The following is a 57,671-nucleotide window of genomic DNA, read 5'->3' on the forward strand; positions in this document are numbered from 1 at the left end:
AAGGGGCGGGCGTAGGCATTGGCTTCGCCATCCGCGCGGTTGATCTTGGCAATGGTCATGCCCGTCGCGTTCAGGGCTTCGCCATGGAAGCCGTAAATGGCCGGGTCGAGGCTGACGAGCTTTTCGCCGTCCACGCCGAGAACCTTGCCATCAGCCGCGATGATGGCGGATTGTTCCGAACTGCCGGCCGCAATGCCTTTCGTCAGTATCTGGCCAAAAACGTCTTCCTTGACGCGGAAGAGAACGATGCCCTTGAACGCGCTAAACTTGACGACCGGGACGCCGAAATAAATACCGGCCTCCTTTGTCGCAGCATCGGTCCGCAGCCCGGAGAAGCTGGTCTGCGCCACATCATTGACCGCTTTTTCGGCATTCACCGCGCCGCGCGTGAAGGCTGCGCCAAGGCCGCTTTCCGTCCAGGCGCCAGAGGTTACGGTTTCTCCGAAAGCCGGTCCTTTGAGATAGGAATAATAGACCGCACCGGCGGGATCGATGAAGAGCACATCGCTGAACGGCGTTCCCTTGAGATAACCGGCGATATCCGTCTGGGTCTTTTCATGGGTGGAATAATAAAACCCGCTGGGGCTTTCCGGCTTGATCAGCTTTTCCCTGTCGCCGAAGGGGTTCTCCTTAACGAAAACGCGCTGCAATTCCGCCTTCGCGTCACCGGAGTTCTTCTGCACCGTGGTCCAGCCGCTGCGCATGGAGACGACAGCCATCTGCAGGGATTCGATCTTGGCAATGGAATCCGCCTGCGTCTTCAGCTGCTCCAGGCGCTCCTGAAGCATGTCACCGCGGAAAACGAGAATGCTCTCCATGGATTTCGACGCCTGCTCCTCGAGAACGCCGCTGCTGCTCTGATAGCCGAGAAGCGTCAAAGCCCCGGTCGAGATCGCCATCAACGCCAGGAAAATGACGAGGACCTTGGTGGATATGGAATGAAAACGGTTCAGCATGGCCGATGCAGCCCTCAATGCCGGATCAGTTCCCACGCCATGCATGAATGGCGCCATCGGACGGCTGATGTGGCGAAACTATTGTGCTGCGGATCATCATGTCCGCAGCTCCCCTTTTTGATTTTGTGGAGAACAATGCGACAGGCGGTTTAAGCAGAGGTAAATGCTGCACTGCAAATTTGAGCAATGTTGTCGTTTTGTTCACTTATCGCTGGCAGGGTCGCAGCCGGAAAGATAAGGTAACTCATGCAAAAGACGATTCGAATCATCGGCATCGACCCAGGACTGCGGCGCACCGGCTGGGGCGTCATCGACACCCTCGGCAACAGCCTGCGGTTTGTCGCCTCCGGTACGGTGACGTCGGATGGCGATATGGACCTCGCCTCCCGGCTCTGCCAGTTACATGACGGGCTGGCGGAAATCGTGCACAGCCATCAGCCCGAGGAAGCAGCCGTGGAGCAGACCTTCGTGAACAAGGATGCTGTCGCCACGCTGAAACTCGGCCAGGCACGCGGCATCGCCATGCTGGTTCCGGCGCGGGCGGGATTGCCGGTCTTTGAATATGCACCAAATGCGGTCAAAAAGGCCGTCATCGGCGTCGGGCACGGCGAAAAGCAGCAGATTCACATGATGCTGAAAATCCTGATGCCGAAGGCCGAATTCAAGGGTAACGATGCGGCGGACGCGCTCGCCATCGCCATCTGCCACGCCCATAATCGCGGCGGTGACAGGATGCGGCGGCTCCTGGCGGCCGGTTAATTTCATTTTTAGTGAGCGGGCGGCATCATGATCGGAAAACTCAAAGGCAGCATTGAGGAAATCGGCGCGGATTACGTGCTGGTGGATGTGCATGGCGTCTGTTACATCGCCTATTGTTCGGCGCGCACCTTGTCGAAAATCGGCTCTGTCGGGGAAGCGGTTGTCCTGTTCATCGAAACCTATGTGCGTGAAGACCAGCTGAAGCTGTTCGGCTTTGTCTCGGCGCTGGAGCGGGAATGGTTCAACCTGCTGCAAAGCGTGCAGGGCGTCGGCTCGAAAGTGGCACTTGCCGTTCTTTCCACGCTGTCGCCTTCCGAGCTTGCCAATGCAATAGCGCTGCAAGACAAAACCATGATCTCACGCGCGCCGGGTGTTGGGCCCAAGGTGGCCGTTCGCCTGGTAACCGAGTTGCGTAACAAGGCGCCAGCCTTTGCAGGAGACGCTTCCGCCTCCATCGGGCTCAAGCAGGAGCTTGGAGAGGGTGTTGCCTCCGCGCCGGTCGCGGATGCTGTCTCAGCGCTCACCAATCTCGGCTATTCTCGCGACCAGGCTGCCAATGCGGTTGCCGCCGCGCTGAAAAATGGCGGGGAGGGCGGCGACAGCGCCAAGCTCATCCGGCTCGGCTTGAAGGAGCTTTCGCGGTAGATTTCGTGACACGCGTTGTCGCGATAGTCATGATATAGCGGCTGCGGTCACCTAATTAACTCAAGCAGAATAATGGAATGCCCTGAATGAGCGATGCGGACAGACTGATTACGCCGGAAAAGCGCGGTGAGGATATCGACACCACGTTGCGTCCGCAGTCGCTGGATGATTTTACCGGCCAGGCGGAAGCCCGCGCCAATCTCAAGGTGTTTATCGAGGCTGCCAAGAACCGTGGCGAGGCACTCGACCATGTGCTGTTCGTCGGTCCACCCGGCCTTGGCAAGACGACGCTGGCGCAGATCATGGCCAAGGAACTTGGCGTCAATTTCAAGTCCACGTCCGGGCCGGTCATTGCCAAAGCGGGCGATCTCGCAGCCCTCCTCACCAATCTCGAGGAGCGCGACGTGCTCTTCATCGACGAAATCCACCGGCTCAACCCGGCGGTGGAGGAAATCCTCTATCCGGCCATGGAGGATTTCCAGCTCGATCTGATCATCGGTGAGGGACCGGCTGCGCGCTCGGTGAAGATCGATCTCTCCAAATTCACGCTTGTGGCTGCCACCACCCGTCTCGGCCTGCTGACGACACCCCTGCGCGACCGCTTCGGCATCCCTGTGCGGCTGGCGTTCTACACCGTCGACGAACTGGAGCTGATCGTTCGGCGCGGGGCACGGTTGATGGGGCTCAATATGACGGATGGCGGCGCGCGGGAAATCGCCAGACGCGCGCGTGGCACGCCGCGCATTGCCGGGCGGCTTTTGCGCCGGGTGCGGGATTTTGCCGAAGTGGCACGGGCTGAGGCTGTCACCCGCGAGATCGCCGACGAGGCTTTGACGCGGCTTCTGGTCGACAATATGGGCCTCGACCAGCTGGACATGCGGTATCTCACCATGATCGCCGTCAATTTCGGTGGTGGTCCCGTCGGCATCGAAACCATCGCCGCTGGCCTTTCGGAGCCGCGGGATGCCATTGAGGACATTATCGAACCCTATATGATCCAGCAGGGTTTCATCCAGCGCACGCCGCGCGGACGGATTCTTACCGCCACGGCGTGGAAACATCTCGGCCTGCAGCCGCCGAAGGATCTTGAGGCGGCGCAGTTCCGGCTGACGCTGGAGGATGATTGAAGGAACAAGCCCGGCGCCTTCGCATTTGATTGTCTTTGGTCAGGAGATGATGATGTCCGAATATCGCAAAGGTACGAAGGTTCGCTGGAAATGGGGCACCGGAACCGGCGAGGGAAAAATCGTAGAGACCTTTACCGACGATGTCGAAAAAACGATCTCCGGTTCCAAGATAAAGCGCAAGGCGAGCAAGGACGAACCCGCCTACCTCATCGAGCAGGATGATGGTGGGAAGGTTCTGAAAAGCAAATCCGAGCTTGAACACGCCGATTGGAAGCCGCCGTTATCAGACGTCATAAAGGGACGCCGATGCCTTACGATACGCTGCGGGTCTTCCGCAAACACGCTCGCAACAACCGGCTGGCCAATCTTCGGCTGCACAGGGCTTGCCTTCAGCTTTCGCAGGAGGCCTTCGTTGCTCGCCGCGTCAGTTTCTTCCCGACCATCAGGGCAACGCTGAACCACATCTATACCGTCGACCGCTTTTATATCGATGCCCTGCAGGGCGGCACACTCGGGTATGCCGCCTTTGCCGAGGAACAGCCTTTCGCCAGCATGGCGGCGCTGCACGGCGCTCAGGCGGAACTTGACGAGGTGCTGATCGCCTTTGCCGATGGGCTCGATGAAGACGGTCTCGCCGCCCCCGTCAATATTCACCGCAGCGCGCGCATCCAGCAGGATCGCTGCGATGATATCCTCTCCCATCTCTTCCAGCATCAGACACATCATCGCGGACAAGTGCATGCGATGTTATCAGGCACTGCGGTAAAACCGCCGCAACTGGATGAATTCATTGTGGGAGATGATGCGCAGGCGAGAAAAGACGAGATGGATGCGTTAGGTTGGACGGAAGACGATTTGATGTTTCCAGCCCGCAGGCCAGCATAATGACGCATGATAGCAAAACGCAGGACACCCGCATCCGCATGAAATTCAAGCCGAAGCGCATCTTCCAGATGCGTGTTGCGGGGCTTGCTTTCCGTGATGGCCATGTGCTGGTGCACCGGGCGTCGCATGAAAAATTCTGGACCTTTCCGGGCGGCCGCGCCGAAATGGGCGAGCGCTCCGAAGAAACGCTGGCGCGTGAAATGGTCGAGGAACTCGGTGTCGAGGCAAAGGTCGGGCAGCTTCTCTGGGCGGTGGAGAATTTCTTCCATTATGAAGGCAAGGACTGGCACGAACTCGGCTTTTATTACCTGATGGACCTGCCGCAGACGCTTACCTTTCATCCCAGCGACATCATTCACCGCGTTCAGGACGGCGATAACGAGCTTGAGTTCCGCTGGGTCGCGGCAACCCGGCAGGCATTGACGGAGCTCGATATTCCGCCCTATTTCATCGCCGACGAAATAGAACACCTGCCGCAGACCACAAGACATCTCGTCTGGCACGACGGCGATCTGGACGATAAATGATTTCTGCGCCCGAACGCCACATGATCCGGCTGGACCGGAAACCGCAGCTTTTCAGCATGCGGATAGGGGTGGTGGCTCAGCAACGCGGCCATTTCGATGCGGCCGATATTCTCAAGGAGACATTATGAGCGAGCTTGTGGTGCCGCTTTCGGGCGAACTCATCGACCATGGCCACCGCCTGACCCAGCGGGTCTATTATGAGGACACGGATTTTTCCGGTCTCGTTTATCACGCCCGTTATCTGCATTTTCTCGAGCGCGGCCGGACAGATTACCTGCGTTGCCTCGGCTGCGAACAGAGCGCGCTTCTGACCGCCGACGAGGAAGGTCTGGTCTTCGTCGTTCACCGCATGGAGATCGATTTCAAGACGCCGGCGCGAATGGATGACGTGTTGACCATCACCACCGCGACCGAGAAGGCCGGCGGCGCCAAAATGGTGCTCAACCAGGAAATCCGGCGCGGCGAAACGCTGCTTGTCGCCGCCAAGGTCATCATCGCCGTCATCAATGCCAAGGGCCGGCCAAGGCGGCTTCCAGAGACCGTTGCGGAAAAATTCCTGAAGTAATTGCCGGCCCCATCCAGTAAATCCACCCGGCGTGGCCCGGCTGTAACACTCCTTTAACCATAATGGTGTCTTACTTTAGCAACTGGCATTTGTGCGGCGCACGCCTTCCTTTCACCAAATTTATTGGCAAGTAAGGCTTACTGGCAAGTATCGGGGTATGGCAAAGGGGTTAACGGCTACGGCCGTACGACTTCGAGCGTTAACACGCGTTTGAATCGCCCGGTCCCGTACCGGGCGTTTGGATTCGGGGATTGGATATTTATGGAACAGGCAGGTTTGGCAGCGGCGACGCACGATGTAAGTCTCTGGGCGCTGTTTATGCAGGCGGGCTTCATCGTGAAGTTCGTGATGATCGGACTTATCGCCGCCTCGGTCTGGACGTGGGCGATCGTCTTCGACAAATACGTAAGCTTCGGCAAGGCAAAGCGCCAGTTCGACCAGTTCGAACAGGTCTTCTGGTCGGGTCAGTCGCTCGAGGAGCTTTACCGCACGCTGGCGGAACGCCAGAATGTCGGTCTTGCGGCAATTTTCGTTTCCGCCATGCGGGAATGGAAGAAATCATTCGAACGCGGTGCGCGTTCTCCCATCGGTCTGCAGATGCGTATCGACCGGGCAATGGACGTGACGATCGCCCGTGAAGGCGAACAATATGAGGCTCGCCTCGGTTCACTCGCGACCATCGGTTCGGCTGGTCCGTTCATCGGTCTTTTCGGTACGGTCGTCGGTATCATGACCTCGTTCCAGGCGATTGCCGGTTCGAAGTCCACCAACCTTGCGGTGGTGGCGCCCGGTATCGCCGAAGCGCTTTTGGCGACCGCCATCGGTCTTGTCGCGGCTATTCCGGCGGTTATCGCCTATAACAAGTTCACGGCCGACGCGCACAAACTTTCCGCCCGCATGGAAGGTTTCGCCGACGAGTTCTCAGCGATCCTGTCGCGCCAGATCGATGAAAAACTTCAGACGCGGCAAGCCGCCCAATAAGCGGTCACGATGGAATGCCGGGCGGTAATTTGCCGCAAGGCAAAATGGAGTAGATGATATGGGTATGTCAGCAGGTGGCAGCGGCGGTTCCGGTGGACGCCGTGGTGGGCGCGGCGGACGGCGCAGAGGCGGCGCGATCAGCGAGATCAACGTGACGCCGCTGGTTGACGTCATGCTCGTGCTGCTCATCATCTTCATGGTGGCAGCGCCGATGATGACGGTCGGCGTGCCGATCGACCTGCCGCAGACCTCTGCCAACGCTTTGAACTCGGACACGCAGCCGATCACGATTTCCGTCAATGCCAATGGCCAGATCCATTTGCAGGAAACCGAAATCCAGGCGGCTGAAGTGGCCGACAAGCTGCAGGCGATCGCCACCACAGGTTATAACGAACGCATCTTCGTGCGGGCGGATTCCGTTGCCGCTTACGGCGTGGTTGCGGATGTGATGGCGCGTATCCAGGCGGCAGGCTTCAAGAACATTGGCCTCGTAACCCAGCAGAAACAGGACAATTGACGTAAAACGATGAAGGGCAGCCTTACCACATCCGCGATCGTGCATGCGTCGCTTCTGGCTTTCGCCCTCGTTTCCCTGGGCTCGCCGGAGCCTCTTGACGTGTCGCAGGCCGAGGCTCTGCCGGTGGAGCTGGTGCCAATCGAAGAATTAAGCCAGATCCAGCAGGGCGACAAAAACGCGCCGAAAGCGGAAAAGTCGGCCCCCGTTCCGACGACGCGTCCGGACATCATCCCGAACGCCCAGAATATCGGCAACAATGTAGCCGACATCGAAGCGCCTCCGACCCCGACCACCAAGCCCAACGACAATATTGCTGCAGCCGCTCCGCCCAAGCAGGAGAAGCCGCAGCCGGTCGTCGATACCAAGGCGAACGAGGTGAAAGAAATTGTCAAGGAAGAAACCTCGGCCCCCAAGCCGCAGGAAATGGCCGCCTTGCCGCAGACCAAGCCTGAAATAGCGCCGCAGCCGAAGCCGGACCCGCCGCCGCAGGAAACCAAGGCGGAAGAGCCGCCGCCAGCAACGCAGGAGCCGGCCGAAATTCCCGTGCCGCAGAACGTTCCGCGCCCGAATTCCCGCCCCGAACCACCGAAGCCGGAAGAGCCGAAGCAGGCCGAGACCAAACCCGCCGAGCAGAAGCCAGCCGAAAAACCGGCTGAAAAGAAGCCGGACCAGGCAAAGTCCACGGACAAGCCTTCAGACAAGAAGCCGGGTGAGAAGAAGCAGGAGACTGCGAAATCCGCTTCATCCAAGGAAAGCGATTTCAACGCCGACGATGTTGCTGCGCTGTTGAACAAGCAAGCTCCTTCCGGTGGTGGGGCGAAGCGATCGACACAGACGGCGTCGCTCGGTGGGAAAAAATCGACCGGTGGCTCGACGCTCAGCCAGACGGAAATGGATGCGCTTCGCGGCGCGATCCAGAAGAACTGGCAGATCATTCCCGGTATGGCGGATGCCGCTGACGTGCGCGTCCGCGTCACCATGAAGCTTGACCGTGATGGAACCATCATCGGTCGGCCCGAGATTGAAGCAACGGGCGGTTCCGAGGGAACGCGCCGTGCTCTTTCCGGCGGAGCTTATCGTGCCATCATGCGTTCTGCTCCGTTCACGAACCTTCCTGCCGACAAATATGATGCATGGAACGAAGTCGTTGTGAACTTCGATCCCAGTGAATTGCTATGAATGCTGAAAGGCCTGGCAACATGAAGATATTTTCGCCGATCCGGCTGGTGCTCGCTATCGCGGCCCTCATGTCGGTTTTCTCCGCACCGGCTTTTGCGCGGGTGGAAATCAACATCAACAAGGGTAACGTCGAGCCCTTGCCCATCGCCATCACCGACTTCATGTCGAGCGATGGCATCGGTGCGCAGGTATCGGCCGTCATCGCCGCCGACCTGCAGCGTTCCGGCCTTTTTGCGCCGGTCAACAAGAACGCCTTCATTGAAAAGATCAGCAATCCGGATCAGCAGCCGCGTTTCGAGGACTGGAAGGTCATCAACGCACAGGCGCTCGTCACCGGCCGAGTGACGCGTGAGAGCGACGGTCGTCTGCGTGCCGAATTCCGCCTGTGGGATACTTTCGCCGGCCAGCAGTTGTCTGGACAGCAATTCTTCACCCAGCCGGAAAACTGGCGTCGTGTCGCCCATATCATCGCCGATGCCATCTATGAGCGCGTCACCGGTGAAAAGGGCTACTTCGACACCCGCGTCGTTTTCGTCTCCGAAAGCGGTCCAAAGACGGCGCGCAAGCGCCAGCTGTCGATCATGGATCAGGACGGTTTCAACGTCCGCAACCTCACCAATTCGAACGATATCGTTCTGACGCCGCGTTTTTCGCCGAACCGTCAGGAAGTCACCTACATGTCGTTCGAAGGCCAGCAGCCGCGCGTTTACCTGCTGCAGCTGGAAACCGGACAGCGTGAAGTGGTGGGTAATTTCCCCGGCATGACGTTCTCACCGCGCTTTTCGCCTGATGGTCAGAAGGTCATCATGAGCCTTCAGCAAGATGGCAACGCCAATATCTACACCATGGACCTTCGCTCGCGCACCACGACGCGCCTGACGAATACGGCGGCGATCGATACCGCGCCTTCCTATTCGCCGGACGGTCAGCGTGTCGCCTTTGAAAGCGACCGCGGTGGCCGCCAACAAATCTACGTCATGAATGCCGACGGCTCCGGCCAGCAGCGTGTCTCCTTCGGTGATGGTTCCTATTCCACGCCGGTATGGTCTCCGCGCGGCGATCTTATTGCCTTCACCAAGCAGTCTGGCGGCAAGTTCTCGATTGGCGTGATGAAGACCGACGGTTCGGGCGAACGCATCCTGACCAGCGGTTTCCACAATGAAGGCCCCACTTGGGCGCCGAACGGCCGCGTGCTGATGTTCTTCCGCCAGAACGCCGGAGCCGGTGGTCCGCAGCTCTATTCGATCGACCTGACGGGCTATAACGAACAGCTCATCAAGACGCCGACCTTCGCTTCGGATCCGGCTTGGTCGCCGCTTCTGGACTGATATGACTGCCATGACGGCGCCGGCATGAACCGGCGCCGTCATGTTTTACTTGATACCGCAGGGACGTGCGCCTCTTTCTTGCCGCAAAGTGTTGTGAGGGAGCAAAAAAGCGGGACATTTCCTTTCTGTTAACCATAAGCGTTTGTCGGCTATTAACCGCGATCAGTTAGTGTCCAGCAACGTTATTGAAATCCTAAGGAGAGACCGGCGATGAGCCGTACAAACATTTCGGCACTCAGCCCCATGCAGAAACTGGCCCGTAACCCGGCTGTCATCGCCATGACGCTCGCGCTTGCTCTCGCAGGCTGCGCGAACAAGAAGAACATGCCGAACAGCGCCGGTGAACTCGGCCTTGGTGGCGCTGGCTCCGCAACGCCGGGCTCCCAGCAGGACTTCACGGTCAATGTCGGCGACCGCATCTTCTTCGACACCGACTCCACCTCGATCCGCGCCGACGCCCAGCAGACCCTGCAGCGGCAGGCCCAGTGGCTGTCCCGTTACCCGAACTACGCCATCACCGTCGAAGGCCATGCCGACGAACGTGGTACGCGTGAATACAACCTGGCGCTCGGCGCCCGTCGTGCCGCCGCAACACGTGACTTCCTGGCTTCCCAGGGCGTTCCGGCCAGCCGCATGAAGACGATCTCCTACGGCAAGGAAAAGCCGGTCGCAGTTTGCGACGACATTTCCTGCTGGTCCCAGAACCGCCGCGCTGTGACGGTTCTCGGTGGCGCGGGCATGTAATTGCCTGACGTGATTGTGAACGAGAATGAAAGGCGGTCTTCGGGCCGCCTTTCGTTTTTTTCATAGTTTGGCCGAAGTTAAGTTGCTTTTTCGGTCGATATGGAAAAAATCCGGCTTGCGCCATTCCGGTGCAAATCAGTTAAGGCAGGACGAATGAGATGAAGAAACTTGTCGTGGCGGGAATGCTGGGGCTTGCAGCCTGCACCGGCTTGAGCGGCACAGCCGTTTCGGGTCCGCTGTTCGGTGCGGGGGGTAGCTTCGGCACGATCAACTCTCAGCAGCCCCCGATTGTGCGGGTTCAGGCCAATGAAGCCTATAAGGTTCAGCAGCTTGAAGAACAGATCCGGCAGCTCAATGGCCGTATCGAAGAAATGAGCTTCCAGCTTCTGCAGATGCAGGAAACGATCCGCAAGGCGCAGGAAGACAACGAGTTCCGCTTCCAGGAACTGGAAGGCGGCAATGCTGGCGGCAAGGGTGCAAGCCCGACCGCTGCACCGAAAAAGAAGGCGGAAGCCAGTCCGGTCAATCCGGCCACGCCGCCGACCGACGACGTTGCAACAATCATCGAAACGCCACCCCAGGGTGGCGCTTCCGTTTCTCCGCCCCCGTCCTCCAGCGCTTCGACAGCCGCGCCGGGAGAAACGACGCTTGGCTCCATCGAGCTCGATTCCAAGGGCATGCCTGTGGGCGGCACGCTGAACCAGGGCGCCAACAATTCCTCCGGCAGCCTTCCGGGCGTCACCACCGGTAACGGCACCCGCAAGACCGATCCTGTCAACACGGCGGCGCTGACCAGTGAAGGCGATATCTATCAGGCCGCTTATGGTCATGTGCTTTCCGGCGACTACAAACTGGCGGAACAGGGTTTCCAGCAGTATCTGCAGGGTTACCCCAAGGGTACGAAAGCCGCGGATGCGAGTTTCTGGCTGGGTGAGGCGCAATATTCGCAGGGCAAGTTCAATGAGGCGGCGAAGACCTTCCTCAACGGTCATCAGACCTATGGCAAATCTCCGAAGGCGCCGGAAATGCTAATGAAGCTCGGCATGTCGCTTGCTGCTCTCGACAATACCGAAACCGCCTGCGCCACGCTGCGCGAGGTGCCGAAGCGTTATCCCAATGCCTCGAAGACCGTGCTGAGCAAGGTTGCCAGCGAACAGAAGCGGTTGAGCTGCTGATTTTTCCTGCGTCGCGGGTGTTCCATGCCGGTTGATGCCCGCACTCCCATTGAAAAGACAGTTGCGCCGCTTGCGGCGGCGAGTGCTTTTGTCGAAAGCCTCCGGAAACCCACCCATATTCTCATTGCAATCTCAGGCGGCAGCGACTCCACCGGCCTGTTGCTGGCATTACAAGAAGCAAAAAAGGCTGACGACAAGGGTTTGCGACTTTCCGCCGTCACGGTCGATCATGCGCTGAGACCGGAATCCGCCGACGAGGCACGCAAGGTTGCCATGCTTTGCGCCGAACTCGGAATTCGCCACGCCACACGCCGATGGGATGGGCCCAAACCGGCCTCCGGCCTTTCCGAGGCGTCCCGGCTTGCGCGTTATCGCCTGATTGCCGATGTTGCCCGTGAGACCGGCGTCGATCTTGTTGTGACCGGACATACGATTGGCGACCAACGCGAAACCGTGGCGATGCGCGCCGCCCGCAGCGGCGGCAGTGACAATCTCGGCCTTTCCGGCATGGCGGATGCGGTCTTATACGATGCACATCTCTGGATCATGCGGCCATTCCTCGCCTGTGAGAGACAGGTAATCCGCGATTACATGTCGTCACGCTCAAGGCATTGGCTGGATGATCCGAGCAATGAAAATATCAGATATGAGCGCGTCCGTGTGCGCCAGACGCTGCCTCACTCTCCGATCGCGCTTGATGAGAGCACTGCCGTCAGAAGGCAGATGCTCTCTGAAAGAACAGCCGTTTTCCTGCGCGAACGTGCGCAGGTTTTTCATGCCGCCCTTGCCAGATTGGCCGACGACGACGTCAATCCCGATCTTCCCGAGTTTCGGCATGGGCTGGCGGCATTGATCGCCGCACTCGGTGGTAGATCCTATTTCCCGGCGGCAAGCAGCATGGAGCGTGTTCTGCGCTTCCTCAAGACAGGTGAAACCGGGCGGATGACGGTTGGCCGGGTTTTGCTCGACCGCCGGCGGGACGGGCTTTATATTTTCCGCGAGCAGCGAAACCTGCCGGAGCTTCAGATCGAATCCTCCGGGCAGGCCGTTTGGGATGATCGTTTCCTGGTTAAAAACGGATCGGACTTTCCAATTAACGTTGCGGCGGGGAGGGTGGGTACCGCTGCCCAGGCCGCAGCGCTTTTTCCGTCCGCGCCCTCCGGGGTGGTGAAACCGGCAATGGCGGGTCTGCCGCAAATTGCCGCAGCGGCCGAAGGATGGGTTTCCACGCCTGAGGTTGCCATCACGCCCAGGCTTGCCCCTTTCGATCTTTTCCTGCCGCGTTTCGACCTTGAGTTGGCGAATGCAATCGCCAATTTATTCGGCCGGCCGGCCTACCCACAGCCCCCGGTTTAAATCCGGCCTCTTTTTCGTGAATTGCCATGGAATAGTTTTTACACCAAAACGCATCAGATAATGCGCTTTGCCTTGGCAACAGCATATGTCGTCCTTATGTTAGGGGCACATAATGGCGGGCAGCAGATATGTCCGTGTGAGTTCGGGGAGTTCAATGAACCCAAATTTCAGAAATTTCGCCTTGTGGGCCGTGATCGCCCTGTTGCTGATCGCGCTGTTCAGCATGTTCCAGACGTCGCCGACGCAAACGGGTTCACGGGAGATTCCGTATTCCCAGTTTATTCGTGACGTGGATTCCGGGCGAGTTCGCGACGTGACCGTCACCGGTAACCGGGTTCTCGGAACCTATACCGAAAACGGCACGGCCTTTCAGACCTATTCCCCCGTCATTGACGACAGCCTGATGGAGCGCTTGCAGAGCAAGAACGTCACCATCGTGGCGCGTCCGGAAAGCGACGGCTCCTCGGGTTTCCTGAGCTATCTCGGCACGCTTCTGCCTATGTTCCTCATCCTCGGCGTCTGGCTGTTCTTCATGCGGCAGATGCAGGGCGGTTCGCGTGGTGCGATGGGCTTTGGCAAATCAAAGGCCAAGCTTCTGACGGAAGCCCACGGCCGCGTGACGTTTGACGACGTCGCAGGCGTGGACGAAGCCAAGCAGGATCTCGAGGAAATCGTGGAATTCCTGCGCGATCCGCAGAAGTTCCAGCGTCTCGGCGGTAAGATTCCGCGCGGCGTGCTGCTGGTCGGGCCTCCGGGCACCGGTAAGACGCTTCTCGCCCGCTCCGTCGCCGGCGAAGCCAACGTGCCGTTCTTCACGATTTCCGGTTCGGACTTCGTTGAAATGTTCGTCGGCGTCGGTGCAAGCCGCGTGCGTGACATGTTCGAGCAGGCCAAGAAGAACGCACCCTGCATCATCTTCATCGACGAAATCGACGCCGTCGGCCGCCATCGTGGCGCCGGTCTCGGTGGCGGTAACGACGAACGCGAACAGACGCTGAACCAGCTGTTGGTCGAGATGGATGGCTTTGAGGCGAATGAAGGCATCATCCTCATCGCCGCTACCAACCGTCCTGATGTTCTTGACCCCGCGCTTCTGCGTCCCGGCCGTTTCGACCGTCAGGTCGTCGTGCCGAACCCGGATATTGTCGGCCGCGAGCGCATCCTCAAGGTTCACGTTCGCAACGTGCCGCTGGCGCCGAATGTCGATCTCAAGATTCTGGCCCGCGGTACGCCCGGCTTTTCGGGTGCGGATCTGATGAACCTCGTCAACGAAGCCGCCCTCATGGCCGCCCGCCGCAACAAGCGCGTGGTCACCATGCAGGAGTTCGAAGACGCCAAGGACAAGATCATGATGGGTGCGGAACGCCGCTCCTCCGCCATGACCGAAGCCGAAAAGAAGCTGACCGCCTATCATGAGGCCGGCCATGCGATTACTGCGCTGAAGGTTGCCGTGGCCGATCCGCTGCACAAGGCGACGATCATTCCGCGTGGCCGTGCACTCGGCATGGTGATGCAGCTGCCGGAAGGCGACCGCTATTCCATGAGCTACAAGTGGATGGTATCGCGCCTTGTCATCATGATGGGTGGCCGCGTTGCCGAGGAATTGACCTTCGGCAAGGAGAACATCACGTCTGGCGCGTCTTCTGACATCGAGCAGGCCACCAAGCTTGCCCGCGCCATGGTCACACAATGGGGCTTCTCCGACGCTCTCGGTCAGGTGGCTTATGGTGAAAACCAGCAGGAAGTGTTCCTTGGCCATTCCGTCTCGCAGTCGAAGAACGTCTCCGAGGCAACGGCCCAGACGATCGATACCGAAGTCCGCCGTCTGATCGACGAGGCTTACACCGAAGCACGGCGTATCCTCACGGACAACCACGACGGCTTTGTCGCAATAGCCGAGGGTCTTCTCGAATATGAGACCCTGACAGGTGAGGAGATCAAGGCATTGCTGAGGGGCGAAAAGCCCGCTCGCGATCTGGGTGACGATTCGCCCGGCAGTCGTGGTTCAGCGGTGCCGAAAGCCGGCGCCAAGAAGGACGGCCCGAGTGAAGCCAAGGGCGATGGCGAGGCCGAAGGCGGCATGGAGCCGCAGCCGCATTGATCGCCTGCGCGAACGAATGATTGTAAAAGGCCATCCGGGTTTCCGGGTGGCCTTTTCATTTTGGTAACAACATATAAGCCATTTTTGCGCTAATTTACGTGCTGTTTATCGTGGTTTGTGGCATCTAGCCAAAACGCTTCCGGTTATTTTTATCGTTCGCCGGAATGCCCGAGAGATTTGGAGTTCAAATGGCACGCCGTTATTTCGGAACCGATGGTATCCGCGGACAATCGAACGTCTTTCCCATGACACCTGACCTGGCGATGCGCGTAGGTATCGCCGTCGGAACGATTTTCCGCCGCGGCCATCATCGCCATCGTGTCGTGATCGGCAAGGATACGCGCCTTTCCGGTTATATGCTGGAAAACGCGCTGGTTGCCGGTTTCACCGCAGCCGGTCTCGATGTCTTCCTGCTCGGCCCTATCCCAACGCCGGCCGTTGCCATGCTCACCCGTTCGCTGCGCGCGGATATCGGTGTGATGATCTCCGCCTCGCACAACCCATTCTCCGATAACGGGATTAAGCTTTTCGGTCCCGATGGCTATAAGCTCTCCGATGAGCTGGAGCTGGAGATCGAGGATCTTCTCGACAAGGATATCTATGCCCAGCTGGCCAAGCCGGCCGAAATCGGCCGCGCCAAGCGTGTCGATGGCGACATCTACCGGTATATCGAATTCGTCAAACGCACCCTGCCGCGCGATGTGACGCTGAGCGGGTTGAGGATCGCCATCGACTGCGCCAATGGTGCCGCCTACAAGGTGGCACCCGCAGCACTCTGGGAACTGGGTGCTGAAGTCGTCACCATCGGCAATGAGCCGAATGGCATCAATATCAATCTCGAATGTGGCTCCACCCATCCCGAAGCACTGCAGAAAAAGGTGCATGAGGTCCGCGCCGATATCGGCATCGCGCTCGATGGCGATGCGGACCGCGTCATCATCGTTGATGAGCGCGGCGAGATCGTCGATGGCGACCAGTTGATGGCCGTCATCGCCGATAGCTGGGCCGCCGACAACACATTGCGCGGCGGTGGCATCGTGGCGACCGTCATGTCCAATCTCGGTCTGGAACGTTTCCTCGGCGATAAGGGCCTCACCCTTGCCCGCACCAAGGTTGGCGACCGCTATGTCGTCGAGCATATGCGCAACCACAATTTCAACGTCGGCGGTGAGCAGTCCGGCCATATCGTGCTTTCGGATTACGGTACGACGGGTGATGGTCTGGTGGCGGCCTTGCAGGTTCTCGCCAAGGTCAAGCGCTCCGGCCTCACGGTCAGCGAAGTGTGTCGCAAGTTCGAGCCCGTGCCACAGCTCTTGAAGAATGTGCGTATTTCCGGCGGTAAGCCGCTGGAAAATCCGATCGTGCTGCAGGCGATTGCAGATGCGGAAAGCGCGCTGGCCAATAATGGCCGCCTCGTCATCCGTCCTTCCGGCACGGAGCCGCTGATCCGCGTCATGGCGGAGGGCGACGATAGTGCAAAGGTGGAAAAGATCGTCAACGATCTCGTCGGCGTCATCTCCAGTGCCCGCTCGGCCGCCTGAGTTGCCGCGACAGTAATGAAAGACAAAAGCCGGCCGTCGAGCCGGCTTTTTCTTTGAGAGTTTTCTAATAAATATAGTGAATGATCGTGGTTAATCCGGACTTAACCATTTTACGCCACTCTCCAGAACTGAACAGTTCACTGGCAGCTGCCGCAACGCACGTGCCTCTTCTGGAGTGGAAGTCATGAAAAACGCCCTGGCCGGATTTCTGGCCGTTCTGCTGACCGGCACAAGCGCCGTCGGCGCCGACCTATATCAAGCCGAACCAGCACCCGCCTATGTCGATGCCCCTGAAGTGACCGTCACCCAGGCGAGCGGCTGGTATCTGCGCGGCGACGTCGGTTATTCCTTCAACAAGCTACGCGGCGCCCATTATTATCAGGGTGGCCCTGGCGGTTATCTTCAGGATTTTGAGACCGCGAAAATCAAGGATAGCTATAACATTGGCGCGGGTGTCGGTTATCAGTTCAACAACTATTTCCGCAGCGACGTGACCTTTGACTATATGGGCAAGTCGGATTTCCGTGGCTCCACCCGCGGTTATTGTGGCAATGGGGCCGAATGCGTCTCGACAGATCTGAGTTCGCTGAGGGCCTATACGCTGATGGCGAACGCCTATGTTGATCTCGGCACCTATGGTCGGGTCACGCCTTATGTCGGCGGCGGCGTCGGCGCGTCCTACGTCAAGTGGGACAAGCTTCGCAACACCTCCTGTGCGACCGATGGTTCGGGTTATTGCGATGAGACGACGGAACACGGCGGTCGCGGCAAGTGGCGCTTCGCCTACGCGCTGATGGCTGGTGCTTCCATCGACGTCACCTGTAATCTGAAGGCCGATATCGGCTATCGTTACCGCCACATCAACAAGGGCGACATGTTCGCTTACGAAAACAATGGCGGCCCCGGTCGTGACAAGGGCCTCTATTCGCATGAAGTGCGTCTCGGCGGCCGTTATGTCTTCAACGGTTGCGATACGGCACAATACATGCCGCCCGCCGATATTCCGCTGCAGCCAGCCGTTTACAAATAAACGTCACGGCCCCCTGGTATTTTCAGACCGCCCGCATCTCAACGATGCGGGCGGTTTCGTTTTGGGGGCACCTGAACCAAGGGTGTGACGCATATAGGCCAAGATTCTTCTGAGTAGCGACATATTCCGCTTGACGGAGGCCGGCGACAGGAATAGCAACGGCGGCAGGACACCTCTCCCTAACGAGAGGCGCCTATCTGAAAGGGTAGTCAAATGACAGATATAGTGAAGCCGGACCTCCGTCCGGGCAATACGCATTTCTCTTCTGGTCCCTGCTCGAAGCGTCCCGGTTGGTCGCTAGATGCTCTCTCCGATGCGCCGCTCGGCCGCTCGCATCGCGCCAAGGTTGGCAAAGCCAAGCTGAAGCAGGCCATCGATCTCACCCGTGAAATTCTCAATGTTCCCGCTGATTATCGCATCGGCATCGTTCCCGCATCCGACACCGGCGCCGTTGAAATGGCGCTCTGGTCGCTGCTCGGTGAACGCGGCGTCGATATGCTCGCCTGGGAAAGCTTCGGTGCCGGCTGGGTCACCGACGTCGTCAAGCAGCTGAAGCTGAAGGACGTCCGCAAGTTCGAGGCCGATTATGGCCTGCTGCCGAACTTCGCCGAGGTCGATTTCGACCGTGACGTGGTCTTCACCTGGAACGGCACGACATCAGGCGTTCGCGTTGCCAATGCCGATTTCATTCCTGCTGACCGCAAGGGCCTGACGATCTGCGACGCCACCTCGGCGGCCTTCGCGCAGGACATGGACTTTACCAAACTCGACGTCGTTACCTTCTCCTGGCAGAAGGTTCTGGGCGGCGAGGGCGGCCATGGCGTCATCATCCTTTCGCCCCGCGCTGTCGAGCGCCTGCTGAGCTATTCGCCGGCATGGCCGCTGCCGAAAATCTTCCGCATGGTCTCCGGCGGCAAGCTGATCGAAGGCATCTTCACCGGCGAAACGATCAATACGCCCTCCATGCTGTGCGTTGAGGACTATATCGATGCTCTGCTGTGGGCGAAGAACCTCGGTGGGCTCAAGGCTCTCATCGGCCGTGCCGACGCCAATGCCAAGGTCATCTACGACTTCATCGAGAAGAACAACTGGATCGCCAATCTGGCTGTCAAGCCGGAAACCCGCTCCAACACTTCCGTCTGCCTGAAGATCGTCGATCCCGACGTACAGGCGCTTGACGCAGCCGCGCAGGCGGATTTCGCCAAGGGCATCGTTGCCCTGCTCGAAAAGGAAAATGTCGCCCTCGATATCGGCGCTTACCGTGACGCACCGTCCGGTCTGCGCATCTGGGCCGGCGCCACCATCGAGACGGCCGATATGGAAGCTGTCATGCCTTGGCTTGCCTGGGCTTACCAGACGCAGAAGGCAGCACTTTCCAAGGCTGCCGCCTGATTTTGATACCGGCCCTGCGCTGATGCAGGGCCGCATATTCCCCGCTTTCAAAACTGCACCGCTTTTCAAGGAGCCCGTAAACCATGGCACCTCGCGTACTTGTATCCGACGAACTGTCGGAAACCGCCGTCCAGATTTTCCGTGATCGTGGCGTCGAAGTCGATTTCCAGCCGAAGCTCGGCAAGGACAAGGACAAACTTGCCGAAATCATTGGCAATTATGATGGTCTGGCCATTCGTTCCGCCACTAAGGCGACCGAAAAGCTGATCGAGGCTGCGACCAATCTGAAGGTCATCGGCCGCGCCGGCATCGGCGTCGATAACGTCGATATTCCGGCTGCCTCGCGCCGCGGTATCATCGTCATGAACACGCCGTTTGGCAACTCCATCACCACTGCCGAACATGCCATCGCCCTGATGTTTGCCGTCGCGCGCCAGCTTCCGGCCGCCGATAGCTCCACGCAGGCCGGCAAGTGGGAAAAGTCGAAATTCATGGGTGTCGAAATCACCGGCAAGACGCTCGGCGTCATCGGTGCCGGCAATATCGGCGGCATCGTTTGCTCGCGGGCGCTGGGCTTGAAGATGCATGTTCTGGCCTATGATCCCTTCCTGTCGCCGGAGCGCGCACAGGAAATGGGCGTCACCAAGGTTGAGCTGGACGAGTTGCTGGCGCAGGCCGATTTTATCACCCTGCACGTGCCGATGACCGACAAGACCCGCGGCATTCTCAATGCTGAAAATCTGGCCAAGACCAAGAAGGGCGTGCGCATCGTCAACTGCGCCCGTGGTGGTCTGGTGGATGAAGCAGCCCTTGCCGAAGCCATCAAGTCTGGCCATGTCGCCGGCGCCGGTTTCGACGTGTTCGAAGTCGAGCCCGCCACCGAGAGCCCGCTTTTCGGTCTGCCAAACGTCGTCTGCACGCCGCATCTTGGCGCTTCGACCACGGAAGCGCAGGAAAATGTTGCCCTGCAGGTTGCCGAGCAGATGTCGGATTACCTCGTCAAGGGTGCCGTTTCCAACGCCATCAACATGCCGTCGATCACGGCTGAAGAAGCGCCGCGCCTGAAGCCCTTCATCCGTCTCGCGGATGTTCTTGGCTCCTTCGTCGGTCAGGTGCAGGAAAGCGCCACCAAGGAAATCGAAATCCTCTATGATGGCGCAACCGCCAACATGAACACCAAGGCATTGACCAGCGCGTTGCTTGCCGGCCTCATCCGCAGCCAGGTTGCCGATGTGAACATGGTTTCCGCACCGGTCATGATCAAGGAAAAGGGTATCATCCTCTCCGAAGTCAAGCGTGACAAGACCGGCGTTTATGACGGCTACATCAAGCTGACGGTGAAGACGGAAAACCAGATCCGCTCGGTTGCCGGCACGGTGTTCTCGGATGGCAAGCCGCGCTTCATCCAGATCAAGAACATAAACATGGATGCCGATGTCGGATCGCACATGATCTACATCACCAACACCGACGTTCCCGGCATGATCGGCTTCATGGGCACCACGCTCGGCGAGGCTGGCGTCAACATCGCCAACTTCCAGCTTGGCCGTGAAAAGGAAGCCGGCGATGCCATCGCGCTTCTTTATGTCGATGGTCCGGTTTCCGAAGAGGTGCTCGACAAGCTGCGCGCCAACTCGGCGATCCGCCAGGTCAAGCCGCTGACTTTTAACGTCGACTGATCTTATCGTTCCTCCCAAGGGGACAATAAGGCCCGGTGCAGGGGAAACCCTGTGCCGGGTTTTTTGGTTTTCCGGCCATCAGATTGATAATGTAACAAGCCAGTATCGCGCTTTGGTTGCATATCACAAAAAATTTAAGACGGGTGGTCTAAAAATGATGATCATGAGTTGCTATATCGCCTGCTGAGATGCTGCTCATGGGAGGGCGGCCAACAGGAGATAGTGATGTTTGCTGCCTTTCGGCGCTTCAAGGGTTTGTTCGCAGTCGCCGCGCTTGGTATCGCGGTATCTTTCGTGGCGGTTGACATGGCAGAGGCACGCCGCGCCAGCGGCGGTTTCGGCAGCCGCGGCACGCGGACCTATTCCGCTCCGCCTTCGACAAGCACTGCGCCCGGCCAGACCGCGCCGATCAACCGCAGCATGACCCCCAATACCAACCAGGCAGCACCCAATGCTGCCCAGCCGGCTCGTCCCGGTGCGCAGGCAGCGCCGCAGCAGAGCCGCGGCCTGTTTGGTGGCATGATGGGTGGTCTGATGGGCGGCCTGTTGATGGGCGGCCTGTTCGGCATGCTGATGGGCGGCGGTTTTGGTGGCATGGCCGGTTTCTTCGGCATGTTGCTGCAGGTGGCGCTGATCGGCGTTCTGGTGATGCTCGCCATGCGTTTCTTCGCCTCGCGCCGTCAGGGCCAGCCCGCTTATGGCTCGGCCGGTGGGTCGCAGCGCACGGATCATTCCGGCTCGTCCTTTAATGGCGGTTCGCAGGCCGGTCCTTCCGCATCCTCGTTCAAGATTCCGAAGATCGGCGCGCTTGCCGGTGCTGCGGGTGGTGCAACTGCTGCGGCCGCCGCCACAGCCAAGCCGGCACCGCACGCCAATGCCGTATCGGAAGGCGATGAAATCGGTATCACCCAGGGTGACCTCGAAACCTTCCAGAAGATGCTGCAAGACGTTCAGTCGGCTTATGGTGCCGAGGACTACGGCACGTTGCGCAAGCTGACGACGCCGGAAGCTATGTCCTATCTGGCCGAGGAACTGAGCGACAATGCCACCAGCGGTGTGAAAAACGACGTCCGCGACGTGACGCTGCTGCAGGGCGATGTTGCCGAAGCCTGGCACGAAGAGGGCCAGGATTACGCGACGGTGGCCATGCGTTACTCCGCCATCGACATCATGCGTGATCGCACCTCTGGCAAGGTTATTGAGGGTGACGAGCACAAGCCTTCCGAAGCGGTGGAAATGTGGACCTTCGTTCGCCGCCCCGGCAATGACAACTGGCACGTCGCCGCCATTCAGGGCGCCGCCTGAGAAAATCGTCGTCGCTCTTTTAAAAATATTCGGCCCGGATCTTCATAGCTCCGGGCCTCTTTTATTTCCGCCCGGATTACCGTCTCGGATCGGCGAAAAACGACGGCAAAATTTTACCGACGACATCTCGGCATCTGTCTGCTGCAATTTTTTGCTTCGCATTGCTATGCAAGGCTTTACACTCTCAAAGCCGAGGCATATCAACCGCGCATGGCTGCTTCGCTCCACGGAATCGCCTTTTTTCATTCATCTGTCATTCAGTCCAGGCGTCCTAACCACGGATCGTACACGTCAATGTGACTTTTCGCTTCGGTCCCAAACCGCTCTGGAAAGGGAACCTCAGCCGCAAAACAGCGTTGACAATCCAATTCCCGGCGCCTCGCAGGCCGGGCTGGGTGGCCGGGCAATGCACGGTCCGCGAGAACGGAGAGCTATCGATATGAAACGCTTTGACCTGATCGACGGGATGCGTGGTTACTTCCTCGTCTTCATGCTGATCAACCATCTGGTGTTTGCAGGCGGCTTCTGGCTGGTGGAAATCAATCACCGGCAGTTTGCCTTTGTCGAGGATGCGCAGGGCTTCGTCTTCCTGTCCGGTCTGCTGATCGGCATGGTTTATGCGCGCAAGATGATGAAATACGGATACGATGCCGGCAAGCAGATGATCTGGAACCGGGCGATGGAGCTCTATCGTTATGCGATGGGCCTCGTTATCGCCGTGCTGTTCTTCCGCATGGTCATCCCGCATGCGCCTTACATCTGGTACAACTGGCTCGGCATGACGTCGTTTGACGATCCGCTGCGTCTGGCGGCCATTGCGACATTCCTCTTCCAGCCGACCTTCATGGATATTCTGCCGCAATATATCGTCTACATGCTGTTTGCGCCTGTTCTTGTTAAGCTCTGCCTTGATGGCAAGTGGGCCTATGTCATGGCCGGCTCCCTGCTGGTGTGGATGGCCGGTCAGCTTGGTCTTCAGCAGATCGTCACCACGCCGCTCAACGAACTCGTCAAGGGTGCCGACGAACAGGGCATCCGCGTCAGCTTCAACCTGCTCGGCTGGCAGCTGGTGTTTTATTCCGCACTCGTCATGGGCGCGATGACGGCGCAGAACCGCGTTCCGTGGAAGAAGATTTTCTCGCCTGAGCATACCTGGCTGCCGAAGGCTGCCCTTCTGATCTGCCTGTTCTTCATGCCGCTGCGCATCGCCACGGCCTGGGGGCTGATGCCGGAATTCATGATGGGCAAGTTCTCGACCATGGAAATCCGCGCTGACTTCGGCCCGGTCTACCTCATCAACTTCCTTGCCGTTGGTGTCGGCCTGACCTGGCTGGTGATTGCCGGTCCGCAGCACCATCGCCCGATCGTGCGCTCCATCGCCGAAGGTGTGATCTGGGTGCTGTCGCTGAAGTTCCTGCAATTGCTTGGCCGCCATTCGCTGCAGGTCTATGTCTGGCATGTAGCCATCGTCTACGCCGTCTATTATCTCGACGGCCGCACGGCAGAGCTGTCGCAGCTCAACAAGACCCTGATCGCTTTCACGGCTATTGGACTGTTGGCCTTGCCCGCCCTGTGGCGGGAGCGCGACAAGTGGTTTGGCACCAGTGGCCAGAAGACCGCCGGCGCATAAATACCTGCCGTCATCGGAATCTGATGGCTTTACGGGGCGGTTTTCCGCCCCGTACTTGCGTGTGCGGCCATTCCTTTCTATATGCACCCCTTAAATCCGCAGGCAGGCTGGCCCGAATGACGGCCAGGATGACGCGCAGCGGATGACCGACAGGCGGCGGGGCCTTTACCCCCGTTATGACTGACGATGGGAAAAAACGTGAATACGCTCGATTTTGACAAGAGGCCGGAAGATACCCGGATCGTTGTCGCCATGTCCGGTGGCGTCGATTCGTCCGTGGTGGCCGGTATCCTCAAGCGCGAGGGCTATGATGTCCTCGGCATTACGCTTCAGCTTTACGACCATGGCGCTGCCGTGCACCGCGCTGGCTCCTGTTGTGCCGGTCAGGATATCGACGATGCGCGCCGGGTCTGCGAAACGCTCGGCATTCCGCATTATGTGCTGGATTACGAAGCGCGGTTCCGTGAAACCGTCATCAACCCCTTTGCCGAAGCCTATGCGATGGGTGAAACGCCGATCCCCTGTGTGGCCTGCAACCAGACGGTAAAATTCGCCGATCTGCTTGCCACCGCGCAGGAGCTGGGTGCCGATGCACTGGCAACAGGCCATTATATCCGCTCCCGCCCCAATCCGGTCTCCGGCAAGCCGGGGCGGCGTGCGCTTTACCGCCCGATCGACAGCGATCGTGACCAGAGCTGGTTCCTGTTTGCCACCACGCAGGAGCAGATCGACTACCTGCGCTTTCCGCTCGGTGGCCTCTCCAAGGCCGAAACGCGGGCGCTGGCGGAAGAGATGGGGCTTGTGGTGGCCAAGAAGGCCGACAGCCAGGACATCTGTTTCGTGCCGCAGGGCAAATATACCGATATCATCAACAAGCTGAAGCCGAATGCGGCTCTGGCGGGCGATATCGTGCATCTCGACGGCCGTGTGCTCGGCCGCCACGACGGTATCGTGCATTATACGATCGGCCAGCGCCGCGGCATCGGCGTCGCAACGGGAGAACCGCTTTACGTCGTGCATCTCGACGCACGAGGCCGTCGGGTCATTGTTGGCCCGCGTGAGGCGCTGGAAACCCGCCGCGTCTATCTGCGCGATATGAACTGGCTGGGTGATGGTGCGCTTGCGGCTGATGCCGGGCAGGGTTTTACCTGTTTCGCCAAGGTGCGCTCAACCCGCCCGCCGACGGAAGCGGTGCTGCATGCGGATGAAAATGGCATCTATGTGGATCTGATGACCGGTGAGGCCGGTGTTGCTCCCGGCCAGGCCTGCGTGCTTTATTCCGCGCCGGGTCCGGATGCCCGCGTTTACGGCGGCGGCTTCATCGACCGTTCGGAACGCTCAGTGGATGCCGAGGCATCGCTGAAGGCGCTTCTGGAAAAGCCGGTTGCCGCCTGAAACAATTCGCTTTTTGCAGCGATGCGGAAAGCGAATTTTTTGCGCATCTTGCGCTTGACACTTTGGGGAGCGGCACCTTATAAGCCGCTCATCCTGATGGAGCGAGCCAGTCACATGACTGTCACGTTTCCTCTGTGGCGGGGTAGCTCAGGTGGTTAGAGCAGCGGAATCATAATCCGCGTGTCGGGGGTTCAAGTCCCTCTCCCGCTACCATTTCTCACATAAATATACATCAAATCGACTGACAGCGTAGCTTTTGTGCGTCTCATCACAATGATGGCTGACGCGCATCTTCTGCGCTTTATCTGGGGGTCGCCCAAAAAAAGGGAAACCCGCTCACTGTAAAATACAGCCAGCGGGTCTCAACCTTTACCCCCTCCCACAAGGGCGGCTGCACAAAAGCACGTAAAATAAAATATGGCAAGATCATGGCGAGTATATTCTTGCGATGATCGCCGCCTTTGGTAGATTTTGGATCAGAAGTTGAGCAGTACCTGGGTCAGTTCTTTGAGGCCGCGGTGTAGCCAGCCAGTTGGGCGTCAAACGCGCGCTTGAAAGCTGGACGGGCCTTGCCTCGCTCGACATAGGCCAAAAGGTTCCCGTAGTCTTTTAATATGCCTGACGATTCCAGTCGGCGTAAGACGCAGATCATCAGAATATCTGCAGCGCTGAAAGAGCCTTCGAGCCATTCCCGGTCGCCAAGCCATGCGGACAACTCGTCAAGGCGTTTCAGGAGCTGTTCCTTGGTCCGGGCGAGGCGGGCTTCGTGCCACGGCTCGTTGCGCTCAAAGAGCCAGACCGTAGTGAAGTTGAGGATGGATGGTTCGATCGTGTTCAATGCAGCGAACATCCAGGTAATGGTGCGGGCTCGTCGCAACGCGTCCTCCGGCAGCAGGCCTCTATGATGTTGCGCGATATGCATCACGATCGCGCCCGACTCGAACAGAATGAGGTCGCCCTGCTCATAGGAGGGTATCTGGCCGAAAGGCTGGTAAGCGAGGTGCGAGGCTTCCTTCATCGCTTCGAACGACAGGCGTCGGACATGATAGGGCTGGCCCACTTCCTCGAGCGCCCATCGCACCGGCATATCACGCGCGAGACCGCGGCCGCCATCGGGAGAGCGTTCAAAAACGGTGATCGTCGGGTTCGGCTTCATCTCTATAGAAGCGGGGACTGTTTCGATATTTGACATCCTGTGTCTCCATACGAGGTCCGTATTTCCAGGAGCAACCTCCGCCTTGCGGGGCGTTCAGTCAACGGTGCCGCCGCACAGGCAGTCAGTGTAGATATCGAGATGGTGATGGAGAGTGGTCTTCGGCAGCATGGAATGAGAACGCCGATCGCTAACCGAACCACGACAAAAATCGCGGCGTTTGAATGACAATCGTCTAAATATCGATTTTCCTGGAGAAATTTGGAGCGGGCGAAGGGATTTGAACCCTCGACCCCAACCTTGGCAAGGTTGTGCTCTACCCCTGAGCTACACCCGCTCAAATCCACCGGTCCGGGGTAGTTCGCTGAACCGTGGGCCACCAAGCGGCGACGGGCGCTATATCGCTCAATCGATTTTGGAATGCAACAGGGAAATGACAAAAACGCGAAAATTTCTTTGAAAAATGCGACAAGCGGCGGAAATGATTGAGAATTTTTCACTTCGCCGGTTTTTCCTGCGTTGCCAAGCGCTGGCCGCCCCCTTAATCAGGAAAGAACGACAACGGAATCGGCGGAGGCGGGCGGCAGGATATGACGGAAAATTCCCAGAAGACGGCAACGGAGCTGTTCGAGTTTCTCGACGGTCTTGGCATTTCGCACACCACGAAACAGCACGAGCCGGTGTTCACCGTCGCAGAATCCCAGTCGCTGCGCGATCTCATTCCCGGCGGTCATACAAAGAACCTCTTTGTGAAGGACAAGAAGGACCAGTATTTTGTTCTGACCGTCGAGGAAAATGCCGTCGTGGACCTGAAGAGCGTCCACAAGACCATCGGTGCAGCAAGCCGCGTCTCTTTCGGCAGGCCGGAAAAAATGCTGGAATATCTGGGCGTCGTGCCGGGCTCCGTCACCGTGTTCGGGGCCATTAATGACACGGGCAGACAGGTCACTTTCGTGCTCGACAGCGATCTCCTGGAAAACCAGCTGGTCAATGGCCATCCGCTTTCCAACGACCAGACGACAACGATCGCGTCCAAGGATCTTATTCGCTTTCTCGAGGCAACCGGACATGCACCGCTTGTCTTGAAAGTCAGCGAGTGAGATACGATCTTTGCTTCAACTGAGACATGCGACAGAGATTACGGGAGACCGGCATGAGCGACACGAATAACCCCTACGGCGGTTCTTATGGCGGGCAGATGACCGCAAGCGCGCATCATAATGGCGAGCTGAACGGCGCGGCCTCCGGCCACATCAAGGATACGACGACGGCGGGTTTTTCCAAGGACGTTCTCGAAGAATCGCGCCGCCAGCCGGTTCTGGTGGATTTCTGGGCGCCCTGGTGCGGCCCGTGCAAGCAACTGACGCCGGTGCTCGAAAAGGTCATCAACGAGGCGAATGGCCGCGTGAAGCTCGTGAAGATGAATATTGACGATCATCCGTCCATTCCCGGCCAGCTCGGCATCCAGTCCATTCCCGCCATCGTCGCTTTTGCCGATGGCCGGCCGGTGGATGGCTTTATGGGTGCCGTTCCGGAAAGTCAGATCAGGCAGTTCATCGACAAGATCGCCGGCCCGGATGCCGGTGATCCTAAAGCCGAGATCGAGGCTGCTCTCTCCGAGGCGAAGCAGCTTCTGGCCGATGGCGATTTTAATGGCGCGGCGCAGCTCTTCGGCGCCGTCATGCAGGCCGATCCGGAAAACCCCGCGGCGATTGCCGGTATCGCCGAATGCATGATCGCCGCCGGTCAATATGAGCGGGCCAGCGAATTGCTTTCCTCCCTTCCTGCCGAACTCAATGACGATGCGGGCATTCAGCTCGTCTCGAAAAAGATCGCGCAATATGAAGAAGCCCGTAAAATCGGTGATCCGGTCGCACTCGAGCGAGACCTCGCGCAAAATCCTGATCATCACGAGGCGCGGGTGAAGCTCGCCAAGGTGCTGAATGCGCAGGGGCGGCGTGATGAAGCGGCAGACCATCTGCTTTACGTCATGCGCAAGGACCGGACCTTCGATGATGACGGCGCGCGCCGCCAGCTTCTGGAGTTTTTCGAGTCCTGGGGTTTCAAGGATCCGGCAAGTATTGCCGGCCGCCGGAAGCTTTCGGCGATACTGTTTTCGTAATGCGGGCATATCCCGGCCCTGGCGGCTGAGCCGCCGGCCGGGCAGCAATGAACAGGGGGCTTGATCCCATGCATGTCGGAAATGCGAGATACGTGAAGAACGACGACCTGCCGAAAACCGTGCCGGTCTTTCCATTGCCGGGCGCACTGCTTCTGCCGGAAGGGCATCTTCCGCTGAATATTTTCGAGCCGCGATATCTCGCCATGATCGACACGGCGCTCGCGAGCCACCGTCTCATCGGTATGGTGCAGCCGGCCCTTCATGTCATCGAGGCGGGGATCGAAGGCGGGCCTCTGAGCGCCGTCGGTTGCCTCGGCCGCATCACTTCCTTTTCCGAGACGGGTGATGGCCGTTACGTCATCTCGCTCACCGGTGTCTGCCGCTTCCGCCTGCTGGAGGAGGTCGCCGGCAGCGAGCCCTATCGCAGCTTCCGGCATGCGCCCTTCATCGCCGATCTCACCGGCGAATATGACGAGGAGGCTGTAGATCGCGAAAACCTGCTCAGGGTATTCCGCGCATTTCTGGATGCCAACCAGCTGGAGGCGGATTGGGAAAGCGTCGAAAGGGCGGGCAATCGTGTTCTCGTCAATTCCCTTTCCATGATGTCTCCTTTCGGGCCGGCCGAAAAACAGGCGCTGCTGGAAGCGCCCGACCTGAAGACGCGGGCCGAAACATTGATCGCCATCACCGAGATCGTTCTTGCCCAAGGCTCGGGCGAGGGCGGCACCGTGCTGCAATAGGACCTCCGCCATGGACGACAGGATGAGCAATGTCGATCCGAAGCTGCTGGAGCTTTTGGTCTGCCCTTTGACGAAGGGCCGTCTTTCTTATGACCGGACCCACAACGAACTCATCTCCGAAAGCGCGAGGCTCGCCTACCCGATCCGTGACGGCGTGCCGATCATGCTGATTTCAGAAGCGCGCAAAATAGAAGACTAATCTCCCGTTCTTTCGCTCTCCACAGATTGTCATGTCGCGAATTGACGAAGATGCGTTGACAACCATGCGTGGATTTGACCAGAGTCCCGCCCGACATGTCTGTTGCGGGGAGAATACTGATGTCGTTGCGCGCTCTTGTCCGGGTCTCGTTGGTTGCGGTCTCTACCGCCTTCATTTTTCTTCCAGCCACGGCAGCAGAACCTTCGCGGAAGGTGGTAACCACCCAGAACGGCGATTATTTCGGCTTTGATCTCCGGACGGAGCAGAATGTCTCGCTGGAACAATGCGGCGAGATTTGCGTCGGCGACGCAGCCTGCAAGGCCTTCACCTACAATCCCAAGGTGAAATGGTGCTTCCTCAAATCGGATTTCAATCAGCTGAACGCCTTCCCCGGCGCTGTTGCCGGCAAGATCGTGGACGTGGCGACGGAGGCCGATATCGGCGCGCCGCAGCGCCTCTCCTTCGTCACGGACAGCCTGCAGCAGGAAGCGCGCCGGCTGAAATCCGGCCTTGCGGCAAATGACGGTGAAGGTGAACAGGGCGTGGAAGCCCTCGTGCAGACGGCGCGGCAGCAGGCAGCGGCGGGCAATATTCCCGATGCGGTCACGAGCTATAAACAGGCTCTTGCGATCACGCCTGAAGACGGCGCGCTCTGGGCGGAATTGTCGGAAAAGGCAGTGCAGGTCACCGACAATTATTCGATTGCCGGGCAGGCGGCGTCTGCCGCCATCAATGCCTATCAGCTGAGCCGCACGGTCAGCGCCCGCACCGAGGCCCTGAACCGGCTGGCAAAGGCTTTTGAGAGAACCCAGAATTATCGCGCGGCACTCAATGCCTATAAGGAGAGCCTTGCGCTCACCGATGATGCACAGATAAAAGCGGCCTATGCCGATCTACGTACCCGCCAGGGCTTCCGTGTCATCAACAACACGGTGGATACGGATAGCGTCAGCCCGCGCGCCTGCGTGCAGTTTTCCGAACCGCTGGTGAAGAACGGCGTCGATTATTCCTCCTTCATCACGCTCGATGGTGCCGCCCCCAAGGCCATCGAAGCGAAGGGCAGCGAGATATGTATCGAAGGCCTGACCCATGGCCAGCGTTACAAGATTGCGTTTCGCGCCGGCCTGCCGTCTTCTGTGGAAGAGCCGCTGGAAAAGCAGGTCAATCTCGATATTTACGTGCGCGACCGCGCCGCGACCGTGCGCTTCACGGGCGAGAATTTCGTTCTCCCGGGCACTGCTCGCCGTGGTATCCCGATCGTCTCTGTTAATGCCGACAAGGCCGATCTGAAGCTCTATCGCGTCGGCGACCGCAACATCACCTCGCTTCTTTCCAACTCGCAGTTCCTGACGCAGATGGACGGCTATAATGCCGACCGTATCGAAAACGAGATCGGCGAACTCGTCTGGCAGGGTTCGATCGAGATCAAGCCCGACCTCAACAAGGATGTGGTGACGAGTTTTCCGGTGGATGAGGCCCTGCCGGAGCGCAAACCCGGCATCTATGTGCTGACTGCCGTGCCTCCGGGCGTAGCACCTGAAACATGGGATTCGCGCGCCACGCAATGGTTCCTGGTCTCCGATACCGGCATTACGACCTATGCCGGCACCGACGGGCTCAACGTCTTTGTCCGTGCACTCGGCAGTGCCAAGCCGCTTGCGGATGTGGATCTGCAACTGCTTGCCAAGAATAACGAGGTGCTGGGCACGGCAAAGACCGACGCGGATGGCCGCGCGGTGTTCTCGGCCGGCCTGATGCGCGGCACCGCTGCGCAGGCGCCCGCAATCCTGACCGCACGCAATGGCGACAAGGATTACGTCTTCCTCGACATGACCCGCGCCGGCTTCGATCTTTCAGATCGTGGCGTGACGGGACGTGCGGCACCTGGTGCCATCGACGTGTTCAGCTGGACGGAACGCGGCATCTACCGCGCCGGCGAGACCGTACATGCCGCAGCGCTTGCCCGTGATGTCGATGGCAAGGCAATCGAGGATCTGCCGCTTACCTTTATCTTCTCGCGTCCCGATGGCGTGGAAGACCGGCGCTTCGTCAGCGACGGCAAGGCGCTGGGCGGCCACGCGGTCGATCTGCCGTTGCAGGCAAATGCCATGCGCGGCACCTGGACGCTGCGCATCCATACTGATCCGAAGACGGCTGCCATCAGCGAAAAGAGCTTCCTCGTTGACGATTTCGTGCCTGACCGCACCGAGTTCGACCTTTCGAGCAAGGCAAAACAGATCGATCCGGGCGCGGAAACGGCAATCGACGTCGATGGCCGTTATCTCTATGGCGCCCCGGCCGCCGGCTTGACGCTGGAAGGTGAGATCGCGATCAAACCGACGCGTACGACCACGGATTTCGAAGGTTATTTCTTCGGTCTGGCGGATGAGGAAAGCGAAGAGGAAAACCGCACGACGCTTGCCGATCTGCCGGTGCTGGACGAAGAAGGCAAAGCAAGTTTCAACGTTGATCTGACAGATCTGCCCTCCACCACCCAGCTTCTTTCCGCCAACATCACCGTGCGTATGCAAGAGGCGGGTGGACGTGCCGTCGAGCGCTCGTTGACGTTGCCCATCAAGGCGGAAGCACCTGTCATCGGCATCAAGCCGCAATTCTCCGGCGATCTCGCTCAGAATTCCGTTGGTCGTTTCCACATCATTGGCGTCAACGCCGATGGCGCGAAGCAGGCGATGAACGGTCTCACCTGGAAGCTCATCAAGGTCGAGCGGAATTATCAATGGTATCGTCAGGGCAACTCCTGGCGTTACGAGCCGGTGGAATACACCAAGCAGCAGGAGACCGGCACCCTGTCCGTCGATGCCAATGGCGGCGAGATTTCCGTGCCCGTCACCTGGGGCCGTTACCGGCTGGAAGTGGAAGGTGCCGGCAATGGCGCGCCGGTTTCCAGCGTCGAATTTGATGCCGGTTTCTACGTCGAGGCAAGCTCGACGGAAACGCCGGATGCGCTGGAAATCGCGCTGGACAAACAGAGCTACAAGATTGGCGATACGGCTAAACTCAAGGTGTCCTCGCGTTTTGCCGGTGAGTTGATGGTGACATCAGGTTCCGAGAAGCTGATTTCCGTTCAGAATGCCGAAATCGGCGCGGATAGCGGCGAGATCGATATTCCGATCACCGAGGAATGGGGTGCAGGTGCTTACGTCACGGCGACGCTGTTCCGTCCGGGCGATGCGCAGGAAAGCCGCATGCCGATGCGCGCCATCGGCATCAAATGGCTTGCCGTCGATCCGGCCGAGCGCAAGCTTGCCGTCACCCTCGGCGCGCCACAGAAGACGCTGCCGCGCCAACCGCTTGAAATTCCCATCACCGTTGCGGGCGCTGGCGTGGGCGAAAAAGCCTATGCCATTGTTGCGGCGGTGGATGTCGGCATATTGAACCTCACCCGCTATGAGCCGCCAAAGCCGGATGAATGGTATTTCGGCCAGCGCCGGCTGGGGCTCGAAATCCGCGACCTCTATGGCCGCCTGATCGACGGTTCGCTTGGCGCCACCGGCCGGTTGCGCACCGGCGGCGATGGCGCAGGGGCGGCCCTTCAGGGCAGCCCGCCCACCGAAAAACTGGTGGCCTTCTTTGCCGGTCCGGTGGAACTCGACGGTGACGGCAAGGCGACAATCAGCTTTGATATTCCGCAGTTTAACGGCACGGCTCGCATCATGGCTGTGGCCTGGACGAAGACGGGTGTTGGCCATGCGGTCTCCGATGCCATCATTCGTGATCCCGTCGTGGTCATCGCCAGCGCGCCGAAATTCCTCGCACCCGGCGATGTCTCGCAATTGCGCCTCGATATCGCCAATACCGATGGCGAGGCCGGCGATTACCGGCTGGACGTGACAAGCAACACGGCCTTGACGGTTGATCAGGGCGAGATGTCGCAGACATTGGCGCTTCAAAAAGGCGGCAAGTCGTCGCTGACCGTTCCGCTGACGGGCGAACAGCCCGGCAATGGTGCGATCACCATCAAGGTCTCCAACGCATCGGGTGTCTCTCTGGAGCAGGTGCTGAATGTTCCGGTGCGCCCGGCCGTTCTGCCGGTCACGACGCGGCGCGAAATCAAGATTGCGCCCAATAGTAGCCTGACAATCAATGGCGATCTGTTGGCCGACAGCATGCTGCTCGGCTCTTCCGTCGCGGTCAACGTCACGCGCTCGCCGGCCTTTGATATTCCGGCGCTGGTGATGATGCTGGATAAATACCCCTACGGCTGTGCCGAACAGACCACGAGCCGGGCTTTGCCGCTGCTCTACGTCTCGGAACTGACCAAGGATAGCGGCATGGCCGAAGATCCTGATACCCGCAAGCGGGTGCAGGAGGCGATCTACCGCGTGCTGTCCTTCCAGTCGAGTTCGGGTAGTTTCGGCCTCTGGTCGCCGGGTTACGGCGATCTGTGGCTCGATGCCTATATCACCGACTTCCTGACCCGTGCCCGCGAACAGAGCTACGATGTTCCCGAAGCGGCCATGGTGCAGGCGCTGAACAGCCTGCAGAACGGCTTGTCCTATGACAGCAATGTCAAGGATCGCGGCAACGAGATTGCCTATTCGCTTTATGTGCTGGCGCGCAACCGCAAGGCGGCGATCAACGATCTGCGTTATTATGCGGATACGGCGCTCGCCGATTTCCCGACGCCGCTTGCCAAGGCGCAGGTTGCCGCAGCCCTATCGCTTTATGGTGATCAGGCCCGTTCGAAGGCCGTGTTCGGTGCGTCGCTAGACATGGCAAGCCGTGCCACCAATGTCAGCCTCGCGCGGGCAGATTATGGTTCGGCCCTGCGCGATGGTGCTGCGACGCTGGCGCTGGCAGCCGAGAGCCGGCCGGTTCCGGCCGTCGTGCCGCAGCTTGCCGGTGCCGTGGCGAAGGAATGGGAAAAGAAGCCCTATACCAGTACCCAGGAACAGGCCTGGATGCTGCTCGCCGCCCGCGCCGTGAAAGGCGAGGACAAGGATATCCGCCTCGATGTGAACGGTGACTTGCAGACCGGCGGTTTCGGCAAGCGGATGAGCGGCGACGAGTTGCTGGCCGCACCCTTGAAGATCGCCAATGCATCGGCCGATCCGGTCACAGCTGTCGTCACCACCGTGGCACCGCCGGCGCAGCCGCTTGCCGCCGGTGGCGAAGGCTTCACCATCACCCGCACCTATTATTCCATGGATGGCGAGGAGGTGAACCCGAGCGAGGTCACGCAGAACGAGCGTTATGTGGTGGTGCTGAATGTGGTGCCGCAGAATAACTGGCAGTCGCGCATTCTGGTAACGGATCTGTTGCCCTCCGGTTTCGAAATCGACAATCCGAGTCTCGTCAATTCTGCGGAACTGTCGAATTTCGACTGGTTGCCGGAAACGGAAGCCGCGCATACGGAATTCCGCTACGACCGTTTCGTCGCGGCCTTCGACCGCTCGGCCGGTGACAGTTCGGAGATTGCGCTCGCTTATGTGGTTCGCGCCGTCACCCCGGGCACCTATGACCATCCGGCAGCCTCGGTTGAGGATATGTACCGGCCGCAATTTGCCGCCCGCACGGCAACCGGCCGCATGGAGGTGCGCTCGGCAACCCCATGAGGCGGAAAAAGGCTGTCATCGCCGGCATCATGACGGCCGCGTTGCTTCTCGGCGGCGCGGCCTTCGGTCTTGACGCGCTCGACAAGGCCTATCCGCCGCCGCTGGAGGCTGCGCGAGAGCGATCCTTCGAGGTGCTGGACCGCGATGGCAAGCTGTTACGCGCCTTCGCGACACCGGATGGCCGCTGGCGGCTGAAAACCACGGCTGCGGAGGTCGATCCGCAATTCCTGCGCATGCTGGTTGCTTATGAGGATCAGCGCTTTTACGATCACCACGGCGTCGACCCCTGGGCATTGCTGCGCTCCGCCTGGCAATTGACCAGCAACGGCCGGATCGTCTCCGGCGCCTCGACGTTGTCCATGCAGGTGGCGCGGCTGATCGAGCCGCGCGCCGACCGATCTTTCTCTGCTAAATTCCTACAGGCTGCGCGCGCGCTCCAGATCGAGAGACGGCTGGATAAGGCCGAGATTCTCGATCTTTATCTGAATATCGCCCCCTATGGCGGCAACCTCGAAGGCGTCAGAGCCGCAAGCCTCGCCTGGTTCGGCAAGGAACCGGGCCGGCTTGATACGGCGGAGGCGGCCCTTATGGTAGCGCTACCGCAATTGCCGGAAAAACGGCGCCCGGACCGTTTTCCAGAGGCGGCAAAGCAGGCACGCGAGCGAGTACTGCAACGGCTTGCCGTGGAGCGCGTGGTGGGTGAAGGAGAGGCGGAGCGGGCGGCATTGGCGGCGGTGCCGGTCAACCGGCGAGACTTGCCGTCCTATGCGCCACATATGGCGGTTGCCGCCCGCGCGAAATTTCAAAATACCGGAGAGGCGCGTTCGACACTGAGATTGCCGATCCAGCGGGAACTAGAGGGCGTTGCCCGCCATGCGGCGGAAAAGCTTGGTGACAAGGTTTCCGTCGCCATTGTCATGGCCGATGCGCAGACCGGCGATATCCTCGCGGAGGTCGGCTCGGCAGATTATCTCGATACGGCGCGGCGCGGTTTCGTGGAGATGAGCCGGGCGGTGCGCTCGCCGGGCTCCACCCTCAAGCCGTTCATCTATGGCCTTGCCTTCGAAGATGGTCTTGTCGGGCAGGAAACCATCATCGAGGATCGTCCGGCTGATTTTTCCGGTTACCGGCCACGCAATTTCGACATGCATTATCAGGGTGATGTCAGTATCCGCCAGGCGCTGCAACTGTCCCTCAACGTGCCGGCGGTCAAGCTGCTTGATGCCGTCAGCCCCTCGGCGCTGATGGTGCGGTTCCGGCGGGCGGGCGTAAAACTGGTGCTTCCGGCCAATGAGGCACCTGGGCTTGCCATTGCGCTCGGCGGTGCCGGCATTTCCCTGGTTGATCTGGTGCAGCTTTATGCCGGGCTTGCCGGCAGCGGGGATCCCATGCGGCTGGGTGATGGTGTCCGCACTGTCCCCGAACGACTGGAGGGTGATCGGCTGTTTTCCGATGCCGCAATCTGGAACGTCACCGACATACTCTCCGGTGTCCTTCCGCCGCTCGGCATGAAACAGCGCGGCATCGCCTACAAAACCGGCACCAGCTATGGTTATCGCGACGCCTGGTCGGTGGGCTATGACGGGCGGCATGTTATCGGCATCTGGGTCGGCCGCGCCGATAATGGCGCGGTGCCGGGCATTGCCGGTTATGCGACGGCTGCTCCCATCCTGTTCGAGGCTTTCGCAAAATCCGGCGTGGCCGTGACGTCGATGCCTGGCCCACCCTCCGGTGTCGCGCGCGTTGCCGTAACCGACCTCCCCGCCAACCAGCGGCGCTTTACCACGAGTGCAAACGGCCTGCTTTCGGCCTCAAGACGGGAAAGCGCCCCACGCATCGTCTACCCGCCGGAGGGCGCGCGGGTCGAGCTTTCCAGCCAGTCCGGCATTTCACCGCTGGTGCTGAAGCTGCAGGGCGGGCGCGCGCCGTTCCGCTGGCTCGCCAACGGCTTGCCTTTGCCGGATGCCTCTCATCGCCGCAATAGCGAATGGCGACCGGAGGGGCAGGGGTTTTCGACGCTCACGGTGATTGACGCCGATGGCCGTGCCTCGAGTGTGCGGATTTTTGTCGAGTAAGGTCTGCCACCGAAACGCCAATGCTTGGCTGACGGATACGCTGGAAAACAGGAACCAGTTCGGCATACCACCTGCTTGGAAGAAAACGACGAGGCCCGGCTAGCCTATCTCCCGTTCTGCCGAAGTCAGGACGTGACGACGATGATGGGACCAATCTTGTATGTCTGGATGTTGAGGGCCGTGCGCAGGAAATTCAACGCGCTTTCTGTATCGGTCACGAAAAGTGTGCCGCTGACGACCCGCCGTGCGGTCGCTTCGTTTCCTATGACAATGCGCCCGTGAAAATGCCGCTGTATTTCCTCGATCACGTAGGAGAGGGGCATGTTGTCCACGGTAAGCTGGCCCCGGCGCCAGGCCAGCGCCGTGTTGGCATCCGTTTTCCGGATCGTGCTTTTCCCTGTCTCGTTCAAGTGAAGCACTTCTTCGCCTTCCCCGACTTTCACCGGAAGGGCTCCCTGCGCCTTGAAATCGACGCGCACGGAATGTTCCGTCACGGCAATGCGGGTGTCCGTGGCGCTCTGGCGCACATCGAAGGCCGTGCCGAGAGCTGTGACCAGGGTGTCGTCCGCGCTGACGGAGAAAGGTCGCTTCGCATCCGGGCTTACCTGAAAGAATGCCTGCCCTCGCAGGAGCCGGACGGTCCGTCGCTCGCTGGTGAAATCGAGCGCGATTGCAGATGACGCGTTCAATTGAACCCGGGAGCCATCCTCCAGTGTCACTTCAGGCATCTCATCGGTGCCGGACATGATATCCGCACTCATGCGCATCGGGCCATCCAGAGCAATAAACAGTGTTCCGGCGGCGGCGATCGCGACGACCGAGGAGATGATCGCGTTGCGGCCGCGCGATGAGGATGAAACCGGTGCCTCACGAAGCCCGGCATCAGACCTTATCGCAGTTCTCGCTTCACCGAGAATGCGCTTCGCCGCCGTGTAGGCCCGACAGTTCTCCGGATCCAGTTCCATCCAGCGACGAAACTCCGCCAACTCCGTTTCGGGCTGGTCCGGGTCGCGGTTGCGAAACACCCAGTCGGCTGCCTCTCTGTTTCGTTTGCGCTGATCACGCGTCAGACGTCTACGTTGCACGGAACGCTCCAATTATGCTCTTCCATGTGTAGACGAATGAGCTGTGTTGATTAGGATGTTTACTCCATTTCAAAAAGCCGGTCGAGGCAATGGCTGAGCGCGCGCCGGAGGTGCCGGTCGACCATATTGCGTGAAATTTTAAGCTTGGAGGCGATCTGGTCCGGCGAAAGATGATGAAGCCTGTGCAGCACGAAGGCCGTGCGCCGTTTTTCGGGCAGGTCGGCGATTGCCTGTTTTAGCACCGTCAGCCGCGCCTCGACAGCCAATCCCTGATCGGGTGCGTTATCCGCCGCAAACACTCCCCTGGCATCTTCATCCGAACCGGAAAAAAGTCTGGATTCGAACTGCTCCCGTCTTATCCGGTCGATCCGCATATTCGAAGCGGCGCGGCACAGGAACGCCTTTATGGATCGCTTGCCGGACAGTGCATCGGGCTGCAAGGCGAGTTTGACGTAGAGATCGTGAACGATTTCCCGCGCCGCCCCGTCTGAGCGGCTGCGTCCCCCCACGGCCTTGATGATGTCGCCGTAGTGCTCGACGATCGCCCTGTTCAACAGGTCGGTTCCGTCATTTTCATTGAGGCTGGCCGTCGACGTCCGCATTGCTTTCCTGAACCTCCGCAATCTGCAAGGTGTGACAACTGAAGGCGGACACAGAGCACAAACCGGGTGCTCTCCTTAAGGTTTGTCCGAAGCAGGTCATCAGCCGGCATCGAAGTTCTGACCTTCATCGCCGGTGGGCCAATTTCTAGTCACGGGTAAAAAGCGATGCAAGTGCAATGATTTAAGGTCGGAGCCGTAAAAAATCCCCTTGACGTTTAAAAGAGGACAATTTTTATCATGTTTATGTCTGGATTCATTGCATCTTTTGGCCTGCGGGCGAATGCGCGCAAAGGCGGGAGATAAAACTATCTTTTACGAAAAACCCAGGGAATGTTGCGTGGCGGCCACAGGTCACTTGCCTTGGGTCTGTGATGGAATGGGCACGCACATCGGTGTTCCCGAAATCGGATCCGGCATGATGACGGCGTTGACGCCAAAGACATCAAGGACATTTTTCGCCGTGATGACGGCACCTGGGGCGCCAGCGTCGAATATCCTGCCGTCCCTGACAAGAACGATTTCGTCGGCGTAACGGGCCGCCTGGTTGAGATCGTGGAGGACCGCGACGATGGTGCGGCCCTGATCATGCACAAGCTGCCTGATGAGATCGAGTATTTCAATCTGGTGGGCGAGATCGAGGAAAGTCGTCGGTTCATCCAGAAGAAGGATGTCCGTTTCCTGGGCCAGCGTCATCGCGATCCAGGCGCGCTGCCGCTGGCCGCCGGAGAGAGCCTCTACCGGACGGTCCGAAAGCGATGTCATATCGGTCAGGTCGAGAGCATGGGTGCACGCATCTTCGTCACGGCTGGACCAGCGCTCGAACAGTCTGCGATGGGGATAACGCCCTTGCCGGACCAGTTCGGTGACCGACAATCCCTCTGGAGCCTGCGGCCCCTGCGTGAGGACGCCGATGTGTTTTGCTCGTTCCCGCGATGGAATTTTCCGCGTCGATGTGCCGTCCAGAAATATCTCGCCTTTCATGGGGCTGAGAAGTCCGGCGAGTGCACGCAATATCGTGGATTTGCCGCATCCGTTTTTCCCGACGAGAACCGTGAAATGCCCGGACGGAATTTTCAGATTCAGGTCTTCGACAATGACGGCGCCGTTATATCCAAGGGACAGATTGCGTGTCGCGAGGCGATAATCTTCATGCATGCCGGCGGCCCTTCAGAAGATAGGCAAAAAACGGAGCCCCCAGCAGGGCTGTGACGATACCGGCCGGCAGCTGCGCCGGTGCGATGACCGTGCGGCCGATAATATCGGCGACCAACAGCAAAAGGCTGCCTGTCAGAGCGGCAACCGGAATGAGGGCCCGATGGGCAGGGCCAACGATTCGCCGCGCAACATGCGGGGCGATGAGGCCAACAAACCCCACCAGTCCCACCATCGCGACGGTGGCGCCCGATATCAGCGTACAGAGCAATATCAGGAATGCACGCACGAGATTGAACTTCTGTCCAAGTCCGGTCGCCACATCGTCGCCGAAACGGATGAGGTCCAGCTGCCGGCAGGAGAACCAGGTGAGAGCCAGCGGAACGGAAAGCCAGAGCAGAAGGCTTTTGACCTTGGTCCAGTCAGCGCCGTAGACGCTGCCCGAAAGCCAGATCATTGCCCGCTGCACATCCATGACATTGCCAAATGCGGTCAGAAAGCTGGTTCCCGCGCCGGCCATGGCGCTGAGGCCTATACCGACGAGGATGATCCGAAGAGAGGACGTGCCACGTTTCCAGGCGAGCGCGTAGACGGCTGCCGCCATCGTGACGGCCCCCGCAAAACCCGCCCAGGGCAGGATGGTTGGCGAAACATCTGCAAAAAGAATGATAACCACGCTTGCGACGAGCGCCGCCCCTGCATTGATACCCAGAACGCCGGGCTCTGCCAGCGGATTGCGCATGACGGTCTGCGAGATTGTGCCCGCAACGGCAAGGCCTGTGCCGGCGAGCAGAGCCAGCATTGCTCGTGAAAGCCGGAATTCGATAACGATCATGTGCAGATCGGCCGGCGCACTGCCGACGAGTGCATTGGCGACATCACGCCAGGCAATCGACTGGTCACCCCAGATCATGGCGGCAATGACGGCCAGAAGGTTGAGAATGATCAGAACAGTTATTGCGCGTGTCACGGCCTGCCTGCCCCCGCGCGATAACGCGCCAGCCAAAGGAAAAATGGCGCTCCGATCAGGGCCATCGTCACGCCGACGGGGAAACTCTGGTTGGCGAGGATGATCCGTCCGGCGAGATCGGCGATAACAACCAAGATCGCACCGATGACGGCGCTGAAGGGAATGACCCACCGGTAATCCACGCTGATGGCGAGGCGAACGATATGCGGCACGACGAGGCCGACGAAGCCGACAGGCCCGACAAGTGCAACGGCGCTGCCGGAGAGGAGAATGACGATCACGACCGACAGGCTGCGCCAGAGGGGGAGGTTCTGACCAAGTGCCGTGGCGACATCGGTGCCAAGGCTGAGTGTCGTCAGATGACGGGCGAGCAGCAGTGATCCGAGCAAGCCTGCAAGCCAATATGGCACGACGGCGAAGACGTGCTCCATCGTCCGGCCGCTTAAGGAACCGACGGTCCACAAGCGCACGGCATCGAGTGTCGTCTGGTCGAAGATCAGAATTGCCGTGGTCAGGGATGTGAGGAATGTCGCGACCACGGCTCCGGCCAGCACCATGATCAGCGGGGTCGCGCCCACACGGCCGATAGAACCGATGAAGAAAACGCAGAACGCAGCGAAAGCCGCGCCGCCAAAGGCATACCAGACCAGCGCGTCGCCCGAAACGCCCATGATCGACAGGCTGGCGACGACTGCAAAAGCCGCGCCGGCATTGATGCCGAGGAGCCCCGGCGAAGCCAGAGGGTTTTTTGTCACGGCTTGCATGATTGCGCCTGAAACGGCCAGGCCCGCACCCGCGATCATGGCCGCCGCGACGCGAGGCAAGCGTAGCAACGTCACGACGAGATGGTCACGCGAGCCGTCAAAGTGGAAGATTGCAGAGAGCACGGTCGACGGTAAAAGGGGCGCCGGGCCAGCCATTATTGCCAGCATTGCGGAAACCAGCAGGCCAGCGATGGCGAGCAGAAGCAGGACCGAGCAGAAAAATTCCGCCGGGCGAGGATGTATCGGTCTTTCCGCCTTCGATAGTCCGCGAAACGATGTCACGGCTTGTCCAGCAGATATTGCTCGATGTCATCGAGAACTTTGTTGGCGGAGCCGATGCCGTTGAAGCTCATCCATGTTTCGCGCTTTACCCGGTGGGCGTTCCCGGATGCGACTGCCGGCAACATTTGCCAGAAGGGGTTGCTGGTCGTGCGGTCGGCAAGCGCATCGTCCATGGTCGTATCGTATCTGCCGGCAACGACGTAAAGCAGGATGTCCCCGTCGAGGAGGGCGAGGTCCTCCCATTCGGGCCGTTTGAAGACCGTGTTGTCGTCAGTCGTTTCGTAGGTGCTGCGTTTTACGCCGGCGTCACGAAGAACCGCATAGGGCGCATAGGCGGCCGGACCGTCGAGATAGACATGAAAACCGCTGGGTGTCACCCGCAATACCGATACCGTATGGGAAGCAGTCTTCTCTCTGATGGCGGAAACACGTTTTTCGTAACCGGCCAGCATCTGCGCGGCCTCATCACTTTTTCCCGAAAGGAGCGCCAATGTGCGGAAATGGTCTTTCCAGTTCTTTGCATCAATGAGCGCGGTTGGCGCGATCTTGGCGAAGTTCTGGTAGGACTGGCCGTGCAGGGCTGCGTCCCCGACAATCAGGTCCGGCTTAAGAGCCACGATGCGCTCGAGACTGGGCTGCCGGGCCTCGCCAATATCGGAGACCGTCGCCTTGTCGGCTTTTTCCTTCAGTTCATGGTCCTGAACGGACATAAGCGGTGCGCCGACCAAAGGCAGGCCGAGTTCAAGCGCCATTCCCAGATTATAGAAGGGATCGAGCACGACGATCCTGCGGGGCGTGTCCGGCACGCAGACCGGTGCGCCATATACGCCTGTCGTGAGGGAACGGCCCGAACATTGCGCCGAGGCGCCGGAGGCAAAAAGTCCCATCAGCAAGATGAGAAACGACCGCAGGATCATTCATTACTCCAGAAATGGAAGCCTGCGCGGCATGGAACCGCGCAGGAAATACATCAGAATTTGACCTTCATGTTCAGACCGACGCTGCGGCGCTCGCCGAGCGTGGCGGCAATATCGTTGTCGTTGTAGACAAAATATTTCTCGTCCAGCAGGTTCTGCGCGAAGGCGTTGATTTCCCACCTTTCGGTCTTGTAGCCCGCCTGCAGGTTCACGATCCAACGGCTGTCGAGATAATCATGCGGCAGGCTGCCCAGACGTGCCAGGTAGCTCGAGGTATATTTGGCGTCCGCGCCGACATAGACGCCGTTATCGAAGGTGTAGCGGGCACCAAGACCCAGCGACCACTCCGGCGCTTCCGGGAATGGCAGGCCGGACAGATTGCCATAGGTCAGATCGTTGAAGTTCTTGAACTCGGTATGGACGTAGCCAAGCGATGCGAAGGTTTCGAGGTTGTCAGTGACCTTGAACGATGGCTCGAATTCGAAGCCCCATGCTTCCGACGAGGCGGCGTTGATGATGCGCCGGCTTAGCAGATCCGTCGGATCGAGCTGCATCAGAACCTGCTGGTCGGAATATTTGGTGAGGAACACGTTTGAATTTACGGTCAGCCGGTCATCCATGAACGAGCCTTTGTAGAAAATCTCGTAGGTCGACGCCGTTTCGGGTTCGTAGTTGTAGGCCGTTCGCCGATAGGAATCGTAACTTGCGCCACCTGTCCGGAAACCCTGGGAATAGGTAATCCCGACAGTTTGTGTATCCGTCAGTTCTTTCGAAAGGCCGATTTTCGGTACGAAATTGACCTCGCTGAACGACGCGGCGTAGTCCGTCAGAACGGTTTTCGCGCCGCCAAGAGGCTGGGTCCGCACCAGATTTTGGGTTATATCCTGATCCGTATAGTCCAACCGGCCGCCGACGGTGATTTTCCACGTCGGAACGAACTCGTATGTCGCCTCTCCGAACAGGGCGGCATTGAACGATTTCTGCGTGTTGTGCTGAACCTGGTTGCGGTTGACAGTAGCGGTCAGCGGAATGGTACGATCGTAGAAATTCTTCTCATCTTCATAAGAAAAATAGACGCCACCGACCCAGTCCCATTTCTCACCTTCATAATTGAGGCGAACTTCCTGGGAGGCGATCCATTCCTTGTAGTAGCCGTGATAGGTGTTGATTTCGCCCGGCGTGCCATAATTGACCGAGAGACGATCGGCGTCGGAATAGCTGAAGGCCGAAAGTGACGTCAGCTTTAGCTCGTCTGAAAAGTCATGCGTTACTTCCAGCCCGACATTATGCACGTCGGTCGGGCGATATTCTATGTAGGCCGGAAGCAGATAATCGCCGCGTTTCTGGTCGAAGCTGAAGGGAATGGAGCCAGCGGGGCCGCCAATGTCGCGAACAGCGGGGTTGTCATGTGAAAACGAGTAGCTGAGAAGGGCGCGCGTTTCCGGCATTTCCGCCGGTTCAAACAGCACCTTGCCCCGGACCTGGTAATAAAAGTCGTGGGTGAACTCGTTATAGTTCTCATAACGCTCGAAGGTCGGGTAATTGATGTCGTTCTTGCTACGCTGAATCTCGCCAGACATGCGAATGGCGATCTGATCGTCCACCAGCGGCGTATTGAACATGAAACCGGTACCGTAGAGATTGCCGGTGGCGATCGTGGTCGAAAGCTCCGCTTCTTTTTCGAAGGTGGGATCCTTGGTCTTTATATAAATCGCACCGGCCATGGCAGCGCGCCCCGACAGGGTGGACTGCGGGCCGCGATAGACCTCGACCTGCTCGACGTCAAACAGCCCGCGTGCCCCGCGACGCGCGCCACGCACCGTTTGCTGAACGCCGTCAATGTAAAGTGTGGCAAGAGGCGCGCCACCGGGAACAAGGCCCTCGGAGCTGACGCCACGAATGATGAAACCGGCATCCGCCCAGTCGCCATCCATGACGTTCGCCATGCGGCGGAAGCTGTCGCGGAAACTCCTTATCTGTCCGTCGGAGATCTGTTCCGCGTTGACGATACCGATGCTCGAGGATGTGCTGGCAAGCGTCGTGGCGTTGCGTGAACCGTAAATCGTGATGGCCTGCAGCTGGGTTGTACCGTCGGCAGCCACGGCTGCGGCATTGGCAGGTGCCGCCGCAAGGCTGAGGGCGATCTGGTTTTGGCCGGCAAACCGCGACTGGACACCAGTTCCTGCTAGCACCGCGGCGAGCGCCTGAGAGGGTGTGAGATTGCCGCTGGCGCCGCGAGACGTTTTGCCATTGGCAATGGATCCGTCAAAGAGAATCTGCAGGCCGGTTTGCGTGGCAAGCTGATTGAGCGCGGAGGTCAGCGGCCCGGCAGCAATGGAAATCTGCCGAGGCGCGGTGCTGGCCTGAGCGACAGTCTGGGCTGCGGCCGGCACATTCAACGCCAGAGCAGAAACCGAAGTTGTGAGCAGCAGCGCTACCCATCCCCCCAGTCCGGTTCTAGCCGTTCTGCCGTTAATTCCCTTGCATTCCATTGAAGCCCCCGCTCCCGCGCACTTGATAAGCGTTTCAGACAAAAGGCGGCAACATCCGCCCACTCATGCTGAAGACGATCAAAGGCGGCGCTATGGGACTCCCGAGTAAAAAAAATTATTGAAAATAATAATCTTATTTTAGGCAGAAATGGGCGCGCATTTCCTGGAGAAGAATGTCGTCACGCTCTTCGTGCGACTTCAGGACGCAGGTGGGGCACTTTTCCGCACCCTCTACGGTATAATACCTGCAGCATCCACCGCGCGCGCGAAACGTGTAGGTGAAGGGTTCTTTTAAGGCGCTGTCATGCAGGGTGAGGTCGAAATAACCCAGCTGGCGGTTGTTCAGCGGCGATCCCTGTACCTTGACGATCGCCATGGCCGAGGCCATCGCCTCGGTGAGACAGCCGAAACGTCTTCCGACATCGAGAAATCTGCCGGCTATCGCGTCTCCCACCAGCCGCCATTGCGCATTTTTCGAAAACCCGGTCCTTTTTGCCAATGCTTCCACCAGCGGATGGAAATGTTGCTCAACGCCGATGCGGAACCTTTCACAAAGGCCCGCATGGTCCGTGACCGTCGAAAAAGGTCCGGCATCCCGATCCGTAAAGATCTGCGGCGACAACAGCCGGACGTGTGCCCGCCGCACCGTCATCGGTTCCCCGTCATGCTCGCCATGATGGGTATAGAACTGCAATGAAACGGCTTCGGGCGACATATCCGGCACCACGCCGCGGCCCACCAGCAGCGGAACCGTGGCCATGAAAAAAATGTAGCAATAGTCGCTCATCAGGAATGCGGCGCGGCTCTTGAGATCGACGCCGGGATCGAAGGATCCCTCATAGTCCAGGAATTCTTCCAGCGCCGAGGGGCTGGAGAACAGCGCGGCGGACGTTGTCCAGCCGGCAAGCATCGAGCCGGCGCTGCAAGGCACCTCCGGCCACATGGACTGCTGGAGGGCAGTCGCTTCCGTCAGACTATCGGCGGCGGAGACGCCGGCTGTCTCATGATCTCTCATTGTCTGCCGCATCCATCAGTTTGGCGTCGCAAATCAGGCTCATGCAGTTCTGGTTGAAACAGCGCAAGCCTGCACCTGATCGGTTTGCCATAATTGGCCCAGTTTTCCAATGAAGTGTGCGAAGGCCTGTGGCGCGAGCATATGCGACCCTTCGATCCCATGCATCGTGATGTCTTGTCCGATACATTTTTCCCATGCACCTGCCGCATTCCAGCTGACGAGATGGTCGGCATCGGCAACGAAGACATGGACTGGGAATGTAACCGGCAGATGCGGGGGGGTGAATTCATAGGTTTCGCAAATGCGAAAATCATTGCGCAGAACCGGCTCGAACAGGGCCATGGCCTCCCTGTCGCGCAATATTTCATCCGGCGTGCCGCCGATCTCGACCAGCGATTGATGAAAATCCTCGCTCGTCATGCTGTGGATAGGCTCACGTCCTTCAAGGACGCGATCGGGCGCGTTGGAGCCGAGAATGTAGAAGGCGTCGGGGAGCGGCAGGCGCCGGAGTGACAGGTGCCGTAACAGCTCATAGGCCACAACTGCGCCCATGGAATAACCGAACAGGGCATAAGGAGCCTGCAGCAGCCCTGTGATTTCGTTTGCGACGTGGTCGGCAAGGCTCTGGATATCGTGCGGCAGTGGCTTGGTGAAATGCGCCTCGCGACCCGGCAAGGCGACCGGTACGACGTCAAAGATGCTCTCAGAATTCTGTACCCATGACCGGAACAGGCTCGGGCCGGCGCCAGCCGGCGGAAGGCAGATCAACCGGGGACGAAGTGTCATCGGGGCTCCTCTCATCATATTTCAATCGCATTGTGCTCGTCGACGGGTGCGGCGGTTGCCTTCAGCGCATCGATGAAAGCCGCAAATGCCGCAAGGACCGGACGGTCGAACAGGACTTTTACGGGAAAACTGATCGCAAATTCTCTCCGCACCCGGTTGACGACCCTGGCTGCCAGAAGCGAGTGGCCGCCGAGGTCGAAGAAATTATCGCTGTTGCGCGGGGCTTCGACCTTCAGAACCTCTGCCCATATCCGGGCAATCCTTTCTTCCGTTTCCGTCCAGGCGGTAGCGGGGAGGGGCTGATCATTAGGTGTTTCCGTCCCCGAAGGCAGCGCGGGCTTGGCGAGATTGGCAGTCCTTGCGTCCGCAGCGGAAACGTGTGGAACCGTTGCAATGCCGCCGGCCATCTCGCCGATTGTCGCGCCAAGCTCATGTAGAAATGCCTCCGTCTCCTGCTCGGCAATGCGCCGTCTATCGTAGCGAGCGGAAATCGAAATCTTCGCGGCGTCGGCAACGGCAAACAGGGTGAGGGGATAGTGGGTCCATTCATCGACCTCGACGCCGGTCACGGCGAATGTCGCCTCCGCCGTAATATCCCGCGGCACCGGATAGTTTTCAAAGACCAGCAGGCAGTCGAAAAGATCGCCCCGCCCGGCCTGTATTTCGCGTAGCGGAAGATAGTCGTGCTCGGCACAGGCGGACTGGCGTTGCTGCAACGTTTGCAACCACGGGGCAAGAGAGCCATTTTCAACGTCGATGCAGACCGGCAGCGTGTTGATGAACAGGCCGACCATGTTTTCCACACCCTGGAGTTCGGGAGGTCGCCCGGCTGTCGTCGCACCGAAGACGACATGTCTGCTGCCGGTCTTGCGGGCGATGACGATGGCAAGCGCGGCCTGTAGCAGGGTATTGGGGGTAATCCCCATGTCTCTGCACAGTTTTGCTGCCTGCGTGGAAACTGCGGGATCGCAGCTCAGGTGATGACTGGAGAAATCGGCCTCGCCGCCGGTGGCGTCGCGGGTCATCCTGCACGGCACCTCGATCTTCGCCGTGTAATCCGTCCAGAACGCACGCGTCGCTTCACGTTTCCTGCTTTTTAGCCAGGCAATATAATCCGCATAGGGCCGCGGTGCGGGCAGTGGCGGACGTGATGAACCGCATCGTCTCTGATAGGTCCGGAAGGCGTCTTCGACGATGCGGCCCGCCGACCATCCGTCGAGAATGATATGGTGGTACTGAAGCACGAGACGCGAATTTTCGCCGCCGTAATCGATCCATTGCAGGCGGATCAGCGGTGCCGTCTTCAGATCGAAGGCCTGCCGCCGGTTGGTGGATAAAAGTGTGGCGAGGCGTGCCTGTTGCTCCTCCACATCGATACCGGACCAATCCAGTTGCGACCAGGCAAGGCCGGCATCGCTGTGGACCACCTGAAACGGTTCGTCCCTTTCTTCCCAGTGGAAGGTGGTGCGCAGAACCGCGTGGCGCGACACCATCTCGCTCCAGCAATCATGCATGATTTGCGGATCGACGGCGCCCCGCAGTTGAAGGACGATCTGCGGCACGTAGACGCCTTCGTCGGGGGTGGCGATGGAGTGGAACAGCAATCCTTCCTGCATGGGTGACAGCGGATAGATGTTTTCGATAGCCGAGCGGCGGCGGCTTTCAAGGGGGCGATTGTCCATAGTGTCACAAGCTCTTTAGCAGATCGTCGAGTTCGTCCTGGCCGAGATCCATCAGCGGGAAATCAGAAGGGCTGAAACCCGCACCTGAACCGGTGAGGCAATGCTGGATCAGCGTTTCAAGATTGTCCCGGAAATGGTCCGCCAGCGTCCTGATGGTGTCTTCGGAATGCAGTTGCGCCCCATAGACCCACTGCAATTGCAACTCACCGCGCACGACCATGGCGTTGATCTCGAGGATCGTATCACGCGGGTTGGCGGCACCGTACATCGGGCCGGATGTGATGCCTGAAGGCGCAAACAGGCTATCTGCTGCGAACATGGCATCCATCTGGCCGAGATAGTTGAAGCGGAGCTGCGGTTTGCCATAGTCCAAATGCTCAGCCTTGTTGCGGAGATATTTCAGAACACCGAAACCGACGCCGTTATTGGGAATTCGCCGCAACGTATCCTTGACGTCGAGAAGCAGGCGGTCCGGTGTCGCGTTATCCGGCGTATCGAACAACACGGGATAAAGCGCGGTCAGCCATCCCACCGTTTCGGAAACGTCGATATCCTCGAACAGGTTCGGTCTGCCGTGGCTTTCCATTTCTAGCCGCAGGCGTGGCTGGCCGCTCCACTGCCGCAGCGTCAGATAAAGGGCTGCGACCAGAACCTCGTTTGAGGCGATGCTGAAGCATTCCGGCACATCACGAAGCAGTTGCCTTGTTGTTTCGGAATCGATCGTCTGTCGGTACGTCACCGCATCCGATTGAGTATTGCTCCCACTCTCGTTGTCGAGCGGCAACGCCCGGACGTCTTCGTAGCAGACGCCGCGCCAATATTCCTCCTCGTCGTCGAAGATCACCGACCGTGAAAGCCGGCTGTTCCAGCTGCCCGCCGCGACTGCGCCGGAGCGTATGGTGCTGGCCTCCAGATAATGCCGCTCGATATCCGCAACGATCATTCGCCAAGACACGCCATCGACGATCAGGTGGTGGGCCGCGAGAATGAGGCGGCCGGAGCCATCGGGGAGCGTCGCAAAACTCGCGCCGAAAAGAGGCCCGGCACCAAGATCGAAACCGGCATGAAGCTTTCTGGCAAAATCCGTGACGTCGTTCTCATCCGCGGCGGCCAGTCGCTGCATCAGCGGCATTGCCGAAAGAGGGGCGAATTTCTGTTGCCATTGCCCGTTCTCGCGCAAAAATCGGGCGCGTAGAGACTGATGCTCCTCTAGGACCCTTGAAATCGCCTTTTCGAGCCGATCGGGATCGAGAGATCGAGTGGGTTTCAGGATCAATCCCTGGTTCCAGTGGGCAAGATCGGGCAGGTCCTGATCCAGCAGCCAGTGCTGTATCGCCCCGAGCGTAGTTTCATCATCGGCATGACCGGTTCCGACTGTCACACTGCTTTCCACGCGTGTCGCTTCCGCGAGCGATGCGAGCGTGGGATGCAGGAAGACGTCGCGCGGGGTCATCTTCAACCCCTTCTGGCGGGCCTGTGAAACCAGCTGGATGGCAAGGATGGAATCGCCGCCAAGCGAGAAGAAATTGTCGTTTCGCCGGATGTCTCCGCAGCCGAGCAAGGTTTGCCATATCTGCGCCAGCACGTCCTCCTGGTCATTGAGCGGACTTGCGGTTTCCGTGGCGCGTTCGCCATGAGCTGCGGGATCGGGCAGCGCGGATCGGTCCAGCTTGCCGTTCGGCAGGCGCGGAAGCGCATCGAGCCTGGTTGCAAGGGTGGGAATGAAGTGCTCGGGCAAGCGTTGCCTGAGGGTTGCGACAAGTTTGGTGATCTCCAGTGCGGGATCGCCGGCAATCCACATCGCCAGCCGCGGATGATTGGCGGCGTCGCGCCAGAGCCCGGCAACCGCCTCGTGTACCCCTTCCTGCCGCAGCAATACGGCCTCAATTTCACCCGGCTCGATGCGAAAACCGTTCAGCTTCAGTTGCCGGTCTGCGCGTCCCATATAATCGAGACCGCCATCATCGCGCCTGCGCACGATATCGCCGGTCTGGTACATGACGCGGTGCTGGCTGCAGTCGGCAAAGGGATTGGGCAGAAAACGCTCGGCGGTCTGGCCGGGCCGGTTCCAGTAGCCGCGCGCCAATCCGCTGCCGGACAGGAAGAGTTCGCCGGGCACCCCAACCGGCACCTCGTTCATCTCGCCGTCGAGCACATAGGCGCGGGTATTGGCAATCGGCACGCCGATGCCGAACCATTCGCCCGATGGAGGCACCGGGGCCACCGTCGAATAGGTGGTGTCCTCCGAGGGACCGTAGAGGTTATAGAGGCATTCCACCTGGTCGTTGGCGTAAATCCGCGCGACAAGTTCACGCGGCAGCGGTTCTCCCGCCAGGCACACTGTTTTCACGTTCTGCGGCAGAGGGCCGAGTTTGAGCAGTTCCGACATCGGCGTCGGAACGGTGTTCACCAGCGTCACGTCACCTGCGAATGGTGCACTTGGGAAGGCGAAGAGATCATCGACCATGAAGATGCGCCCGCCCGCTGCAAGCGTCGCAAATATTTCGAAGATCGAAAGATCAAAGCAGATCGAGGTGGAAGCGAGCACGCCGGACAACTGATCGTCCCTGAAGGCGTGCAGGCACCATTGCACGAAAGCAACGGCGTTTCGATGTTCGATGGCCACGCCCTTCGGCCTGCCCGTCGAACCTGATGTGTAGATGATATAGGCAAGATCGGTTCCTGACGTCGCCGGCGTTGGAACAACCCCGCCTGCCAGATTTTCCACCATGCCAGGCGTCATGCATCGGAAATTCTGTCCGACAGTTGAAATATCATTCTCGGTCGTGACCAGAATGAGCGCGAGATCGGCGTCCGCGGCGATGAATTCTATGCGGTCTGCGGGGTAACGCGGGTCGAGCGGCACATAGGTCGCGCCGGTGCGAAGAACTGCCAATATGGCAACCACCAGCTCCACGCTCCTTTCAAGGCGGATACCGACCCGTTTTCCCCTGCTTATGCCGGCTGCGACGAGCCCGCTTGCAAGCCGGTCGGCTCTCCGGTCAAGTTCGGCGTAGGACAGGCTCCGGTCCTGATCGGTAACGGCTATCGCCTGTGGGCTGGTCTCGGCACTTGCTGTCACAAAGTCGTGCAGGCAGCGCCGCTGCGGCTGAAATTCCGCATCCGTCTCGTTCCATTGCCGCAGCCTTTTCTGATGGTTGCCCGATACCAGTGACTGCCTGTCGAGTGGCAGTTCAGGTCGCTCAACGATTTTTTCGAGCAGGGCGACGAGGGCTTCGCCAAGCGATTCCATAGTTGCCCGGCGGAAAAGATCGCTGCGATATTCGAGGCGGCACGACAGTTCCTCTGCCGTTTCATGGATGAACAATGTCAGGTCCACGCGCGACGACGTGTCGGGAAGCGCCAGTCGGTCCCACTCCATGCCGGCGAGCGAGATGGCGCCGCGCCGGGTTTCGACGGTCGAGACGAGCATGGCTTGGAACAGCGGGTTGTGGCTCCATGTCCGCGGAAGCGACAGCGCATCCACCACTTTCTCAAACGGTGCGGTCTGGTTGGCGAAAGCGCTTAATGCCGTGTCGCGGGCTGCCTTCAGTGCTTCGTTGAAGTTTTCGCCGCCCTGCGTCTGCAACCGGATCGCCAGCGTATTGGCGAACATGCCGATAACGTTTTCCAGATCGGGATGGAACCGCTCGGAGACCGGTGTGCCGATGACGATATCGCGCATGCCGCTCACGCGCTGGAGCAGCGTCGAGAACGCTGTCAGCATTCCCATAAAAAGGGTAGCGCCTTGCTGGTCGCAGAGTTGGCGCAATCTTGCGAGCAAATCCGCATTGAGCGAGAAGCGGATGCTCTCGCCGGAGAAGCCCTGTATGGCGGGCCGCACAAAATCGGTAGGCAATTCCAGCAGTGGCGGAGCGCCGGCAAGCGTCCTGCGCCAGTAATCAACCTCATTCGTCGTGTCCTGTTCCCGTTGCCAGATTGCAAAATCCGAATATTGCAGCGGTAGCGCCCCGTTTGGCGGTGCTTCTTTCTTCGAGAGGGACGCGTAAAACGTCGCAACGTCGTTCAGCAGAATTTCGGCTGAAAGGGCGTCACCGATAATGTGGTGCAATAGGAAAAGCAGGACATGATCCTGCGGACCGGTGCGGAAGGCGTGAATGCGCAGGAGGGGTGCAACGGCAAGATCGAATGGCCGGCGCGCGCAATCGAGCAGGGCAGCCTCGAGTTCCCGGTCGCCGATCTCTTCCGGCACGATCTTGAATATCATCTCCGGGTCGGTCTCGACGAAGGGCTTGCCATCGACGGAGACGAAGCGGCTGCGCAGCGTATCCTGTCTTTGTGCCGTCAGTTCCAGCGCATGCGAGAGGATTTCGAAATCGAGCGCTCCCCTGATCTTCAGGGCAAAAGGGATGTTGTAGAGCGGGCTGTCCGGTTCCAGCTGCGCAAGCGCCCATTGTCTGTTCTGTGCATGGGACAGCGGTGTTGGGCCGGTATGCTCCCGCTTGGACAGCCCGGAGGAAACCGCTTCCGGCCTGCGTTCGGTCATGCTCACCAGCGCATCGACAGCACCGGCAAAATCCGCAAGTCGGGGTCTCTCAAAAACGGTGCGCAGCGGCAGGTCGATGGCGAATGACGCCCGCAAACGCGCAAGCATCCGCGTCGCCAGCAGCGAATGGCCGCCCACCGTGAAGAAATTGGCGTCACGGCCGATCTTTTCGGCGCCGAGCAACTCACGCCATATGGCGGCGACGGTCTGTTCGGTCCCTTCGAGCGGAGCGGTGTAGGCGGTTGACGATACGATCTGTTTTGGTCGTTCAAGCCGCTTGCGATCGATCTTGCCATTGGCGTTTAGTGGAAAACTGTCCATCCAGACATAGGCGGCGGGAAGCATGTAGGAGGGAAGCTGCGAGGCAAGCGCTGCACGGATTGCGTCCTCGTCCACCGGGCTTGTTCCTCGGCGGCAATAGGCGACGAGGGTGCCTGACCCTTCCTCGTCCTGAAAAAGCGTAACCACGGCCTGCTCGATGGATGGCTGTGCGGCAAGGATCGCCTCGATCTCGCTGAGTTCGATGCGGAACCCGCGAAGTTTGACCTGAAAATCGGCGCGACCAACATAAAGAAGGTGCCCGGCGGCGGAACGCCGCATCAGGTCACCGGTTCGGTAGAGCCTCGATCTCTCGCCTCCGCCGTTCGAGCCCGCGGCCGGCCCTTCGACGAATGCACGCGACGTCAGGTCGTCCCGGTTGAAATAGCCGGGGCTCAGACCTTCACCGCCGATATACAGCTCTCCGACAACGCCCGCCGGCACCGGTATCAGCGCGTCGTCGAGCAGATGAAGCTGCGTATTGGCGATCGGCTCGCCGACCGGCAGGGCAGGAAGCTCCAGATGTTCCGCGCATATGCGGGTGCAGGTGGACCAGATGGTCGTCTCGGTCGGGCCGTAGAGGTTCCACAATTCGCCTCCGGTTGCCAGCAGGCGGCGGGCAAGGCCGGGCTCAAGCGCTTCGCCGCCGCAAAGCATCCTGAAACCCGCCGGAGCCTTCCAGTCGGCATCGGCCATCAGCCGCCATGTCGCGGGTGTCGCCTGCATCATCGTCGCGCCGTGGTTCCGGATAAGCTCCGAAAGCGCCATATCGTCATAGACGTCATCGGCTTCGGCAATAATCAGCAGGCCGCCGACCATAAGCGGCATCAGCAACTCCAGGGTGGCGATATCAAAAGCCGGTGTGGTGACGGCAAGGAAACGATCTTCAGCCGACATGCCGGGCCGCCGCGCCATGCTGGTGAGAAGGTTGACCAGGCTTTTCTGTCTGATCGGGACGCCTTTCGGCCTGCCCGTCGAGCCTGAGGTATAGATGATATAGGCCAGGTCGTCGGGTAGCGTCTCGCGATGCGGGTTACCGAAGGAGCCGGTTGCACGCAGCAGGGGTTCAATCGCCATGCAGCCGCATGGATATGCCGTATCCTCACCCTCGCTGATGAGAATGATGTCTGGCTTGCAGTCCTCGAGAATGAGTGCGCGCCGCTCCGCCGGGTGTCCGGGGTCGAGAGGCACGTAATGGCCGCCCAGTTTGAGCACCGCGAGGATGGCGATGACGAGGTTTTCGGAACGCGGCAGGCAGATGGCGATGCGGGGATGAGGTTTGCTGTTGCCGATGCGATCACGCAAACCGGATGCCACCCGGTTGGCGGCTTCGTTGAGATCGCCGTGGGAATATTGCCGGTCGCCGCAGCGCACGGCCACGGACGAGCCGCGCACCTGTGCCGTCTCTTCCAGCAGCGATGCGACATCTCTCAATGGAAAGGCAATGGTTGTCCGGTTCGCAGTCGCTATAGCCGCATGCTCCGTCTCGTCCAGCAGGTCGATTTCGGTGATGCGGCCGCCGGGGTTCGATACGAGCCCGCCGAGCAGTCTCAGGAAATAGGCAGAGAAGCGCGACACCGTTTCAGGCAGGAAGAGTTCCGTGTTGAACTCGAAAACCCCACTGAAACCTTCGTTTCCCCGTCCCTCGTGCATGTCCAGGCTGAGATCGAAACGCGAGGCGCCGGAATCGAGCGCGATCGGCGTGACCTTGATATCGCCGAGATCGAAAGCTGCACCGGACGCATTGTGAAGCACGAAAGTCGATTGGAACAGGGCGTTATGGCCAACGTCACGCTCGACATTCAGTGCATCCACCACCTGCTCAAAGGGAACATCTTGGTTGGACAGCGCCTCAAGGGTCGTATCCCGAACCCTGTCGAGGAGCGTATCGAAGGTGTCATTCGGCTGTAGACGCGTCCGCAAGACGAGATTGTTGACGAACAACCCGATGAGATTGCGGGTCTGCGCCCGGTTCCGGTTCGATGCCGTCGTGCCGATGCAGATATCGTCCGATCTTGAAAGGCGGGCGAGCAGAATTTGATAGGCCGCCAGCAGCACCATGAATGTCGTCAGTTTCCGGCTTTTCGCCAGATCCTTGACGGCGCTGGAGAGGGCCGGCCCAAGGCGGAATTTGTGCCGGGCGCCTTGGAACGACTGCGTCACCGGCCGGGCGAAATCGAACGGGAGTTGAAGCAGCAGCGGTGCGTCACGCAGCTGTTCGCGCCAGTAGTCGATCTGGCCTGAAAGCGCCGCGTTGTCGTTACGTTGCCATTCGGCATAGTCGCTGTACTGGATGTCGAGTGCCGGCAGCTGGCCGATGGCTGGAGCTTCGGCTGCGCTATAAAGCCTGTAGACCTCGTCGATCAGGATCTGCAACGAGGCGTAGTCGGAAATGATGTGATGGATCACCATGACGAGAATATGCTCGTCAGGTGCGACGGAGAACAGGCCGACGCGAAACAGCGGACCCTGCGAGAGATTAAACGGTTCCCGCGCGAAGCGGCCTATGGCGGCGTCGCGCCTGGTTTCATCATTGCCCGGTTCGTGAAAACTGAAGTTTGCCGTCGTCTGTGAAGCGATAACCTGGAACGGCTCGCCGTCCCGAACCTCGAAAACTGTCCGCAGGCTTTCATGGCGCTGCACCACGATATCGAAGCAGATCCTAAGCCTGTCGCGGTCGAGCGGGCCTTCCAGCCTGATGGCCACGGGTATCGAATATGCGCCTGTGCCGGGCTGCATCTGCTCGACGAACCAGATACGTTCCTGGGCATGGCTCAGGCGGAAGTTCTTCTTTTCGGATGCCTGCTGTCCAGCCATCAGGCGCTGCAGAAGCTGCCGCTTTTCCTCCGGGGTCAGTCGGGAAATATCCATTGTGTTCACGTCTACTGGTCCTTTTGGCCGGAGAGCAGCTGCTCCAGCATCTTATCCACGTCATCATCGGAAAGGTCATTCACGGATGTCGGCGCAACGATCGGGGAGATACCGGTTTCCGCTTCGTCCGGCAGGGACGGTGAAAGTGAGCCGAGCAATTCCGACTGGGCTTTGACGGTGGTGGCGCCAAAGAGCTGGGCAAGCGTCAGGTGAACCGAAAATTCCTGCCTGATGCGCGACAGCAGCTGCATGATCGTCAGTGAATCGCCGCCGGCTTCGAAGAAATTGTCCTCCACGCCGGCGCTGTCGCTGGACAGGAGTTCGTGCCAGATCGCCAGAAGTGCGCTCTCGTTTTCGGTTGCCGGGGCAACGGTTTGGCGTGCCCTTCCGCCCGGCGCCGGCAGGGCCTGGCGGTCAACCTTGCCATTGGCGCTGAGAGGCAGTCGTTCCATGATCACGAATTCGCGCGGAACCATATAAGCGGGAAGTTTTCCGGCAAGAAAGGCGCGCAGCCGCTCCGAGAGGGTTTCACCCCGCATTTGCGCGGATGCCTGCCACTGTGTGCTCCAGACGGGATCGATGGACCCGCCAGCCAGCACATAAAGCGGCTCATCGTCTTCTTCGGTTGCCAGTGCCGATGCGATGGCGGTCAGATCGACGCCGCCCGCTGCGCAGAGGCCGATATCGAGACGCGGCGCATGCAGCATCATGGTCTGCGCCATATGACCGGCTTCCAGCAGGCAGAAGTCTCTGGACTTTTGCCCGTAGCTGCGCGCCATAGCTGCCGCGTGCCCGGTGAAAAGCACAAGGAAAGCGCATTGCCCGACAATATCGTCGCTCTTGCCGGCGATTGCCGCGATCTGTTCCTGCGAAGTGGCCGCCAGAAACTCCAGCCGATGTTCGGCGGGATGATGACGATACCAGCCGCCAGACAATCCTTCGACCCGGCCGTCTTGGACCAGAATATAAGTCTGAACCGGGTAAAGTCCCCCCGCAGACGGATAGAGGGTCTTTTTCAGCGGCGTTCCTGATATGTCGAAGGCCCGCACGCTGGCCAGGAGATGGCCGATTTTCTGAAGCTCCGTCGGAGCGTTCAAAAACCGGCGATGACTTTGCCGGGCGATCGCTTCGTGGAACAGGCCGTCCGGTGTGGCCAAATCCACGGTCCTTCCGGCATTGCCCAACCCGCCATTGCCTGACCCACCGGCCTTCGCTTCCAGTTTGCCGATGAGGCTGCCTTTGGTATCCGGAACGATATAGGCGACGAGGGCAGGTGGCTGGCCCGTCGTCGTCACCACCGCTTCGGCGACATTTTCATTTTGCAGCAGCGCGGTCTCGATCTCTCCGAGCTCGATCCTGAAGCCGTTGACCTTCACCTGGAAATCTTCGCGCCCCAGAAACTCCAGCAATCCCTCCGGTCGCAGTCGTCCGAGATCGCCGGTTTCGTAAAGCAGAAGCGCGCCGTTTCCAGCCTCTTCTTCGTCCGCAAAACTGTCGGGGATGAAACGTTCGGCGGTCAGTTGCGGCCGTCCCCAGTAACCACGCG

General features: G+C 59.5%; 42 protein-coding genes, 2 tRNA genes and 1 pseudogene (2 of these 45 running past the window's edge). 30 read left to right on the forward strand and 15 right to left on the reverse strand.

From position 1 onward, the window contains the following. On the reverse strand, nt 1-956 hold the 5' end (the start) of the coding sequence (locus tag GSF67_RS19970) for a methyl-accepting chemotaxis protein (RefSeq protein ID WP_035216128.1). 1,354 nt of this gene lie to the left of the window's left edge; only the first 956 of its 2,310 coding nucleotides appear in the window; its start codon is at nt 954-956; its stop codon lies beyond the left edge, outside the window. A 246-nt stretch (nt 957-1,202) separates the two neighbouring features. Here GSF67_RS19970 and ruvC point away from each other — a divergent pair, with 246 nt between their 5' ends. The 24 genes and pseudogenes from ruvC (at nt 1,203) to GSF67_RS20090 (ending at nt 25,030) form a co-directional block, all read left to right on the forward strand. Beyond that, nucleotides 1,203-1,715: a crossover junction endodeoxyribonuclease RuvC gene (gene ruvC / locus GSF67_RS19975; RefSeq protein ID WP_006314738.1), complete on the forward strand. Its 513-nt coding sequence runs from the start codon at nt 1,203-1,205 to the stop codon at nt 1,713-1,715. A 27-nt stretch (nt 1,716-1,742) separates the two neighbouring features. Beyond that, on the forward strand, nt 1,743-2,360 hold the full coding sequence (gene ruvA, locus GSF67_RS19980) for a Holliday junction branch migration protein RuvA (RefSeq protein WP_006314739.1): 618 nt from the start codon (nt 1,743-1,745) through the stop codon (nt 2,358-2,360). A gap of 86 nt (nt 2,361-2,446) precedes the next feature. After that, on the forward strand, nt 2,447-3,487 hold the full coding sequence (gene ruvB / locus GSF67_RS19985) for a Holliday junction branch migration DNA helicase RuvB (RefSeq protein WP_006314740.1): 1,041 nt from the start codon (nt 2,447-2,449) through the stop codon (nt 3,485-3,487). A gap of 52 nt (nt 3,488-3,539) precedes the next feature. Continuing rightward, nucleotides 3,540-3,731 (forward strand): annotated as a pseudogene (locus GSF67_RS19990) (DUF2945 domain-containing protein); the annotation flags it as partial. A 62-nt stretch (nt 3,732-3,793) separates the two neighbouring features. Next, nucleotides 3,794-4,372 (forward strand): DinB family protein, encoded by a 579-nt coding sequence (locus GSF67_RS19995; protein ID WP_128822066.1) that lies wholly within the window; start codon nt 3,794-3,796, stop codon nt 4,370-4,372. Further along, entirely contained in the window at nt 4,372-4,899 is a 528-nt protein-coding gene (locus GSF67_RS20000; RefSeq protein WP_035214598.1) for an NUDIX hydrolase, read from the forward strand. Before GSF67_RS19995 ends, GSF67_RS20000 begins: the two co-directional genes overlap by 1 nt. Beyond that, the gene (locus GSF67_RS26240; protein WP_006310272.1) at nt 4,896-5,027 is read left to right on the forward strand and encodes a hypothetical protein; all 132 of its coding nucleotides are present in this window, start codon (nt 4,896-4,898) and stop codon (nt 5,025-5,027) included. Before GSF67_RS20000 ends, GSF67_RS26240 begins: the two co-directional genes overlap by 4 nt. Next, entirely contained in the window at nt 5,024-5,464 is a 441-nt protein-coding gene (gene ybgC, locus GSF67_RS20010; protein ID WP_006310273.1) for a tol-pal system-associated acyl-CoA thioesterase, read from the forward strand. The genes GSF67_RS26240 and ybgC overlap by 4 nt, the downstream gene beginning before the upstream one ends. A 261-nt stretch (nt 5,465-5,725) precedes the next feature. Next, on the forward strand, nt 5,726-6,445 hold the full coding sequence (tolQ, locus tag GSF67_RS20015; RefSeq protein WP_006310274.1) for a protein TolQ: 720 nt from the start codon (nt 5,726-5,728) through the stop codon (nt 6,443-6,445). Nucleotides 6,446-6,503: 58 nt separating this feature from the next. Continuing rightward, nucleotides 6,504-6,962 carry a protein TolR gene (gene tolR / locus GSF67_RS20020; protein ID WP_006310275.1) on the forward strand — a complete coding sequence of 153 codons (459 nt, stop codon included), beginning with the start codon at nt 6,504-6,506 and terminating at the stop codon, nt 6,960-6,962. A gap of 9 nt (nt 6,963-6,971) precedes the next feature. Continuing rightward, nucleotides 6,972-8,141, forward strand: a complete 1,170-nt coding sequence (locus GSF67_RS20025) for a cell envelope integrity protein TolA (protein WP_006310276.1) — start codon at nt 6,972-6,974, stop codon at nt 8,139-8,141. Nucleotides 8,142-8,161: 20 nt separating this feature from the next. Then, nucleotides 8,162-9,469, forward strand: a complete 1,308-nt coding sequence (tolB, locus tag GSF67_RS20030) for a Tol-Pal system beta propeller repeat protein TolB (RefSeq protein WP_010973273.1) — start codon at nt 8,162-8,164, stop codon at nt 9,467-9,469. Nucleotides 9,470-9,679: 210 nt separating this feature from the next. After that, nucleotides 9,680-10,213 carry a peptidoglycan-associated lipoprotein Pal gene (pal, locus tag GSF67_RS20035; RefSeq protein WP_006310278.1) on the forward strand — a complete coding sequence of 178 codons (534 nt, stop codon included), beginning with the start codon at nt 9,680-9,682 and terminating at the stop codon, nt 10,211-10,213. Between the two features lie 158 nt (nt 10,214-10,371). Next, nucleotides 10,372-11,388 carry a tol-pal system protein YbgF gene (gene ybgF / locus GSF67_RS20040; protein WP_006310279.1) on the forward strand — a complete coding sequence of 339 codons (1,017 nt, stop codon included), beginning with the start codon at nt 10,372-10,374 and terminating at the stop codon, nt 11,386-11,388. 24 nt (nt 11,389-11,412) lie between these two features. Continuing rightward, nucleotides 11,413-12,744 (forward strand): tRNA lysidine(34) synthetase TilS, encoded by a 1,332-nt coding sequence (tilS, locus tag GSF67_RS20045; protein WP_006310280.1) that lies wholly within the window; start codon nt 11,413-11,415, stop codon nt 12,742-12,744. Between the two features lie 154 nt (nt 12,745-12,898). Further along, the gene (gene ftsH, locus GSF67_RS20050; RefSeq protein ID WP_006310285.1) at nt 12,899-14,845 is read left to right on the forward strand and encodes an ATP-dependent zinc metalloprotease FtsH; all 1,947 of its coding nucleotides are present in this window, start codon (nt 12,899-12,901) and stop codon (nt 14,843-14,845) included. A 188-nt stretch (nt 14,846-15,033) separates the two neighbouring features. Next, nucleotides 15,034-16,386 carry a phosphoglucosamine mutase gene (glmM, locus tag GSF67_RS20055; protein ID WP_006310287.1) on the forward strand — a complete coding sequence of 451 codons (1,353 nt, stop codon included), beginning with the start codon at nt 15,034-15,036 and terminating at the stop codon, nt 16,384-16,386. Between the two features lie 184 nt (nt 16,387-16,570). Further along, nucleotides 16,571-17,416: an outer membrane protein gene (locus tag GSF67_RS20060; RefSeq protein ID WP_035214599.1), complete on the forward strand. Its 846-nt coding sequence runs from the start codon at nt 16,571-16,573 to the stop codon at nt 17,414-17,416. A 213-nt stretch (nt 17,417-17,629) separates the two neighbouring features. Continuing rightward, nucleotides 17,630-18,808 (forward strand): phosphoserine transaminase, encoded by a 1,179-nt coding sequence (locus GSF67_RS20065; RefSeq protein WP_006310290.1) that lies wholly within the window; start codon nt 17,630-17,632, stop codon nt 18,806-18,808. An 83-nt stretch (nt 18,809-18,891) separates the two neighbouring features. Next, nucleotides 18,892-20,487: a phosphoglycerate dehydrogenase gene (gene serA, locus GSF67_RS20070; RefSeq protein WP_006310291.1), complete on the forward strand. Its 1,596-nt coding sequence runs from the start codon at nt 18,892-18,894 to the stop codon at nt 20,485-20,487. 225 nt (nt 20,488-20,712) lie between these two features. Next, nucleotides 20,713-21,792: a Tim44 domain-containing protein gene (locus GSF67_RS20075; RefSeq protein WP_006310292.1), complete on the forward strand. Its 1,080-nt coding sequence runs from the start codon at nt 20,713-20,715 to the stop codon at nt 21,790-21,792. Nucleotides 21,793-22,231: 439 nt separating this feature from the next. Further along, nucleotides 22,232-23,422, forward strand: a complete 1,191-nt coding sequence (locus GSF67_RS20080) for an OpgC family protein (RefSeq protein WP_006310294.1) — start codon at nt 22,232-22,234, stop codon at nt 23,420-23,422. A gap of 198 nt (nt 23,423-23,620) precedes the next feature. Then, a complete protein-coding gene (mnmA, locus tag GSF67_RS20085; RefSeq protein WP_035214601.1) occupies nt 23,621-24,817 on the forward strand; it encodes a tRNA 2-thiouridine(34) synthase MnmA in 1,197 nt (398 codons plus the stop codon). Between the two features lie 136 nt (nt 24,818-24,953). After that, nucleotides 24,954-25,030 (forward strand) — tRNA-Met (locus tag GSF67_RS20090). Nucleotides 25,031-25,316: 286 nt separating this feature from the next. Here the strand turns inward: GSF67_RS20090 and GSF67_RS20095 are convergent. Together GSF67_RS20095 and GSF67_RS20100 are read right to left on the reverse strand one after the other, a co-directional pair. After that, entirely contained in the window at nt 25,317-26,009 is a 693-nt protein-coding gene (locus GSF67_RS20095) for a glutathione S-transferase family protein (RefSeq protein WP_006310298.1), read from the reverse strand. 223 nt (nt 26,010-26,232) lie between these two features. Beyond that, nucleotides 26,233-26,307 (reverse strand) — tRNA-Gly (locus tag GSF67_RS20100). Nucleotides 26,308-26,560: 253 nt separating this feature from the next. Here GSF67_RS20100 and GSF67_RS20105 point away from each other — a divergent pair. The 6 genes from GSF67_RS20105 to pbpC all read left to right on the forward strand — a co-directional run bounded on the left by GSF67_RS20105 (nt 26,561) and on the right by pbpC (nt 36,682). Then, nucleotides 26,561-27,070: a prolyl-tRNA synthetase associated domain-containing protein gene (locus GSF67_RS20105; protein WP_006310300.1), complete on the forward strand. Its 510-nt coding sequence runs from the start codon at nt 26,561-26,563 to the stop codon at nt 27,068-27,070. A gap of 53 nt (nt 27,071-27,123) precedes the next feature. After that, on the forward strand, nt 27,124-28,092 hold the full coding sequence (gene trxA, locus GSF67_RS20110) for a thioredoxin (protein WP_006310301.1): 969 nt from the start codon (nt 27,124-27,126) through the stop codon (nt 28,090-28,092). 68 nt (nt 28,093-28,160) lie between these two features. Then, nucleotides 28,161-28,832 (forward strand): LON peptidase substrate-binding domain-containing protein, encoded by a 672-nt coding sequence (locus GSF67_RS20115; RefSeq protein WP_006310302.1) that lies wholly within the window; start codon nt 28,161-28,163, stop codon nt 28,830-28,832. Nucleotides 28,833-28,842: 10 nt separating this feature from the next. Beyond that, a complete protein-coding gene (locus tag GSF67_RS20120; RefSeq protein ID WP_006310303.1) occupies nt 28,843-29,031 on the forward strand; it encodes a Trm112 family protein in 189 nt (62 codons plus the stop codon). A 119-nt stretch (nt 29,032-29,150) separates the two neighbouring features. Beyond that, nucleotides 29,151-34,607, forward strand: a complete 5,457-nt coding sequence (locus tag GSF67_RS20125) for an alpha-2-macroglobulin family protein (protein ID WP_006310304.1) — start codon at nt 29,151-29,153, stop codon at nt 34,605-34,607. Continuing rightward, nucleotides 34,604-36,682 carry a penicillin-binding protein 1C gene (gene pbpC / locus GSF67_RS20130; RefSeq protein ID WP_006310306.1) on the forward strand — a complete coding sequence of 693 codons (2,079 nt, stop codon included), beginning with the start codon at nt 34,604-34,606 and terminating at the stop codon, nt 36,680-36,682. The genes GSF67_RS20125 and pbpC overlap by 4 nt, the downstream gene beginning before the upstream one ends. 125 nt (nt 36,683-36,807) lie before the next feature. Here pbpC and GSF67_RS20135 read toward each other — a convergent pair whose 3' ends face one another. The 12 genes from GSF67_RS20135 to GSF67_RS20190 all read right to left on the reverse strand — a co-directional run. Then, complete coding sequence (locus GSF67_RS20135; RefSeq protein ID WP_006310308.1) at nt 36,808-37,779, reverse strand: FecR family protein; 972 nt, start codon at nt 37,777-37,779, stop codon at nt 36,808-36,810. A 47-nt stretch (nt 37,780-37,826) separates the two neighbouring features. Continuing rightward, nucleotides 37,827-38,369, reverse strand: coding sequence for an RNA polymerase sigma factor (locus GSF67_RS20140; RefSeq protein ID WP_006310310.1), 543 nt, complete (start codon nt 38,367-38,369; stop codon nt 37,827-37,829). Between the two features lie 351 nt (nt 38,370-38,720). Further along, the gene (locus GSF67_RS20145) at nt 38,721-39,524 is read right to left on the reverse strand and encodes an ABC transporter ATP-binding protein (protein WP_006310312.1); all 804 of its coding nucleotides are present in this window, start codon (nt 39,522-39,524) and stop codon (nt 38,721-38,723) included. Then, a complete protein-coding gene (locus GSF67_RS20150; RefSeq protein ID WP_006310314.1) occupies nt 39,517-40,491 on the reverse strand; it encodes an iron ABC transporter permease in 975 nt (324 codons plus the stop codon). The genes GSF67_RS20145 and GSF67_RS20150 overlap by 8 nt, the downstream gene beginning before the upstream one ends. Beyond that, on the reverse strand, nt 40,488-41,537 hold the full coding sequence (locus GSF67_RS20155; protein WP_006310316.1) for an iron ABC transporter permease: 1,050 nt from the start codon (nt 41,535-41,537) through the stop codon (nt 40,488-40,490). Before GSF67_RS20155 ends, GSF67_RS20150 begins: the two co-directional genes overlap by 4 nt. Beyond that, entirely contained in the window at nt 41,534-42,454 is a 921-nt protein-coding gene (locus GSF67_RS20160) for an iron-siderophore ABC transporter substrate-binding protein (protein WP_006310318.1), read from the reverse strand. Before GSF67_RS20160 ends, GSF67_RS20155 begins: the two co-directional genes overlap by 4 nt. Before the next feature lie 53 nt (nt 42,455-42,507). Further along, nucleotides 42,508-44,946: a TonB-dependent receptor gene (locus tag GSF67_RS20165; RefSeq protein ID WP_006310319.1), complete on the reverse strand. Its 2,439-nt coding sequence runs from the start codon at nt 44,944-44,946 to the stop codon at nt 42,508-42,510. A gap of 133 nt (nt 44,947-45,079) precedes the next feature. Beyond that, nucleotides 45,080-45,961, reverse strand: coding sequence for a ferric iron reductase (locus GSF67_RS20170; RefSeq protein ID WP_006310321.1), 882 nt, complete (start codon nt 45,959-45,961; stop codon nt 45,080-45,082). A 39-nt stretch (nt 45,962-46,000) separates the two neighbouring features. Then, nucleotides 46,001-46,747, reverse strand: a complete 747-nt coding sequence (locus GSF67_RS20175; RefSeq protein ID WP_006310323.1) for a thioesterase II family protein — start codon at nt 46,745-46,747, stop codon at nt 46,001-46,003. Between the two features lie 14 nt (nt 46,748-46,761). Continuing rightward, entirely contained in the window at nt 46,762-48,429 is a 1,668-nt protein-coding gene (locus GSF67_RS20180; protein ID WP_006310325.1) for a condensation domain-containing protein, read from the reverse strand. Between the two features lie 4 nt (nt 48,430-48,433). After that, nucleotides 48,434-56,125: a non-ribosomal peptide synthetase gene (locus tag GSF67_RS20185; RefSeq protein ID WP_006310326.1), complete on the reverse strand. Its 7,692-nt coding sequence runs from the start codon at nt 56,123-56,125 to the stop codon at nt 48,434-48,436. 11 nt (nt 56,126-56,136) lie between these two features. Further along, on the reverse strand, nt 56,137-57,671 hold the end of the coding sequence (locus tag GSF67_RS20190; protein WP_006310327.1) for a non-ribosomal peptide synthetase. It continues 5,665 nt past the right edge of the window; the window shows 1,535 of its 7,200 coding nt (coding positions 5,666-7,200); its start codon lies off the right edge, out of view; the stop codon is at nt 56,137-56,139.

It is taken from the genome of Agrobacterium sp. CGMCC 11546 (genome assembly GCF_013365515.1).
GTDB classification, from domain to species: domain Bacteria; phylum Pseudomonadota; class Alphaproteobacteria; order Rhizobiales; family Rhizobiaceae; genus Agrobacterium; species Agrobacterium fabrum.

What these genes read in the sequence shown, in the direction of transcription:
- ruvC (WP_006314738.1), top strand. Translation starts at nt 1,203, where the DNA reads ATGCAAAAGACGATTCGAATCATCGGCATCGACCCAGGACTGCGGCGC.
- ruvA (WP_006314739.1), top strand. Translation starts at nt 1,743, where the DNA reads ATGATCGGAAAACTCAAAGGCAGCATTGAGGAAATCGGCGCGGATTAC.
- ruvB (WP_006314740.1), top strand. Translation starts at nt 2,447, where the DNA reads ATGAGCGATGCGGACAGACTGATTACGCCGGAAAAGCGCGGTGAGGAT.
- GSF67_RS19995 (WP_128822066.1), top strand. Translation starts at nt 3,794, where the DNA reads ATGCCTTACGATACGCTGCGGGTCTTCCGCAAACACGCTCGCAACAAC.
- GSF67_RS20000 (WP_035214598.1), top strand. Translation starts at nt 4,372, where the DNA reads ATGACGCATGATAGCAAAACGCAGGACACCCGCATCCGCATGAAATTC.
- GSF67_RS26240 (WP_006310272.1), top strand. Translation starts at nt 4,896, where the DNA reads ATGATTTCTGCGCCCGAACGCCACATGATCCGGCTGGACCGGAAACCG.
- ybgC (WP_006310273.1), top strand. Translation starts at nt 5,024, where the DNA reads ATGAGCGAGCTTGTGGTGCCGCTTTCGGGCGAACTCATCGACCATGGC.
- tolQ (WP_006310274.1), top strand. Translation starts at nt 5,726, where the DNA reads ATGGAACAGGCAGGTTTGGCAGCGGCGACGCACGATGTAAGTCTCTGG.
- tolR (WP_006310275.1), top strand. Translation starts at nt 6,504, where the DNA reads ATGGGTATGTCAGCAGGTGGCAGCGGCGGTTCCGGTGGACGCCGTGGT.
- GSF67_RS20025 (WP_006310276.1), top strand. Translation starts at nt 6,972, where the DNA reads ATGAAGGGCAGCCTTACCACATCCGCGATCGTGCATGCGTCGCTTCTG.
- tolB (WP_010973273.1), top strand. Translation starts at nt 8,162, where the DNA reads ATGAAGATATTTTCGCCGATCCGGCTGGTGCTCGCTATCGCGGCCCTC.
- pal (WP_006310278.1), top strand. Translation starts at nt 9,680, where the DNA reads ATGAGCCGTACAAACATTTCGGCACTCAGCCCCATGCAGAAACTGGCC.
- ybgF (WP_006310279.1), top strand. Translation starts at nt 10,372, where the DNA reads ATGAAGAAACTTGTCGTGGCGGGAATGCTGGGGCTTGCAGCCTGCACC.
- tilS (WP_006310280.1), top strand. Translation starts at nt 11,413, where the DNA reads ATGCCGGTTGATGCCCGCACTCCCATTGAAAAGACAGTTGCGCCGCTT.
- ftsH (WP_006310285.1), top strand. Translation starts at nt 12,899, where the DNA reads ATGAACCCAAATTTCAGAAATTTCGCCTTGTGGGCCGTGATCGCCCTG.
- glmM (WP_006310287.1), top strand. Translation starts at nt 15,034, where the DNA reads ATGGCACGCCGTTATTTCGGAACCGATGGTATCCGCGGACAATCGAAC.
- GSF67_RS20060 (WP_035214599.1), top strand. Translation starts at nt 16,571, where the DNA reads ATGAAAAACGCCCTGGCCGGATTTCTGGCCGTTCTGCTGACCGGCACA.
- GSF67_RS20065 (WP_006310290.1), top strand. Translation starts at nt 17,630, where the DNA reads ATGACAGATATAGTGAAGCCGGACCTCCGTCCGGGCAATACGCATTTC.
- serA (WP_006310291.1), top strand. Translation starts at nt 18,892, where the DNA reads ATGGCACCTCGCGTACTTGTATCCGACGAACTGTCGGAAACCGCCGTC.
- GSF67_RS20075 (WP_006310292.1), top strand. Translation starts at nt 20,713, where the DNA reads ATGTTTGCTGCCTTTCGGCGCTTCAAGGGTTTGTTCGCAGTCGCCGCG.
- GSF67_RS20080 (WP_006310294.1), top strand. Translation starts at nt 22,232, where the DNA reads ATGAAACGCTTTGACCTGATCGACGGGATGCGTGGTTACTTCCTCGTC.
- GSF67_RS20095 (WP_006310298.1), bottom strand. Translation starts at nt 26,009, where the DNA reads ATGTCAAATATCGAAACAGTCCCCGCTTCTATAGAGATGAAGCCGAAC.
- GSF67_RS20105 (WP_006310300.1), top strand. Translation starts at nt 26,561, where the DNA reads ATGACGGAAAATTCCCAGAAGACGGCAACGGAGCTGTTCGAGTTTCTC.
- trxA (WP_006310301.1), top strand. Translation starts at nt 27,124, where the DNA reads ATGAGCGACACGAATAACCCCTACGGCGGTTCTTATGGCGGGCAGATG.
- GSF67_RS20115 (WP_006310302.1), top strand. Translation starts at nt 28,161, where the DNA reads ATGCATGTCGGAAATGCGAGATACGTGAAGAACGACGACCTGCCGAAA.
- GSF67_RS20120 (WP_006310303.1), top strand. Translation starts at nt 28,843, where the DNA reads ATGGACGACAGGATGAGCAATGTCGATCCGAAGCTGCTGGAGCTTTTG.
- GSF67_RS20125 (WP_006310304.1), top strand. Translation starts at nt 29,151, where the DNA reads ATGTCGTTGCGCGCTCTTGTCCGGGTCTCGTTGGTTGCGGTCTCTACC.
- pbpC (WP_006310306.1), top strand. Translation starts at nt 34,604, where the DNA reads ATGAGGCGGAAAAAGGCTGTCATCGCCGGCATCATGACGGCCGCGTTG.
- GSF67_RS20140 (WP_006310310.1), bottom strand. Translation starts at nt 38,369, where the DNA reads ATGCGGACGTCGACGGCCAGCCTCAATGAAAATGACGGAACCGACCTG.
- GSF67_RS20145 (WP_006310312.1), bottom strand. Translation starts at nt 39,524, where the DNA reads ATGCATGAAGATTATCGCCTCGCGACACGCAATCTGTCCCTTGGATAT.
- GSF67_RS20160 (WP_006310318.1), bottom strand. Translation starts at nt 42,454, where the DNA reads ATGATCCTGCGGTCGTTTCTCATCTTGCTGATGGGACTTTTTGCCTCC.
- GSF67_RS20165 (WP_006310319.1), bottom strand. Translation starts at nt 44,946, where the DNA reads ATGGAATGCAAGGGAATTAACGGCAGAACGGCTAGAACCGGACTGGGG.
- GSF67_RS20170 (WP_006310321.1), bottom strand. Translation starts at nt 45,961, where the DNA reads ATGAGAGATCATGAGACAGCCGGCGTCTCCGCCGCCGATAGTCTGACG.
- GSF67_RS20175 (WP_006310323.1), bottom strand. Translation starts at nt 46,747, where the DNA reads ATGACACTTCGTCCCCGGTTGATCTGCCTTCCGCCGGCTGGCGCCGGC.
- GSF67_RS20180 (WP_006310325.1), bottom strand. Translation starts at nt 48,429, where the DNA reads ATGGACAATCGCCCCCTTGAAAGCCGCCGCCGCTCGGCTATCGAAAAC.
- GSF67_RS20185 (WP_006310326.1), bottom strand. Translation starts at nt 56,125, where the DNA reads ATGGATATTTCCCGACTGACCCCGGAGGAAAAGCGGCAGCTTCTGCAG.